This is a genomic window from Micromonospora zingiberis (assembly GCF_004331455.1).
Taxonomy (GTDB): Bacteria; Actinomycetota; Actinomycetes; order Mycobacteriales; family Micromonosporaceae; genus Micromonospora; species Micromonospora zingiberis.
In genome coordinates, this window is sequence record NZ_SJJR01000005.1 from 288,358 (window position 1) to 346,028 (window position 57,671).

45 protein-coding genes (2 of these 45 only partly in view) are annotated in these 57,671 nt (G+C 70.6%); 30 read left to right on the forward strand and 15 right to left on the reverse strand.

Annotated features, from left to right (window positions below; translation table 11 throughout):
• A protein-coding gene (uvrC, locus tag E0H26_RS10710) for an excinuclease ABC subunit UvrC (RefSeq protein ID WP_131303423.1) crosses the window boundary here: on the forward strand, window positions 1-1,317 show its 3' portion. It extends 786 nt beyond the left edge of the window; 1,317 of the gene's 2,103 nt are visible here — the last part of the coding sequence; its start codon lies off the left edge, out of view; its stop codon occupies window positions 1,315-1,317.
• Window positions 1,318-2,088: 771 nt separating this feature from the next.
• On the opposite strand, the gene recQ is transcribed toward uvrC, so the two are convergent.
• Together recQ and E0H26_RS10720 are read right to left on the reverse strand one after the other, a co-directional pair.
• Window positions 2,089-3,978: a DNA helicase RecQ gene (gene recQ / locus E0H26_RS10715; protein ID WP_240742101.1), complete on the reverse strand. Its 1,890-nt coding sequence runs from the start codon at window positions 3,976-3,978 to the stop codon at window positions 2,089-2,091.
• 155 nt (window positions 3,979-4,133) lie between these two features.
• Complete coding sequence (locus E0H26_RS10720) at window positions 4,134-4,784, reverse strand: hypothetical protein (protein WP_131303424.1); 651 nt, start codon at window positions 4,782-4,784, stop codon at window positions 4,134-4,136.
• Window positions 4,785-4,994: 210 nt separating this feature from the next.
• Here E0H26_RS10720 and rapZ point away from each other — a divergent pair, with 210 nt between their 5' ends.
• The 8 genes from rapZ to E0H26_RS10760 all read left to right on the forward strand — a co-directional run bounded on the left by rapZ (window position 4,995) and on the right by E0H26_RS10760 (window position 12,106).
• Complete coding sequence (gene rapZ, locus E0H26_RS10725) at window positions 4,995-5,870, forward strand: RNase adapter RapZ (RefSeq protein ID WP_131303425.1); 876 nt, start codon at window positions 4,995-4,997, stop codon at window positions 5,868-5,870.
• Window positions 5,867-6,838, forward strand: coding sequence for a gluconeogenesis factor YvcK family protein (locus tag E0H26_RS10730; protein WP_131303426.1), 972 nt, complete (start codon window positions 5,867-5,869; stop codon window positions 6,836-6,838). The genes rapZ and E0H26_RS10730 overlap by 4 nt, the downstream gene beginning before the upstream one ends.
• A gap of 54 nt (window positions 6,839-6,892) precedes the next feature.
• The gene (whiA, locus tag E0H26_RS10735; RefSeq protein WP_131303427.1) at window positions 6,893-7,873 is read left to right on the forward strand and encodes a DNA-binding protein WhiA; all 981 of its coding nucleotides are present in this window, start codon (window positions 6,893-6,895) and stop codon (window positions 7,871-7,873) included.
• Window positions 7,874-8,202: 329 nt separating this feature from the next.
• Complete coding sequence (gene gap, locus E0H26_RS10740; RefSeq protein ID WP_131303428.1) at window positions 8,203-9,207, forward strand: type I glyceraldehyde-3-phosphate dehydrogenase; 1,005 nt, start codon at window positions 8,203-8,205, stop codon at window positions 9,205-9,207.
• 52 nt (window positions 9,208-9,259) lie between these two features.
• Window positions 9,260-10,483 carry a phosphoglycerate kinase gene (locus tag E0H26_RS10745; RefSeq protein ID WP_131303429.1) on the forward strand — a complete coding sequence of 408 codons (1,224 nt, stop codon included), beginning with the start codon at window positions 9,260-9,262 and terminating at the stop codon, window positions 10,481-10,483.
• The gene (gene tpiA, locus E0H26_RS10750; protein WP_131303430.1) at window positions 10,483-11,274 is read left to right on the forward strand and encodes a triose-phosphate isomerase; all 792 of its coding nucleotides are present in this window, start codon (window positions 10,483-10,485) and stop codon (window positions 11,272-11,274) included. Before E0H26_RS10745 ends, tpiA begins: the two co-directional genes overlap by 1 nt.
• Window positions 11,275-11,369: 95 nt before the next feature.
• Entirely contained in the window at window positions 11,370-11,624 is a 255-nt protein-coding gene (gene secG / locus E0H26_RS10755) for a preprotein translocase subunit SecG (RefSeq protein WP_013734950.1), read from the forward strand.
• Between the two features lie 137 nt (window positions 11,625-11,761).
• Window positions 11,762-12,106, forward strand: coding sequence for an RNA polymerase-binding protein RbpA (locus E0H26_RS10760; protein ID WP_131303431.1), 345 nt, complete (start codon window positions 11,762-11,764; stop codon window positions 12,104-12,106).
• A 117-nt stretch (window positions 12,107-12,223) separates the two neighbouring features.
• On the opposite strand, the gene pgl is transcribed toward E0H26_RS10760, so the two are convergent.
• The 6 genes from pgl to tkt are packed head-to-tail and all read right to left on the reverse strand — an operon-like array spanning window position 12,224 to window position 20,632.
• Window positions 12,224-12,988, reverse strand: coding sequence for a 6-phosphogluconolactonase (gene pgl / locus E0H26_RS10765; RefSeq protein WP_131303432.1), 765 nt, complete (start codon window positions 12,986-12,988; stop codon window positions 12,224-12,226).
• A 53-nt stretch (window positions 12,989-13,041) separates the two neighbouring features.
• Window positions 13,042-14,058, reverse strand: a complete 1,017-nt coding sequence (locus E0H26_RS10770; RefSeq protein ID WP_131303433.1) for a glucose-6-phosphate dehydrogenase assembly protein OpcA — start codon at window positions 14,056-14,058, stop codon at window positions 13,042-13,044.
• 31 nt (window positions 14,059-14,089) lie between these two features.
• Window positions 14,090-15,604, reverse strand: a complete 1,515-nt coding sequence (gene zwf, locus E0H26_RS10775; protein ID WP_131303434.1) for a glucose-6-phosphate dehydrogenase — start codon at window positions 15,602-15,604, stop codon at window positions 14,090-14,092.
• 37 nt (window positions 15,605-15,641) lie between these two features.
• Window positions 15,642-17,267: a glucose-6-phosphate isomerase gene (locus E0H26_RS10780; protein ID WP_131303435.1), complete on the reverse strand. Its 1,626-nt coding sequence runs from the start codon at window positions 17,265-17,267 to the stop codon at window positions 15,642-15,644.
• A 48-nt stretch (window positions 17,268-17,315) separates the two neighbouring features.
• A complete protein-coding gene (tal, locus tag E0H26_RS10785; RefSeq protein ID WP_131303436.1) occupies window positions 17,316-18,476 on the reverse strand; it encodes a transaldolase in 1,161 nt (386 codons plus the stop codon).
• A gap of 17 nt (window positions 18,477-18,493) precedes the next feature.
• On the reverse strand, window positions 18,494-20,632 hold the full coding sequence (gene tkt / locus E0H26_RS10790) for a transketolase (RefSeq protein WP_131303437.1): 2,139 nt from the start codon (window positions 20,630-20,632) through the stop codon (window positions 18,494-18,496).
• A 282-nt stretch (window positions 20,633-20,914) separates the two neighbouring features.
• Between tkt and E0H26_RS10795 the strand changes: the two genes are divergently transcribed.
• The 3 genes from E0H26_RS10795 to E0H26_RS10805 all read left to right on the forward strand — a co-directional run bounded on the left by E0H26_RS10795 (window position 20,915) and on the right by E0H26_RS10805 (window position 23,424).
• The gene (locus tag E0H26_RS10795; RefSeq protein WP_131303438.1) at window positions 20,915-21,871 is read left to right on the forward strand and encodes a heme o synthase; all 957 of its coding nucleotides are present in this window, start codon (window positions 20,915-20,917) and stop codon (window positions 21,869-21,871) included.
• Window positions 21,872-22,164: 293 nt separating this feature from the next.
• Complete coding sequence (locus tag E0H26_RS10800) at window positions 22,165-22,500, forward strand: hypothetical protein (protein ID WP_131303439.1); 336 nt, start codon at window positions 22,165-22,167, stop codon at window positions 22,498-22,500.
• A gap of 6 nt (window positions 22,501-22,506) precedes the next feature.
• Window positions 22,507-23,424, forward strand: coding sequence for an ATP-grasp domain-containing protein (locus E0H26_RS10805; protein WP_131303440.1), 918 nt, complete (start codon window positions 22,507-22,509; stop codon window positions 23,422-23,424).
• A gap of 50 nt (window positions 23,425-23,474) precedes the next feature.
• Here the strand turns inward: E0H26_RS10805 and E0H26_RS10810 are convergent, their stop codons facing one another.
• On the reverse strand, window positions 23,475-24,446 hold the full coding sequence (locus E0H26_RS10810; RefSeq protein ID WP_206025006.1) for a COX15/CtaA family protein: 972 nt from the start codon (window positions 24,444-24,446) through the stop codon (window positions 23,475-23,477).
• Between the two features lie 98 nt (window positions 24,447-24,544).
• Between E0H26_RS10810 and E0H26_RS10815 the strand changes: the two genes are divergently transcribed.
• From E0H26_RS10815 to E0H26_RS10850, 8 genes are all read left to right on the forward strand, one after another.
• Entirely contained in the window at window positions 24,545-25,330 is a 786-nt protein-coding gene (locus tag E0H26_RS10815) for a helix-turn-helix transcriptional regulator (protein WP_420812817.1), read from the forward strand.
• A complete protein-coding gene (sufB, locus tag E0H26_RS10820) occupies window positions 25,327-26,757 on the forward strand; it encodes a Fe-S cluster assembly protein SufB (protein WP_131303442.1) in 1,431 nt (476 codons plus the stop codon). The genes E0H26_RS10815 and sufB overlap by 4 nt, the downstream gene beginning before the upstream one ends.
• 82 nt (window positions 26,758-26,839) lie before the next feature.
• Window positions 26,840-27,982 carry a Fe-S cluster assembly protein SufD gene (gene sufD, locus E0H26_RS10825; RefSeq protein ID WP_131303443.1) on the forward strand — a complete coding sequence of 381 codons (1,143 nt, stop codon included), beginning with the start codon at window positions 26,840-26,842 and terminating at the stop codon, window positions 27,980-27,982.
• Window positions 27,982-28,326: a non-heme iron oxygenase ferredoxin subunit gene (locus tag E0H26_RS10830; RefSeq protein ID WP_131303444.1), complete on the forward strand. Its 345-nt coding sequence runs from the start codon at window positions 27,982-27,984 to the stop codon at window positions 28,324-28,326. The genes sufD and E0H26_RS10830 overlap by 1 nt, the downstream gene beginning before the upstream one ends.
• Window positions 28,326-29,099, forward strand: coding sequence for a Fe-S cluster assembly ATPase SufC (sufC, locus tag E0H26_RS10835; RefSeq protein WP_131303445.1), 774 nt, complete (start codon window positions 28,326-28,328; stop codon window positions 29,097-29,099). Before E0H26_RS10830 ends, sufC begins: the two co-directional genes overlap by 1 nt.
• A gap of 26 nt (window positions 29,100-29,125) precedes the next feature.
• Window positions 29,126-30,430, forward strand: coding sequence for a cysteine desulfurase (locus E0H26_RS10840; RefSeq protein ID WP_131303446.1), 1,305 nt, complete (start codon window positions 29,126-29,128; stop codon window positions 30,428-30,430).
• Between the two features lie 40 nt (window positions 30,431-30,470).
• Entirely contained in the window at window positions 30,471-30,947 is a 477-nt protein-coding gene (gene sufU, locus E0H26_RS10845) for a Fe-S cluster assembly sulfur transfer protein SufU (RefSeq protein ID WP_131303447.1), read from the forward strand.
• Window positions 30,944-31,345 (forward strand): metal-sulfur cluster assembly factor, encoded by a 402-nt coding sequence (locus E0H26_RS10850; RefSeq protein WP_131303448.1) that lies wholly within the window; start codon window positions 30,944-30,946, stop codon window positions 31,343-31,345. The genes sufU and E0H26_RS10850 overlap by 4 nt, the downstream gene beginning before the upstream one ends.
• Before the next feature lie 74 nt (window positions 31,346-31,419).
• On the opposite strand, the gene E0H26_RS10855 is transcribed toward E0H26_RS10850, so the two are convergent.
• A complete protein-coding gene (locus E0H26_RS10855) occupies window positions 31,420-33,288 on the reverse strand; it encodes a S8 family peptidase (RefSeq protein WP_240742102.1) in 1,869 nt (622 codons plus the stop codon).
• Between the two features lie 474 nt (window positions 33,289-33,762).
• On the opposite strand from E0H26_RS10855, the gene E0H26_RS10860 reads away from it, so the two are divergent.
• The 6 genes from E0H26_RS10860 (at window position 33,763) to E0H26_RS10885 (ending at window position 48,982) form a co-directional block, all read left to right on the forward strand.
• Window positions 33,763-34,419 carry a LysE family transporter gene (locus E0H26_RS10860; RefSeq protein ID WP_131303449.1) on the forward strand — a complete coding sequence of 219 codons (657 nt, stop codon included), beginning with the start codon at window positions 33,763-33,765 and terminating at the stop codon, window positions 34,417-34,419.
• A 316-nt stretch (window positions 34,420-34,735) separates the two neighbouring features.
• Window positions 34,736-38,362: a reprolysin-like metallopeptidase gene (locus E0H26_RS10865; RefSeq protein ID WP_240742103.1), complete on the forward strand. Its 3,627-nt coding sequence runs from the start codon at window positions 34,736-34,738 to the stop codon at window positions 38,360-38,362.
• 118 nt (window positions 38,363-38,480) lie between these two features.
• Complete coding sequence (locus E0H26_RS10870; RefSeq protein ID WP_131303450.1) at window positions 38,481-39,143, forward strand: acVLRF1 family peptidyl-tRNA hydrolase; 663 nt, start codon at window positions 38,481-38,483, stop codon at window positions 39,141-39,143.
• A gap of 398 nt (window positions 39,144-39,541) precedes the next feature.
• On the forward strand, window positions 39,542-42,178 hold the full coding sequence (locus E0H26_RS10875) for a LamG domain-containing protein (RefSeq protein ID WP_276320384.1): 2,637 nt from the start codon (window positions 39,542-39,544) through the stop codon (window positions 42,176-42,178).
• A gap of 148 nt (window positions 42,179-42,326) precedes the next feature.
• Window positions 42,327-48,644, forward strand: coding sequence for an RHS repeat domain-containing protein (locus E0H26_RS10880; RefSeq protein ID WP_131303452.1), 6,318 nt, complete (start codon window positions 42,327-42,329; stop codon window positions 48,642-48,644).
• 35 nt (window positions 48,645-48,679) lie between these two features.
• Window positions 48,680-48,982 carry a hypothetical protein gene (locus E0H26_RS10885; RefSeq protein WP_131303453.1) on the forward strand — a complete coding sequence of 101 codons (303 nt, stop codon included), beginning with the start codon at window positions 48,680-48,682 and terminating at the stop codon, window positions 48,980-48,982.
• Between the two features lie 159 nt (window positions 48,983-49,141).
• On the opposite strand, the gene ypfJ is transcribed toward E0H26_RS10885, so the two are convergent.
• Window positions 49,142-50,050, reverse strand: coding sequence for a KPN_02809 family neutral zinc metallopeptidase (gene ypfJ, locus E0H26_RS10890; protein WP_131303454.1), 909 nt, complete (start codon window positions 50,048-50,050; stop codon window positions 49,142-49,144).
• A gap of 245 nt (window positions 50,051-50,295) precedes the next feature.
• On the opposite strand from ypfJ, the gene E0H26_RS10895 reads away from it, so the two are divergent.
• On the forward strand, window positions 50,296-51,900 hold the full coding sequence (locus E0H26_RS10895) for an ABC-F family ATP-binding cassette domain-containing protein (RefSeq protein ID WP_131303455.1): 1,605 nt from the start codon (window positions 50,296-50,298) through the stop codon (window positions 51,898-51,900).
• 97 nt (window positions 51,901-51,997) lie between these two features.
• Here the strand turns inward: E0H26_RS10895 and E0H26_RS10900 are convergent, their stop codons facing one another.
• The gene (locus tag E0H26_RS10900; RefSeq protein WP_206025008.1) at window positions 51,998-52,597 is read right to left on the reverse strand and encodes a cadmium resistance transporter; all 600 of its coding nucleotides are present in this window, start codon (window positions 52,595-52,597) and stop codon (window positions 51,998-52,000) included.
• Between the two features lie 240 nt (window positions 52,598-52,837).
• Between E0H26_RS10900 and E0H26_RS10905 the strand changes: the two genes are divergently transcribed.
• The 3 genes from E0H26_RS10905 to E0H26_RS10915 all read left to right on the forward strand — a co-directional run bounded on the left by E0H26_RS10905 (window position 52,838) and on the right by E0H26_RS10915 (window position 55,968).
• On the forward strand, window positions 52,838-53,065 hold the full coding sequence (locus E0H26_RS10905) for a helix-turn-helix domain-containing protein (RefSeq protein WP_007072022.1): 228 nt from the start codon (window positions 52,838-52,840) through the stop codon (window positions 53,063-53,065).
• 46 nt (window positions 53,066-53,111) lie between these two features.
• On the forward strand, window positions 53,112-53,879 hold the full coding sequence (locus E0H26_RS10910; protein WP_131303457.1) for an enoyl-CoA hydratase/isomerase family protein: 768 nt from the start codon (window positions 53,112-53,114) through the stop codon (window positions 53,877-53,879).
• 112 nt (window positions 53,880-53,991) lie between these two features.
• Window positions 53,992-55,968 (forward strand): ABC transporter ATP-binding protein, encoded by a 1,977-nt coding sequence (locus tag E0H26_RS10915; protein ID WP_131303495.1) that lies wholly within the window; start codon window positions 53,992-53,994, stop codon window positions 55,966-55,968.
• Between the two features lie 12 nt (window positions 55,969-55,980).
• Here the strand turns inward: E0H26_RS10915 and mug are convergent, their stop codons facing one another.
• From mug to E0H26_RS10930, 3 genes are all read right to left on the reverse strand, one after another.
• On the reverse strand, window positions 55,981-56,535 hold the full coding sequence (mug, locus tag E0H26_RS10920; RefSeq protein WP_131303496.1) for a G/U mismatch-specific DNA glycosylase: 555 nt from the start codon (window positions 56,533-56,535) through the stop codon (window positions 55,981-55,983).
• A 113-nt stretch (window positions 56,536-56,648) separates the two neighbouring features.
• A complete protein-coding gene (locus tag E0H26_RS10925; RefSeq protein WP_131303458.1) occupies window positions 56,649-57,410 on the reverse strand; it encodes an SDR family oxidoreductase in 762 nt (253 codons plus the stop codon).
• Between the two features lie 89 nt (window positions 57,411-57,499).
• Window positions 57,500-57,671: the end of an SCO6045 C-terminal-like domain-containing protein gene (locus E0H26_RS10930; RefSeq protein WP_131303459.1), read on the reverse strand. 302 nt of this gene lie beyond the right edge of the window; only the last 172 of its 474 coding nucleotides appear in the window; its start codon lies beyond the right edge, outside the window; the stop codon is at window positions 57,500-57,502.

Genomic DNA, 57,671 nt, shown 5'->3' on the forward strand with positions numbered 1-57,671 from the left:
GCCGACGATCCGCTGGAAGCCGCAGTGCAGGTCTTCCACGTCCGGGGCGGCCGGATCCGTGGCCAGCGCGGCTGGGTGGTGGAGAAGACCGAGGACCTCACCACCGGCGACCTGGTGCACCACTTCTGCACCCAGGTCTACGGCGGCGAGCACGGCGAGGCCGACGTGCCGCGTGAGCTGCTGGTGCCCGAGTTGCCCACGGACGCCGACGCGCTGGCCGACTGGTTGGCCACCCACCGGGGCAGCCGGGTCAGCCTGCGGGTGCCGCAGCGCGGCGACAAGCGGACCCTGCTGGAGACGGTCGAACGCAACGCCAAGGACGCCCTCGCCCGGCACAAACTCAAGCGAGCCGGTGACCTGACCACCCGGAGCAAGGCCCTCGACGAGATCAGCGAGGCGCTCGGCATGCGCACCGCGCCGCTGCGCATCGAGTGCTTCGACATCTCCCAGATCCAGGGCACCGACGTGGTGGCCAGCATGGTCGTCTTCGAGGACGGGCTGCCCCGCAAGAGCGAATACCGCCGGTTCATCATCCGGGGCGCCACCGACGACCTCTCGGCGATGTCCGAGGTGCTGCGCCGCCGCTTCGCCCGCTACCTCGACTCCCGCGCCGAGACCGGAGAGGCCGGCGTCGAGTCGGCAGTCGACCTGGCCGCCCCGGTCGACCCCGCCACGCCGGCCGCCGAGCCCGCCGCAACCGGCGACCACCAGTCGGGCGGAAACGCCGGGCACGGCCTGGCGGGCGGGGACGGCCTGGCGGGCGGGGACGGCCTGGCGGGCGGGGACGGCCTGGCGGGCGGGGACGAGCCGAGGGTGGGTGCGCTGGTCGACCCGACCACCGGGCGCCCCCGTAAGTTCGCGTACCCCCCACAGCTGGTGGTGGTCGACGGCGGGGCGCCGCAGGTGGCCGCCGCCGCGCAGGCCCTCGCCGAGTTGGGCATCGACGACGTGGCGCTGTGCGGCCTGGCCAAGCGGCTGGAGGAGGTGTGGCTGCCCGACGACGACTTCCCGATCATCCTGCCCCGCGCCTCGGAAGGGCTCTACCTGCTGCAACGGGTACGCGACGAGGCGCACCGCTTCGCCATCACCTTCCACCGGCAGCGCCGTTCGAAGCGGATGACCACCTCCGCACTGGACAGCGTCCCCGGCCTCGGCGAGGTACGCCGCAAGGCCCTGCTACGCCACTTCGGCTCGCTCAAGCGCCTCTCGGCCGCCACCGTCGACGAGATCACCGAGGTTCCCGGCGTCGGCCGCCGTACCGCCGAGGCGATCCTGACCGCGCTCGGTGCCCCCGTCGACCAGGCATCCACCGACTGACCGCCACTCGTTCGCCTCTGGCCAGCCCACAGGCCGTTCGACCGGCTGCGGCTCGCCGGCCATCGGTCGTGGCTGCCTGACCGTCCGGCTCCGGTGTGCGCCGCCGGTCGTCCCGACGCAGATCCGGCCGCCGCTGCCGCTGTTAGTTGCGGGCCGTATCGTCGCGCGGGTCGCGGTTCGTAGGTCGCGGTTCGCGGGTCGCGGTTCGCGGTTCGCGGTTCGCGGGTCGCGGTTCGCGGTTCGCGGTTCGCGGGTCGCGGTTCGCGGTTCGCGGTTCGGGGTTCGTAGGTCGTAGGCCGCGAGCCCTGTCGCTGGCTGCGCGTGGACCCGCAACCGTGGCAGCGGCGGCGAAGGCGACGCATCTGGTGTGGCACACAGGGTGGCTGCACCGGGTGGCGCACCGGGCGGCGGTGTCGGTCGCCGTGGGCGTTGTTGCCGGCCGTGTCGTTGTCAGTTGCCACCCCTGTCGAGCTGATAGCGGCTACGAATCAGCCGGGTTGGTGTCGCTCGCCATCCCTGTCGAGCTGACAGCAGCAACGAACCACCCGTTTCCGATAGCGCAGGCGGCTCAGCTCGACAGACAGGGCCTCGCCTGCAACCTGGGAGGGCAGCCGCATCTTTGACAGCGTGGGCGGTTCAGCTCGACAGGGCTCTCATGTGTAACCCGGGAGGGCGGGCGGCATCTTTGACAGCGTGGGCGGTTCAGCTCGACAGGGCCTCACCTGTAACCCCGGAGGTAGGGCCGCGTCTTTGACGAGGATGCCTCTGTTCTCAGTCCGAGGTGGTGAGCACGGCGAGGATCTGTTCGCCGTACTTCGCCAGCTTGTTCTCGCCGACGCCGCTGATGTTCGACAGCTCGGCCAGTGAGGACGGGGTGTCCGCCGCGATCTGCCGCAGCGTGGCGTCGTGGAAGATGACGTAGGCGGGGACGCCCTGCTCCTTCGCGGTCGCCGCCCGCCAGGTGCGCAGCCGCTCGAACGTGCCGACCGCCTCGGCCGGCAGTTCCGCGACCACGGTGGCCGCGCCCCGGGGCTTGGCGGAGCGCGCCGCACGGGCCGGGCGGGGTGCCTCGCGGCGCAGCATCACGGTACGCCGCCGGCCGAGCACCTCGGCGCTGGCGTCGGTCAGCGCCAGGGTGCCGTAGTCGCCCTCGACGGCCAGCAACCCTTCGGCGAGCAGTTGCCGCACCACGCCCCGCCACTCCGCCTCGCCGAGTTCGCCGCCGATCCCGAACACGGTGAGCGAGTCGTGCCGGTGCTGGGTGATCTTGTCGGTGCTGCGGCCCAGCAGGATGTCGATGCAGTGCCCGGCGCCGAACCGCTGGTTGCGTTCCCGATCGAGCCGGTAGACGGTGGAGAGCAGCTTCTGCGCGGCCACGGTGCCGTCCCACGACTCGGGCGGCTCCAGGCAGGTGTCACAGTTGCCGCAGGTGCCGTCGAGGCGCTGCCCGAAGTAGTCGAGCAGTTGCACCCGGCGGCAGCGGACCGTCTCGCACAGCGCCAGCATCGCGTCGAGGTGGGCGGCGAGGTTACGTCGGTGCGCCAGGTCACCCTCGGACGTGTCGATCATCCGGCGCTGCTGGACGACGTCCTGAAGCCCGTACGCCAGCCAGGCCGTGGAGGGCAGTCCGTCCCGGCCCGCGCGGCCGGTCTCCTGGTAGTAGCCCTCCACCGACTTGGGCAGGTCGAGGTGGGCGACGAAGCGTACGTCGGGCTTGTCGATGCCCATCCCGAACGCGATGGTCGCCACCATCACCACCCCGTCGGCGCGCAGGAACCGCTGCTGGTTGGCCGCGCGGGTCGCCGCGTCCAGGCCGGCGTGGTAGGGCAGCGCGTCGATGCCGTTGGCGACCAGGAACTCGGCGGTCTTCTCCACCGAGGCGCGGGACAGGCAGTAGACGATGCCCGCCTCGCCCGGGTGCTCGTCGCGCAGCAGGGCGAGCAGTTGCTTGCGCGCCTCCCGCTTGGGCACGATCCGGTACTGGATGTTGGGCCGGTCGAAGCTGGCCACGAAGTGCCGCGCCCCGGTCAGGTTGAGTCGGGTGGCGATCTCCGTGCGGGTGGCGCTGGTCGCGGTGGCGGTCAGCGCGATCCGGGGTACGCCCGGCCAGCGCTCGTGCAGCATGGACAGGTTCAGGTAGTCCGGCCGGAAGTCGTGGCCCCACTGCGACACGCAGTGTGCCTCGTCGATGGCGAACAGGCTGATCCGTCCCCGGTCGAGCAGGCTCAGCGTGGCCCGGCTGGCCAGCGCCTCCGGCGCGAGGTAGAGCAGGTCGATCTCGCCGGCCACGAACTCCGCCTCGACCAGGCGACGGGTGTCCAGATCGAGGGTGGAGTTGAGGAAGCCGGCCCGTACGCCGACGGCGGTCAGCGCGTCCACCTGGTCCTGCATCAACGCGATCAGCGGCGAGATCACCACGGCGACGCCGTCGCGGACCAGCGCCGGGATCTGGTAACACAGCGACTTGCCGCCGCCGGTCGGCATCAGCACCAGCGCGTCGCCGCCGGCCACCACCTGATCGATGACCTCCTGCTGGAATCCACGGAAGGAGTCGTACCCGAAGACCTTCCGCAGCACGTCGAGCGCCGCTGTCGCGTTCTCCCCGGCAGACACGTCGGAGGTGGCCAGGTCGGTGACGCTCACATCGGCGGGGGAGACCATCCGAGGATTCTACGAGCCACACCACTCGCCGCACGGGCCGCCATTCCCTGCCGCCCGTCCCCGATCGACGCGGGACAGGACGGTGGATCTTGGTACGGATGTGTCTCTCACGGGGCACATCCGTACCAAGAACTGCGTTCAGGGGAGGGCGAGGGTCAGGCGCCGGGGGTGACCGGTACTCGTTTGGCCCAGCGGACCTTGCCGTCGGCGTCGACGTGGCAGAACGCCACCACCAGGTGCGCCGGGTCGGTCAGCGGCTCGGCGCCGAGGCCCATCCGGAACAGGGCGACCAGGCTGCCCGCGGTGGTCGCGCGGGTGCCGATGGCGCCGAGGTTGTCGGGGGTGGTGAGTGAGTCGCTCGACCAGGGGCGGGCGGCGGTGCCGGCGAGCCAGTCGTACCGCTGGGCCAGCGTCTCGTACTCGTCGGCCCAGTTGAATCCGGTGCTGCCGGCGGCGTCCCAGCCGCTGTGCGGGCGGATCACCCGCGCCGGGGTGGTCCGGGTGTCCAGCAGGATCAGCTGGTACGTGCCCTCCTGGCGCGGACCGGACCAGCTCAGCCGCAGCAGCACCGACTGGTTCTGTGGGTCGCCGGTGATGTTCGCACCTTCGCGCCAGCCGTGCGCGGCGGTCAGGTCGGCCACCTCGCTCGCTGCCGGCAGGAGGGCCTCGGCGGTCACCTGGACGGTCCCGCCACCCTGCTCCCGCTCGCGTTCCTGGTCGCGGAGCCGGTCCACCGTGGCCAGTACGGCGACCGTGGCCGCCACGAGCGCCACCACCCAGCGCAGCCGTGCAGCGTGCCTGCCCATGGCCGGAGGATAGCCGTGCCGGCCGCCGGCCGCGGTCAGTCAGCCGACAGGCGAGGGGCGGATCCCGCCCGGGTGCGGTACGGCGAGCTAGAGTCGCTGTCTGACCATGCCGGGTCGACATCGACCACGGCGCCATGGCTTGGGGGTTTACCGGTGGGCGAGGCGCACACGACGGGCCACCGCGCGGGCGTTTCCGGGGACGGGCCGCAGATGGTGGCCGGAGAGACCGACACCACGCTGGTCGTGGTCACCGGCCTTTCCGGCGGCGGGCGCAGCACCGTGGCCCGGGCCCTGGAGAACGTCGGCTTCTACGTCGTGGACAACCTGCCGCAGGCGCTGCTGCTGGAGATGGCCGAGCTGGCGGTGAAGGCCGGTGGGGCGGCCCGGCGTACCGCGATGGTGCTGGACGTACGCTCCCGGGCCTTCTCCACCGACCTGGCCGAGGCGATCCGGGAGCTGAAGGAGCGCGGCTACGCGCCACGGGTGGTCTTCGTCGACGCCGATGACGAGGTGTTGATCCGCCGGTTCGAGAGCGTGCGGCGCTCGCACCCGTTGCAGGGTGAGGGACGGCTCGCCGACGGTATCGCCGTGGAGCGGGGCCTGCTGGAGGAGGCCCGCGAGCAGGCCGACGTGATCATCGACACCAGCCACCTGAACGTGAACCAGCTGCGCCGACGCATCGAGGAGCTGTTCGGCGGGGAGGACGCCCGCAAGCTGCGGGTGACCGTGATCTCCTTCGGGTTCAAGTACGGCCTGCCGCCGGACGCCGACTTCGTGCTCGACGCCCGGTTCCTGCCCAATCCGTACTGGGTGCCGGAGCTGCGCGAGCACACCGGCCGGGAGGAGGCGGTCAGCGCGTACGTGCTGGGGCAGGAGGGGGCGGACGCCTTCGTCTCGTCGTACGCCGACCTCGTGGGCGCCACCACCGCCGGTTTCGAGCGGGAGGGCAAGCGGTACCTGACCGTGGCGGTGGGCTGCACCGGCGGTAAGCACCGCAGTGTGGCCATCGCCGAGGAGTTGGCCGCCCGGCTGCGTCGTGCCGGCCTGGCGGCCAACGCCCAGCACCGGGACCTGGGGCGGGAATGACGATCCGGGTGGTGACCTTCGGGGGTGGGCACGGCCTGTCCGCCTCGCTGCGGGCGCTGCGCCGCTGTGCACCCGAGCTGGACCTGGACATCACCGCGGTGGTGACGGTCGGTGACGACGGCGGCTCCAGTGGGCGGCTGCGTGCCGAGCGGGGTGGTCTGCCCCCCGGCGACCTGCGGCAGGCACTGGTCGCGCTGGCCGGTGACCATCCGGCCACCCGGCGCAGCGCGGGACTCTTCCAGCACCGCTTCGCCGCGGTGGCCGACGGCGGGCGACGCGACGCGCTGGCCGGTCACGCGGTCGGCAACCTGGTGCTCTGCGGGCTGATGGAGTTGCTCGGCGACCCGGTGGCCGCGTTGGAACACGCCGGGGCGATGCTCGGCTCGATCGGCCGGGTACTGCCGATGTCCTGCCAGCCGGTCGACATCGAGGCACAGGTACGCGGGGCGGATCCGAACCGGCCCGACGAGGTGTGCACCGTACGCGGCCAACACCAGGTCGCGGTCAGTACGGGCCGGGTGGAGTCGCTGCGCCTCACCCCGCAGGCGCCGGCGGCCTGCCCGGAAGCGGTCGCGGCGATCGGCGCGGCCGACTGGTTGATCTTTGGGCCGGGTAGCTGGTACACCAGCGTCCTACCGCACCTGCTGGTACCGCAGCTGGCCGCGGCGATCCTGGCCAGTTCCGCCCGGCGGCTGGTCACCCTCAACCTGGCCGCCGAGAAGGAAACCCTTGGTCTGTCCGTCGCCGACCATCTGGCGGCGCTGCGCTGGTACCTGCCGGAGTTGACGGTCGACTACGTGCTCGCCGATTCCAAGGCGGTCGGTGATCCCGCCCCCGTGGACCGTGCGGCAGAATCCCTGGGAGCACGGCTGGTCCTCGCCCCCGTCGCGGTCGACGAGGGCACTCCCCGTCATGATCCGGCAGCCCTGGCCGCCGCCCTGGTGCCTGTCCTGGGCGCCGATCGTTAGACACGTACGTAATCTCCGGCGACACGCCGGAACCGGTCCGTGAGGGGACGCACAATGGCGATGACGGCTGCGGTCAAGGACGAGCTGAGTCGGGTCGACGTGCCCAAGCCCTGCTGCCGGCGAGCGGAGATGGCCGCGCTGCTGCGGTTCGCCGGTGGGCTGCACATCGTCTCCGGGCGGGTGGTGGTGGAGGCGGAACTGGACACCGGCGCGGTGGCCCGTCGGCTGCGCCGGGAGATCGCCGAGGTCTACGGCTACCCGAGTGAGATCCACGTACTGGCCTCCGGCGGGCTGCGCAAGGGCAGCCACTTCATCGTCCGGGTGGTCAAGGACGGCGAGGCCCTGGCCCGGCAGACCGGCCTGCTGGACGTGCGGGGCCGGCCGGTGCGGGGCCTGCCGCCGCACGTGGTCGCCGCCAACGTCTGCTGCGCGGTCTCCGCCTGGCGGGGCGCGTTCATGGCCCACGGCTCGCTGACCGAGCCGGGACGCTCCAGCGCCCTGGAGATCACCTGTCCGGGGCCGGAATCCGCCCTGGCCCTGGTCGGCGCGGCCCGCCGGATCGGCATCACCGCGAAGAACCGCGAGGTGCGCGGCGTGGACCGGGTGGTGGTCAAGGACGGTGACGCGATCGCCGCGCTGCTCACCCGCATCGGCGCCCACGCCAGCGTGCTGGCCTGGGAGGAGCGTCGGGTCCGCCGGGAGGTACGCGCCACGGCCAACCGGTTGGCCAACTTCGACGACGCGAACCTGCGCCGCTCGGCGCGGGCGGCGGTGGCCGCGGCGGCCCGGGTCACCCGGGCGCTGGAGATCCTCGCCGACGACGCGCCGTCGCATCTGACCTCCGCGGGTCGGCTGCGGTTGGAGCACCGGCAGGCGTCCTTGGAGGAGTTGGGCGCGCTGGCCGACCCGCCGCTGACCAAGGACGCCATCGCCGGTCGGATCCGCCGGTTGCTGGCGCTGGCCGACAAGCGGGCGCGGGACCTCGGCATCCCGGATACCGAAGCGGCCGTCACGCCCGACATGCTCGTGGTCTGATAGGACGGTGGGTCGTCGGCGACGCGGGCGGGCCGGTGGGCGCTACCCGTCGGCACGCGTGGTCGGCATGGTGCGGGATCCGTGTGGCATGGGAGGGCAACCACCCGACGCAGCACGGGTCGGCGCGCTCGGATATGGTCGCTGCGTACGGCAAGGGGGCCGGAACCGGCGCACCCGCCGTACCCACCGCCTCGGGCGGTCAGGTCCCTCGGACCGCGGCGGGGTGGCCGAGATGAATCGTCAACGGCCGGCTCCAACGGTCGGCGCACACCGCTTCGCCGGCCGAGGGTCTCCACGCCGGCGGACCAAAACGCGAGGAGATGGGACCTGTGACCATCCGGGTTGGCATCAACGGCTTCGGCCGGATCGGCCGTAACTTCTTCCGGGCAGTGCTGGCGTCCGGCGCTGACGTCGAGGTCGTTGCGGTCAACGACCTCACCGACAACGCCACGCTCGCCCACCTTGTCAAGTACGACAGCATCCTGGGCCGCCTGCCGCACGAGGTGAAGGCGACCGCCGACGAGATCACCGTCGGTGGCAAGACCATCAAGGCGTACGCCGAGCGGGACCCGGCGGCGCTGCCGTGGGGCGACCTGAACGTCGACGTGGTCATCGAGTCCACCGGCTTCTTCACCGACGCCACCAAGGCGAAGGCGCACCTCGACGGCGGGGCCAAGAAGGTCATCATCTCGGCGCCGGCCAAGAACGAGGACGTCACCGTCGTGATGGGCGTCAACGAGGGCTCGTACGACCCGGCCAAGCACAACATCATCTCGAACGCCTCCTGCACCACCAACTGCCTGGCCCCGATGGCGAAGGTGCTGCAGGACACGTTCGGCATCGAGCGTGGTCTGATGACCACGATCCACGCGTACACCCAGGACCAGAACCTGCAGGACGCGCCGCACTCCGACCTGCGTCGGGCCCGGGCCGCCGCGCTGAACATCGTGCCGACCTCGACCGGTGCGGCGAAGGCCATCGGCCTGGTGCTGCCGGAGCTCAAGGGCAAGCTCGACGGGTACGCGCTGCGGGTGCCGATCCCCACCGGCTCCGCCACCGACCTCACCGTCACCGTCGGTCGGGAGACCACGGTGGACGAGGTCAACGCCGCGCTCAAGGCCGCTGCCGAGGGCCCGCTGCGGGGCATCCTCACCTACAACGAGGACCCGATCGTCTCCGCCGACATCGTCACCGACCCGGCGTCGTGCATCTTCGACGCGCCGCTGACCAAGGTCATCGGCAACCAGGTCAAGGTGGTCGGCTGGTACGACAACGAGTGGGGCTACTCCAACCGCCTCGTCGACCTGGTCAAGCTGGTTGGTCAGTCGCTGTGAGTGCGAGCAGTGAGCTTGCGAGCCCCGCAGTCACGAACGGGAGGCTAGCTCCGTGAGCATCCGTACCCTCGACGACCTGCTCGCCGAGGGGGTGTCGGGTCGGCGCGTGCTGGTGCGCGCCGACCTGAACGTCCCGCTCGACAAGCAGACCGGTGCGATCACGGACGACGGTCGGATCCGCGCGGTCCTACCGACCCTGGGCGCGCTGACCGAGGCCGGCGCCAAGGTGGTCGTCTGCTCGCACCTGGGCCGGCCCAAGGGCACGCCGGATCCGCAGTTCAGCCTCAGCCCGGTGGCCGGGCGGCTCGGCGAGCTGCTCGGCGCCCCGGTGCACTTCGCCACCGACACGGTCGGCGAGTCGGCCGAGTCCACTGTCGCGGCGCTCGCCGACGGCGAGGTCGCGTTGCTGGAGAACCTCCGCTTCAACAAGGGAGAGACCAGCAAGGACGACGCCGAGCGGGGGGCCTTCGCCGACCAGCTCGCCGCGTTCGGTGACGCGTACGTCGACGACGCCTTCGGCGCCGTGCACCGCAAGCACGCCAGCGTCTACGACGTACCGGCGCGGCTGCCGCACGTCGCCGGTCGCCTGGTGCTGCGCGAGGTGGAGGTGCTCTCCACCCTCACCGGTGACCCCGAGCGGCCGTACGTGGTGGTGCTCGGTGGGTCCAAGGTCTCCGACAAGCTCGCGGTGATCGAGGCGCTGCTGCCCACCGTCGACCGGCTGCTCATCGGCGGCGGCATGTGTTTCACCTTCCTCAAGGCGCAGGGCCACGAGATCGGCACCTCGCTGCTTGAGGAGGAGATGATCGAGACCTGCCGCAACCTGCTGGAGCGGTCCGAGGGCAAGATCCTGCTCCCGGTCGACGTGGTGGCCGCGGACGCCTTCGCCCCGGACGCCGCGCACGACGTGGTCCCGGCGAACGGCATCCCCAGCCACCGGGTCGGCCTGGACATCGGGCCGGAGACGGTGGCCGGGTTCGCCGCCGCGCTGCGCGGTTCGGTGGCCGACGGTACGGCCAACGCGCGGACGATCTTCTGGAACGGCCCGATGGGCGTGTTCGAGATGCCGGCGTTCGCCAACGGCACCCGGGGCGTCGCCGAGGCGATCGCCGAGTCCGACGCGTTCAGTGTCGTCGGCGGCGGTGACTCGGCCGCGGCGGTGCGGGCCCTGGGCCTGGACGAGAAGTCCTTCGGACATATCTCCACCGGCGGCGGCGCCTCCCTGGAGTACCTGGAGGGCAAGACCCTCCCCGGCATCGCGGCTCTGGAGAACTGATGGCGAGCGCTCCCCGCCGGCCCCTGATGGCCGGCAACTGGAAGATGAACCTCAACCACCTCGAGGCCAACCTGCTGGTGCAGAAGCTGGCGGCCAGCCTCACCGAGAAGCAGCTCACCGAGGTGGAGACGGTGGTCCTGCCGCCGTTCACCGACCTGCGTACGGTGCAGACCGTCGTGGAGGGCGACAAGCTGCTGATCGGCTACGGGGCCCAGGACCTCTCACCGCACGCGTCCGGCGCGTACACCGGTGAGATCTCCGGGGCGATGCTGGCCAAGCTGGGCTGCACGTACGTGGTGGTCGGGCACTCCGAGCGGCGGGCCTACCACCACGAGGACGACGCCCAGGTGCGGGCCAAGGTGCAGGCCGCGCTGGCCAACGGGCTCACCCCGATCCTCTGCGTCGGTGAGGGGCTGGACGTGCGGGAGCAGGGCGGGCACGTGGCGCACTGCTCCGACCAGCTCGACGCGGCGCTCAAGGGGCTGCCCGCCGAGCAGGTGACCAAGGTCGTGGTGGCCTACGAGCCGGTCTGGGCGATCGGCACCGGCAAGACGGCCACGCCGGAGGACGCCCAGGAGGTGTGCGGCGCGGTGCGGTCCCGGCTCGCCGAGACCTTCGACCAGGCCACCGCCGACCAGGTGCGGGTCCTCTACGGCGGCTCGGTGAAGTCGTCGAACATCGCGGCGATCATGGCCCAGCCGGACGTGGACGGGGCCCTGATCGGCGGCGCCAGCCTGGACGCCGAGGAGTTCGCGAAGATCTGCCGGTTCCCGGAGCACATCACCGGCTGATCGCTCGCTATCCTTGACTCCGCCCGTCCGCCGGTCGGTGCCGCCGTGCCCGAACTGCCCGGGCGAGGATCGTAACGAGAGGACTGACCCCCGCCATGCCGATCTGGTTCGCCTACACGTTGATCGTGTTGCTGGTCATCACGAGCTTCATGCTCGTCCTGCTGATTCTGCTGCACCGGGGCAAGGGTGGTGGGTTGTCCAGCATGTTCGGCGGTGGCGTCAGCTCCAGCCTGGCCGGTTCGTCAGTGGCTGAGAAGAACCTCGACCGTTACACCGTCCTGGTGGGCATCGTCTGGTTCGCCTGCATCGTCGGGCTCGGTCTCTGGCTTCGGTTGCAGGTGGGCGTCTGAACAGGCGTCGCTAGTCGTACAATCTGCGCGCGGTCCGTCACTCGACGGGCCGCGCGCAGTCCGTTTCACCCGCTGCACCGCGTCGCCCGCCGTCCACCTCCCGACGGCGGTCCCCTCCGACGACAGGAGCTAGCGCCGTGCCGAACGGCCACGTCATCCGGGGCGCCCGAGTCGGGTCCGCGCCGCCACGCCACCCCGAACGTCACCGGCCGGTTCCGTGCCGGTCGGTCAGCTACTGGTGCCGCAACGGGCACCGTACCGACATCCGCATCGCCGCCGAGGCGACGGACCCGACCGTGTGGGACTGCACCCGTTGTGGCCTGCCGGCCGGTCCGGACGCGCAGGACCCGCCGGGCCGGGCCCGCGCCGAGCCGTACAAGACCCACTTGGCGTACGTGAAGGAGCGGCGTACCGAGGCCGAGGGGGAGGCGATCCTGGCCGAGGCCCTCGCCTCGCTGCGTAGCCGTCGCGGCGACCGCTGAGTCCGGCTGCGCCCCGCCAGGTCGCTCGTTAACCCGCCAGGCCGCTGTTAACCCGCCAGGTCGCTGTTAAAAGGGGGCCCCTTTACTACGCGAGGCGTTAATAAGGGGCCCTTCCTTTCACCGGAGGCTGCGGAAGCGGGCGGGGACGGAGGCTGCGGCGGCGCGGTCGAGCAGCCAGAGGGTACGGCCGGTGCCCTGCACGCCGGCCGCCGGGATCTGCACCGGGCCGGCGCCGGCCAGCGCCATGCCGACCGCGTTGGCCTTGTCGGCGCCGCCGGCCACCAGCCACACCTCCTCGGCGGTGTTGATCGTCGGCAGGGTGAGGGTGATCCGCACCGGCGGCGGTTTCGGGCTGCCCCGTACCGCGCTGACCGGCCGGCTCTCGTAGTGCACCGGATGTTCGGGGAAGACCGAGGCGACGTGCCCGTCCTCGCCGACGCCGAGCATCAGCACGTCGAAGTGGGGGAGTGCGGCGGTGCCGGGGCGGGCGGCGCGGGCCAGTTCGGCCGCGTACCGGGCGGCGGCCTCCTCCGGGTCGGCACCGGCGTCGGAGGCCGGCATCGGGTGGATCCGGGCCGGGTCCACCGGCAACGCGTCGAGCAACGCCGCCCGCGCCTGGGTCTCGTTGCGCTCCGGGTCACCGGCGGGCAGGAACCGTTCGTCGCCCCACCAGAAATCCACCCGCGACCAGTCCACCGCGTCCTTGGCGGGTAGGGCGGCGACGGCCCGGTACACGGCGGCGGCGATCCGGCCACCGGTGAGCACCACGCTCGCCTGACCGCGCTCGGCCTGCGCGTCGAGCAGCTTCACCACCAACCGCGCCGCGACCGACTGCGCCAGTAGATCGGCATCGGCGTGTACGGCGACACTCGCCTCACTCATGGTGTCCTTCCGCGACCGCCCGGGCGGTCGGTGTCGTGCCAGCTTGGCGAGGGTCAGGATCCGGTGTTGGTGGTGGCGTGGGCGGTGACCCCGGCCTCGGCCCGCTCGGCGGTGGCCGGGTCCTTCCAGACGTGCACCCGCTGCCCGGGGCGGCGATCCAGGTTGGTCAGGCCGGCGAAGGCACCCAGTGCCTCCGCGTACACCTGGTCGGGGCCGAGCCGGCGCAACTCCTCGGCCAACTCGTCACCGAGTGGCCGGCGCACCAGCGGCAGCATTCGGTCCTCCTGGCCGGTGCGCCGGAAGACCGCCATGCTGTCGTCCCTGGTCAGCGTCAGCTCGTCGCCGTTGGCGCAGCCCAGCTGCACCTCCCGCATGCGCGGGAACTCCTTGGTCCGCTCCCAGCGCGGCTTGATGCCCAACCGGCTGCGCAGCCAACCGCGCATCAACGCGGCGGTCGGGTCGGTCGGCGGCGCGACCACCGCCGCCTCGGTGAGCTGCGCGTCGGTGGTGTCGAACGCGCCGGCCACCAGGGTCCGCCACGGGGTGATCCGGGTCCAGGCGAGGTCGGTGTCGCCCGGCGCGTAGTCCCGGGCGCGTTGCCGGAGCGCGTCGATCGGGTCGGCGGCCTGGGCCGCGTCGGTGATCCGCCGGTCGGCGACCACCCCGAGGAAGTCGGTGGCGATCTCCGTCGGTGGCTCGCCGTGCCACCAGGTCACCACCGGTACGTCCGGCACCAGCAGCGGCATGACCACCGACTCGGCGTGCAGCGCGAGCCGGCCGTACATCCGCATGACCACCGCCTCGCAGGGGCCCAGCCGCCCGCCGACGACGATCTCCGCGTCGAGCCGGCTGCGGTCGCGCTCGACGTCGGAGCGGACGACCACCAGCAGCCGGCACGGGTGCGCGGCGGCGGCGATGGTGGCCGCCGCCTCCGCCTCGCGTACCCGCTTCTCGTCGACCACCACGATCAGGGTCAGGGCCATGCCGCTGGCCACCCCGCCGGCACTGCGCCGCTCGGCGGCGAGCGCCTTGACCACCTCGTTGCCGGTGGTGTCCCACAGTCCGATCAACGGAGCCTCCTGGTTTGCTCGTGGTGCCCGGTCACGCCCGCCGCCACGCCCGGCCTTCGCGGGCCAGCATCTCGTCGGCGGCGCGGGGACCCCACTCGCCGGCCCGGTAGGGCTCGGGCTTCGTGCCCTCCCAGGCGTGTTCCAGCGGGTCCACCACGGCCCAGCTCTGTTCGACCTCGGCGGCGTCCGGGAAGAGCGTCCGGTCGCCGATCAGCACGTCCAGCACCAACCGCTCGTACGCCTCGGGGCTGGATTCGGTGAACGCCTCGCCGTACTGGAAGTCCATCGCGATGTCGCGGACCTCCATCGTGGTGCCCGGCACCTTGGAGCCGAACTTGAGCACCACACCCTCGTCCGGCTGGACCCGGATGACGAGCTGGTTGTTGCCGAGCATCTCCATGTCCGCCGGGTTGAACGGCAGGTGCGGGGCCTGCTTGAACATCACCGCGACCTCGGTCACCCGGCGGGGCAGGCGCTTGCCGGCCCGGATGTAGAACGGCACCTCGGCCCACCGGCGGTTCTGGATGCCGAGCCGGACCGCCACGTACGTCTCGGTGGTCGACGTCGGCGGTACGCCGTCCTCCTCCAGGTAACCCTTGGCCCGCTGCCCACCGACCCAGCCGGGCAGGTACTGCCCGCGTACGGTGCCCTCGGCGACGTCCCGGGGCAGGGTGATGGCCTTGAGTACCTTCAGCTTCTCGGCCCGGATCTCGTCGGCGTCGAAGCTGGTCGGCTCCTCCATGGCGACCAGGGCGAGCAGTTGCAGCAGGTGGTTCTGCAACACGTCGCGGGCGGTGCCGACGGAGTCGTAGAAGCCGGCCCGGGAGCCGATCCCGACGTCCTCGGCCATGGTGATCTGCACCGAGTCGACGTACTGCGAGTTCCACAATGGTTCGAAGAGGCTGTTGGCGAAGCGCAGGGCGAGGATGTTCTGCACCGTCTCCTTGCCCAGGTAGTGGTCGATGCGGAACACGTCCCGCCGGGTGAACACGTCGTCCACCAGGTCGTTGAGTGCCTTGGCCGAGGGCAGGTCGTGCCCGAACGGCTTCTCCACCACCACCCGGCGCCAGCCGCCGCACTTCCCGTTGTCGGCCATCCCGGTGCGGGCCAACTGCTTGAGCACCACCGGAAACGCCGCCGGTGGGATGGAGAAGTAGAACGCCGCGTTGCCGTGGATGCCGTGGCTGTCGCGCAGGCCCTCCAGGCAGTTGGCCAGGTTGTCGAAGGCGGTGTCGTCGTCGAACGAACCGCCGACGAACTTGATGTTGTGCTCCAGCCGCGACCAGACCTCCTCGCGCCACGGTGTGCGCGAGTGGGCCTTGGCCGCCTCCCGGGCCAGCGACGCGAAGTCGCCGTCGCCCCAGTCCCGCCGGGCGAACCCGACGACCACGAAACCGGGCGGCAGCAGCCCCCGGTTGGCCAGGTCGTACACCGCCGGCAGCAGCTTCTTCTGGGCCAGGTCACCGGTCACTCCGAAGATCACCAGAGCACATGGCTCCGGGATCCGCGGTAGCCGCCGGTCCTGCGGGTCGCGCAGCGGGTTCACGCCGCCTCCTCGCTCCGCTCGTCCACGTCGTCCATCGTCATGCCCGCAGCGACCCGACCGCGTCGAGCAGCTGGGCCAGGCCCGCCGACCGCTCGGTCAGGTGCAGTCGCAGTAGTGGGCGTTCGCGACCGGCCAGGGCCCGCCGGTCGCCGGCGGCCTGCGCCGCCTGTAGCTCCCCGAAGGAGTACGGCTTTCCGGGCACCGGCAGATCAACATCGACCGTACCGGTTACCTGAAGAAAACTACCCACCCGTGGGCCACCTCTGTGGTACTGGCCCGTGGCGTACCGGTGGCGCGGCCCCCAACCGAAGGTGACCGGGCGCCGGGTGACCTGCGCCAGCAGTGGACGCAGCCGGTCGGCCTCGGCCTCGGCGTGCCGATCCAGGTACGCCGTCACCGCCAGGTAGCCGTCCTCGCCCAGCCCGGCCAGCAGGTGCCGCAGCGCGCCGAACAGGTCGGCCGGGGCGCCCGGTGGGGCGTACACCTCGATCGCGCCCTCGGTCGACGACGGCGGCGCCGTCGGCGGACCCTCGGCCAGGATCGCTTCGACGTGCTCCTCGACCTCGGTCAGGTGCGGCTGGTCGAACGGGTCGACTCCCAGCACACCGGCGGCGAGCACGGTGGCGTACTCCCAGGCCAGGAACTGGGCGCCGAGCGGGCCGTTGACCGCGAGGTCGGGGGCGACGCCGGGCGCGGGCAGGTCACCCGCGGCGAGCGCGCCCCCGTAGCTGACGGTGAGCAGGTCGGGGCCGGTCAGGCCAGGGCTGTCCGGTGACTCGACCACCACCGGCAGCAGACCGAGCCCGTCCTTGCCGGTGGACTCGGCGAGCAACTGCTCCACCCAGTCGCCCAGCCCTTCGACGCCGGTGCCGTCGCCGACCAGGGCGACCTTGTCCCGTCCCGTCGTCGCGGCGGCGGCCAACGCCGCGCCGAGCGCCAGGCCGGGGTTGGCGTCGGTGCTCTCCAGCGAGGCCGCGAACTCCTCGGCCTGGTCGAGCAGGTCGACCACCGCGACCCCGGCCAGCGCGCAGGGGACCAGACCGTACGCGGTCAGCGCCGGGTACCGGCCGGCCACCTCGGGATCACCGGGCACCACGATGGCACCCAGCTCGGTGGCGACCGCCTCCAGCGGCGAGCCCGGGTCGGTGACCACGACGAAGTGCCGCCCCGCCTCGGCTTCGGTCATGCCCGAGTCCAGGAACGCCTGCCAGTAGGCACGCCGGTGGCAGTCGGTCTCCACCGTCGTACCGGACTTGCCGGCCAGTACGACGACGGTGCGGTCCAGCCGGTCGGCCAGCGTGGCGCGTACCTGACCGGGATCGGTGGTGTCGAGCACGGTCAGCGGCCGGCCGGTGGTCCGGGCGATGGCCTGCGGCGCGAGCGACGAGCCGCCCATGCCGGCGAGCACCACGTGATCCAGGTCGGCCAGCTCCGCGGTCAGCTCGGCGAGCTGGGGGAGCAGCTCGCGGCTGCGCCGGTGGGCGTCCCGCCAACCGAGCCCGGCGCCGCCACGGGTGCGATCCCGGGCGACCAGCCGACCCGGCACGCCGGCCTCGACCAGCGCCTGCCGGGTGGAGGCCGGCGCGCTGGCGTCCACGGCCTGCGCGCCGTACACCGCGAGACCACCAGCGGCCTCGGCCGGTGCGGCCAGCAGATCACCCACGCCGCCACCCGGTGCGGGCGGCGGCGTGGGAGACGCCGGAGCGCAGTGTCACGCAGCTCCTCCGGCCTGCGCGGCGGCGCCGCCCGGATGACCGGTGCCCTGGGCGGCGGCGGCCAGCGACTTGCGTACGCCGTCGAGCAGTTCGTGCCAGCTGGCCTCGAACTTCTCCACGCCCTCCCGTTCCAGCGTGTCGATCACGTCGGCCATGTCGACGCCCGCCGAGGCGAGGTGCTCGAAGACCTGCCGGGCGTCGTCGTACGCGTCGGTGACGGTGTCCGGGCGGGTCTCGCCGTGCTCGGCGTAGGCGTGGATGACCGCCTCCGGCATGGTGTTGACCGTGCCCGGTGCGATCAGCTCCTCGACGTAGATCACGTCCCGGTAGTCCGGGTTCTTCGTCGAGGTGGACGCCCAGAGCGGGCGCTGCGGGTGCGCACCGGCGTCGGCCAGGGCCCGCCAGCGGTCGCTGGCGAAGACCTCGCTGTAGCGCTCGTACGCCAACCGGGCGTTGGCCACGGCCGCCTTGCCGCGCAACGCCTTGGCCTGATCCGAGCCGATCTTCTCCAGCCGCTTGTCGACCTCGGTGTCGACCCGGGAGACGAAGAACGAGGCCACCGAGCCGATCTTCGACAGGTCGTGGCCGTTGGCCTTGGCCTGCTCCAGGCCGGCGAGGAACGCCTCCATCACCTGGGAGTAGCGGTCCAGCCCGAAGATCAGCGTGACGTTCACGCTGATCCCCTCGGCCAGCGTGGCGGTGATCGCCGGCAGGCCGGCCTCGGTCGCCGGGATCTTGATGAACAGGTTCGGCCGGTCGACCAGCCACCACAGCGCCTTGGCCTCGGCCACGGTGCGCTGCGACTCGTGGGCCAGCCGCGGGTCCACCTCGATCGAGACCCGGCCGTCGACGCCACCACTGGCGTCGTACCCCGGGCGCATCACGTCGCAGGCCCACCGCACGTCGTACGTGGTGAGCATGCGGACCGCCTCCTCCACGTCGACGCCCCGCACGGCCAGGTCCCGCAGCTGCCAGTCGTAGGTGTCGGCGTCGCTCAGCGCCTTGGCGAAGATCGTCGGGTTGGTGGTCACCCCGACCACGTGCTTCTCCCGGCGCAGCTGGTCCAGCCCACCGGAGGACAGCCGTACCCGAGAAAGGTCGTCGAGCCAGATCGCCACCTTCGCGGCGGAAAGCTCACCCAGCCTGTCGGTCGTCATGTGCGTCAACGCTCCCCTCAGTTGCCGGTTGTGAAACCGGTGATGTCACCGACCCGGGTCAGCGCCGCGTGCGCGGCGGCGACGATCCGGTCGGGGGTGAAGCCGAACTGCTCGAACAGCACCGAGTGCGGGGCGCTCGCGCCGTAGTGCTCCAGGCTGACGCTCTCGCCGCAGTCGCCGACGATCCCGCGCCAGGACATCGCGATGCCCGCCTCCACGCTCACCCGGGCCTTTACCCCGCGTGGCAGCACCGACTCCCGGTACGCCTCGTCCTGCGCGAAGAACCACTCCTGGCAGGGCATGGACACCACCCGGGTGGGGGTGCCGTCGGCCTCCAGCCGCTCCCGGGCGGTCAGGCAGAGCTGCACCTCGGACCCGGTGCCGATGATGATCACCTGCGGCTTGCCGTTGGACGCCTCGGCCAGCACGTAGCCACCCTTGGCGACCCCGTCCGCGCCGGCCAGCTGCGAGCGGTCCAGGGTCGGCAGCGGCTGGCGGCTCAACGCCAGTGCGGTCGGCCGGTCGGTGTGCTCCAGGGCCTGCCGCCACGCCCACGCCGTCTCGTTGGCGTCGGCCGGGCGGACCACGTCCAGGCCGGGGATGGCGCGCAGCGCGCTCAGGTGCTCCACCGGCTGGTGGGTGGGGCCGTCCTCGCCGAGGCCGATCGAGTCGTGCGTCCAGACGTAGACCACCGGCAGCTTCATCAGCGCGGCCAGCCGCACCGAGGGACGCATGTAGTCGCTGAACACCAGGAAGGTGCCGCCGTACGGGCGGGTGCCGCCGTGCAGCGCGATGCCGTTGAGGATCGCGCCCATGGCGTGCTCACGGATGCCGAAGTGCAGCGTGCGGCCGTACTCGTGGCCGGGGAACTCCTTGGTGGCGTACTGGCTGGGCACGAAGGAGGGCTCGCCCTTCATCGTGGTGTTGTTGCTCTCGGCCAGGTCGGCCGAGCCGCCCCACAGCTCGGGCAGCACCGGGGCGAGCGCGGCCAGCACCTTGCCGGAGGCGGCCCGGGTGGCCACGCCCTTGGCGTCGGCCGGGAACTCCGGCAGCGCGTCGGTCCAGCCGTCGGGCAGCACCCGCCCGGCCAGCCGGTCGTACAGGGCGCGGCGCTGCGGGTTGGCCTCGGCCCAGCCGTCGAAGGCGGCCGTCCACTCCTCCTGCTCGGCGGCGCCCCGGGTCAGCGCCGCCCGGGTGTGGGCGAGCACCTCCTCGGTGACCTGGAAGGACTCGGCCGAGTCGAAACCGAGGATCTGCTTGGTGGCGGCCACCTCGTCGGCACCCAGCGCCGAGCCGTGGATCTTGCCGGTGTTCTGCTTGTTCGGTGCCGGCCAGCCGATGATGGTGCGCAGCGCGATGAACGACGGGCGGCCGGTCTCCGCCTTCGCGGCCAGCAGCGCCTCGTGGAGCGCCTGCACGTCCTCGTGGTAGTCGCCCTGGTCGGCGTCGCCGCGTCGCCAGTCGACCGTCTGCACGTGCCAGCCGTACGCCGCGTAGCGGGCCGCCACGTCCTCGCTCAGCGCGATCCGGGTGTCGTCCTCGATCGAGATCTCGTTGTCGTCGTAGATCACGCAGAGGTTGCCCAGCTGCTGGTGCCCGGCCAGGGCGCTGGCCTCGTGACTGATGCCCTCCTCGATGTCGCCGTCCGAGGCGATGCACCAGATGTGGTGGTCGAAGACCGACTCACCGGGCTCGGTCTCGGGGTCGAACAGACCACGCTCACGGCGGGCCGCCATGGCCATCCCGACGGCGTTGCCCAGGCCCTGCCCGAGCGGACCGGTGGTGGTCTCCACACCCGGGGTGTGCCCGTGCTCCGGGTGGCCCGGGGTCAGCGAACCCCACTGCCGCAGCGACTTGAGGTCGCTGAGGCTCAGCGGGTAGCCGGAGAGGAAGAGCTGGATGTAGAGCGTCAGGCTGGAGTGACCGGCGGACAGCACGAAGCGGTCGCGGCCGGGCCAGTTCGGGTCGGCCGGGTTGTGCCGCATGACCCGGTTGAACAACAGGTACGCCGCGGGGGCGAGGCTCATCGCGGTGCCCGGGTGGCCATTGCCGGATTTCTCCACGGCGTCCATGGCCAGCACGCGAACGGTGTCCACGGCACGGCGATCGAGGTCGGACCAGTCAAGTGCGGGGTGCGCGGGTCGGTTGGCAGCCACGGTGGTTTGTGCTCCTCGGCGAGATGGGCGGAACCCTCACTGGTGACCCTATCGAGCGTCCCTAAACATGCGCCCGAGGATCTCAGCATGCTGGTCTGTACGGTTCGGGTCGGCTCCCCGGTTCAGCGGTGCCGATCAGCCTCCGGTGTGACGGCCCGCACCGTTGCCGGGTCGCCCGGGCAGCCAAAACGACAGCGCGTAGTGTGTGGGGCGGTTGTGTGTGGATCCGCGCCGGATCCGACCGCCCTGACCTCCCCTGCCGACGCCGGAAGGTGGCAATCCGTGAGCATGATCACCGAGCGGCCCGTCAGTAACCCTGCCGGGCAGCCGCCGGTGCGCTCGGCGGAGGAGTCGCCGGCCCGCTCCCGGGACGTGCGGGCGGTGGTGGCCGCGTACGTGACCCTGACCAAGCCGCGCATCGTCGAGCTGCTGCTGGTCACCACGGTGCCGGCGATGATGCTCGCGCACGGCGGGCTGCCGTCGCTGTGGCTGGTCGCGGTGGTGCTCGTCGGCGGCTCGCTCGCCGCCGGTGCGGCCAGCGTGCTCAACTGCTACATCGACCGCGACATCGACCAGCTGATGCGGCGGACGAAGCGGCGCCCCCTGCCGGCGCACACCGTGACGCCGCGTAACGCCCTGATCTTCGGTCTGGTGCTGGCGGCGGTCTCGATCGCGCTGATGGCCGCGTTCACCAACCTGCTCGCCGCCGGGCTCACGCTGGCCGCGATCGTCTACTACGACGTGGTCTACACGCTGTGGCTCAAGCGCACCACGACGGCGAACACCTTCTGGGGCGGGGCGTGCGGCGCCGCGCCGGTGCTGATCGGCTGGGCGGCGGTGACCGGCACGCTGTCGCCGGTGGCCTGGGGGCTGTTCGCGGTGGTCTTCTTCTGGCAGATGCCGCACTTCTACCCCCTGGCGATGAAGTACAAGGACGACTACGCCCGCGCCGGCATCCCGATGCTGCCGGTGGTGGCCACGGTCCGGCGGGTCAACTTCGAGATCGTCTTCTTCGCCTGGTTGACGGTGCTGGCCTCGCTGGCCGTCTGGGCGCTCGGCCTGAGCCCGGTGTACGGCGTACCGGCGCTGGTGGTGGGTGCGATCTTCCTGGTCGAGGCGCACAAGCTCGCCGGCCGGGCCAGCCGGGGCGAGCCGGTCAAGCCGATGCGGCTGTTCCACTGGTCCACGACGTACCTGACCGTCGTCTTCGCCGCCGCCGCCCTCGACGCTTTGCTGTAAGGAAGGGCACCTTCTTAACGCCTGCGGTATAGGAAGGGCACCTTCTTAACGGAGCGGTGAGTACCGATGGGTGATTGTCTGAATTATCACCACATCGGGCTTCACCGGGGGATGAGCCGCTTCTGCTCAACCCTGAGGGCTTGGTGGGGTTATGGCCGGTCGTTCTGACCATTTTTGCCCGGGTAAATGCGGACGAAATGTCTTACGGCTTCCTTAAACCTTGACGTTATCGGTATCACAAAAGGCTCCCGGTTCTCCTCCGCACCAGCGCATGTTTGCTTAGGCTTCGCGTTATGGCAGATGGTTCCGATACGACGCTGACGGCTGATCAGACCGCCTCCGGGCCGGCCCCCAGCGGGCTGGTCGCGGGTATCAAGTCGTTCGCCGCCGGACACGGCGGGGCGAAGGCGGTCATCGAGTACGTCGGCAAGCGCGGCGCCCGGATCGTCCTGGTGGGTTCGGACGGTGCGTGGGGCGACCAGTTCGCGGAGGACACGGTCGTCGCCCGGGAGGCCTGCGCGAAGGCAGGAGTCGCCGTGGAGAACGAGTGGGAGCGGGAACTGATGGACCAGATGCGCCCGAGCAACGACCTCTGGCGTTCGATGGCCCGTCGCACGATGGCCCGTTGAGATAAATTGACCGACCACCACCAGCCGGCCCGGGGGAAACCCCGGGTCGCTCTCGTCACCTGCACCGAACTGCTCGACCTCGAAGCGGACGACCGTCTCGTGATCGACCCGCTCGCCGCCCACGGGGTCGCCGCCGAGCCAGCCGTCTGGGACGACCCGGCCGTCGACTGGGCCCGGTACGACCTGGTCGTGCTCCGCTCGCCCTGGGACTACATGTCCCGTCGGGACGAGTTCGTCGCCTGGGCCGCCCGGGTGCCCCGACTGGTCAACCCGGCCGACGTGGTGCGCTGGAACACCGACAAGCGCTACCTGGACGAACTCTCCGCCGCCGGGGTGCCGACCGTACCCACCGGTTGGGTGCTGCCCGGACAGCCGTGGCAGCCGCCCGCCGACCACGGCGAGTACGTGATCAAGCCGTCGATCAGCGCCGGTAGCCAGGACACCGGCCGCTACGACCTGGCCGATTCGGAGCACCGGGAACTCGCCGTGGCCCACGTACGCCGGCTCGGTGCCGCCGGTCGGGTCACCATGATCCAGCCGTACCTGACGGCGGTGGACACCGATGGCGAAACCGCGCTGCTCTACCTCGCCGGCCCGCAGGGGCTCGCCTTCAGCCACGCCATCCGTAAGGGGCCGATGCTCGCCGGTCCTGACCTCGGGACCGACGGCCTGTACAAGGTCGAGGAGATCAGCCCGCGTACCGCCGCCGCCGACCAGCTCGCGGTGGCGGAACGAACCCTGGCCACGGTGCCCGGCGGGCCACAGCGGCTGCTCTACGCCCGGGTGGACCTGATTCCCGGCCCGGACGGTACGCCCGTGCTGGTGGAACTGGAGCTGACCGAGCCCTCCCTGTTCCTCGGCTACGCGCACGGGGCTCCGGAGCGGCTTGCCGAGGCCATCCGCACCCACCTTCGGCGGCCCTGAAGCGCGGGCAAGAGCCAGGCCCGAGGGCTGCCGCAGGGCGGAGGGGTGGGTCAGACGTGGGCCGGTTCGGCCTCCTCGGCCGGCGTGACGGGCCGGGCGGCCGGGGGGTCGACCGGGCGGCGTTCACGGATCGACCAGAGCACCGACAGGGTGGCCAGCCAGACCAGGCAGGAACCGAGCATGTGCGCCCCCACCAGCAGCACCGGCAGGTTCGTGAAGTACTGCACGAAGCCGATCACGCCCTGGGCCAGCTCGACCAGCAGCAGGGTGCGGGCGGCCCGTACGGCGGCGGCCGGTGCGCCGAGGGCGCGCAGCGCCAGCCACAGGCCCACGGTCAGGCCGACCAGCAGGAAGACCAGGTCGGCGTGCACCTGGGAGATCGTCTGCGGGTCGAGGCCGTTGCGGATCGCGTCGGCGTCGCCGGCGTGCGGACCGCTGCCGGTCACCGCGACCCCGACGACGATCACCGCCGCACTGGCCACCACCGTGGTCCAGGTCAGGGCGCGCAGCGCCGGGGGCACCAGCGTGACCTTCGGCCCGGCGGGCTCGCGCACCCGGCGCCACAGGGCGTACGCGACGAGCAGCAGCAGCATCGAGACCACGAAGTGGATGCCCACGATCGAGGGGTGCAGTTGGGTGCGTACCGTGATCCCGCCGATCACGGCCTGCGCCACGATGCCCAGGACGACGGCGAGCGCGAGCCCGACGGCCCCCGGCCGGCGGCGGCGGTGGGCCAGCGCGGCCAGCAGGGTGGCGCCCGCGATCAGCACCAGCACGAAGGTGAGCAGCCGGTTACCGAACTCGATCACCCCGTGGATGCCCATCTCGGCGGTGGTGGTGTACGACTCGTCGGTGCACCTGGGCCAGGTGGGGCAGCCGAGGCCGGAGGCGGTCAGCCGGACCGCCCCGCCGGTGACGACGATCGCGGCGTTCGCCACGATGTTGGCGAGCGCGAGGCGGCGGAGCAGCGTGGTGGAGACCGGGAACCGGGCGGGTCGCTTCACGAAGCGAATCCTACGCATCGTAGTTGTCACCGATCGGGTGACTCCGCCCCGCTGGTGGTTCGGATCACCGGACCCCACGTTTGCAGGGCCTGAGCGAATTACGTAACGTGGGCGTTGTGAAAAAGGCGGCGGGGTTCTCCGGGCATCCGCCGACGGCCGCCCTGGCTGTCGGCCGGTCGGTGCCGCCTGCCCCCGCGACAGCGGACGGCGCACCCGCCGCCGACCTGTCGACCCGGGACCGGGTCACCCAGCTGCTGCTGGAGCGCCGGGCCGCCACCGCCGCCCAGCTGGGCGACGCGCTGGGGCTCAGCCCGGCGGCGATCCGCCGGCACCTCGACGCGATGCTCGCCGACGGCGACGTGGTCGCCCGCGAGCAGACGGTACGCGGTCACCGGGGCCGGGGCCGTCCGGCCAAGGTGTTCCTGCTGACCGACGCCGCCCGCAGCCGGTGTGGCACTCACCACTACGACAACATGGCCACCGCCGCGCTGCGCTGGATCGCCCGCACCGGTGGCTCGCAGGCGGTGGAGAAGTTCGCCGCCGAGCAGGTGGCCGCCCTGGAGGCGCGCTGCCAGGCGGCCCTGGCCGACGCCGGGGACGATCCGATGGCGCGGGCGGAGGCACTCGCCGCCGCGCTGACCGCCGAGGGCTACGCTGCCAGTGCGTCCACGATCGCTTCCGGCGGCCAGCTCTGTCAGCACCACTGCCCGGTGGCGCACGTGGCCGCCGAGTTCCCCCAGCTGTGCGAGGCCGAGACCACGGTGATTTCCCGCCTGGTCGGCACGCACGTACAGCGCCTGGCCACCATCGCGCACGGCGACGGGGTGTGCACCACGCACATTCCCGGTCCGCCGCCTGCCCAGTCCGGTACGACCGTCACCACTGTGAGGACAGATAGATGACCGAGCAGATCGTCCAGCCCCTGACCCAGGAGGAGCAGCTCGCCGCCCTGGGCAACTACGAGTACGGCTGGGCCGACCCGGACGTCGCCGGGGCGATCGCCCAGCGCGGCCTCAACGAGGCGGTGGTGCGGGACATCTCGGCCAAGAAGAACGAGCCGGCCTGGATGCTCGACCTGCGCCTGAAGGGCCTGCGGCTGTTCGAGCGCAAGCCGATGCCGGCCTGGGGCGCCGACCTCACCGGGATCGACTTCGACAACATCAAGTACTTCGTGCGCTCCACCGAGAAGCAGGCCACCAGCTGGGAGGACCTGCCCGAGGACATCAAGAACACCTACGACAAGCTGGGCATCCCGGAGGCGGAGAAGCAGCGGCTGGTCGCCGGTGTCGCGGCGCAGTACGAGTCCGAGGTGGTCTACCACAAGATCCGTGAGGACCTGGAGGAGCAGGGTGTTCTCTTCCTGGACACCGACACCGCCCTCAAGGAGCACGAGGACGTCTTCAAGGAGTACTTCGGCACGGTGATCCCGGTCGGCGACAACAAGTTCGCCGCCCTGAACACCTCCGTGTGGTCCGGTGGGTCGTTCATCTACGTGCCGAAGGGTGTGCACGTGGAGATCCCGCTGCAGGCGTACTTCCGGATCAACACCGAGAACATGGGCCAGTTCGAGCGGACGCTGATCATCGTCGACGAGGGCGCGTACGTGCACTACGTCGAGGGCTGCACCGCGCCCATCTACTCCTCGGACTCGCTGCACAGCGCCGTGGTGGAGATCATCGTCAAGAAGAACGCCCGGTGCCGCTACACGACCATCCAGAACTGGTCGAACAACGTCTACAACCTGGTCACCAAGCGGGCCGTCTGCCACGAGGGCGCGACCATGGAGTGGATCGACGGCAACATCGGCTCCAAGGTGACCATGAAGTACCCGGCGGTCTACATGACCGGTGAGCACGCCAAGGGCGAGGTGCTCTCGGTGGCCATGGCCGGCGAGGGTCAGCACCAGGACGCCGGCGCCAAGATGGTGCACGCGGCGCCGCACACCAGCAGCACCATCGTGTCGAAGTCGATCGCCCGGGGCGGCGGCCGGACCTCGTACCGGGGCCTGGTGCAGGTGCTGGAGGGTTCGCACAGCAGCGCCAGCACGGTCAAGTGCGACGCCCTGCTGGTCGACACCATCTCCCGCTCGGACACCTACCCGTACGTCGACATCCGCGAGGACGACGTGTCGATGGGGCACGAGGCGACCGTCTCCAAGGTCAGCGAGGACCAGCTCTTCTACCTGATGAGCCGGGGCCTGAGCGAGGACGAGGCGATGGCGATGATCGTGCGTGGCTTCATCGAGCCGATCGCCAAGGAACTGCCGATGGAGTACGCCCTGGAGCTCAACCGCCTGATCGAGCTGCAGATGGAGGGCGCGGTCGGCTGACCCGCCCCGCCCGGCGGGTCGGCCCGCGCCGACCCGCCAACCCAGCACCAGACCGTCGTCGCAAGAACAGACCAAGGACGAGATGACTACCCAGGCTTCCGCGCCGCCGAGCACCAAGTCGCAGGCGCTGCGCTCGTACGACGTCGCCGACTTCCCGGCCCTCACCGGCCTGGAGGAGGAGTGGCGCTTCACCCCGCTCAAGCGGCTGCGCGGGCTGGTCGGCGACGACCGGACCGCCACCGGCACGGTTCGGCACGAGTACGACGAACTGCCCGAGGGCGTGACCGTCGAGCGGATCGGCCGCGACGACCAGCGGGTCGGCAGCGTGCTCACCCCGGTCGACCGGGTCAGCGCGCTGGCCTACGGTGGCGTCGAGCAGGCGCTGCTGGTGCGGGTGGCCCAGGACGCCGTGGTGAGTGGCCCGACCATCCTGCGGGCCGTCGGCGAGGGCAGCGAGGGCCTGGCCTTCGGGCACACCGTCGTCCAGGTCGGCCGGTTCGCCGAGGCGATCCTGGTGCTGGAGCAGGTCGGTTCGGCGACCCTCGCCGACAACGTCGAGGTGACGGTGGGCGACGGGGCGAAGCTGACCCTGGTCACCGTCGCCGACTGGGCCGACGACGCGGTGCAGGCGCAGCACCTGAAGGTGCGGCTGGGCCGGGACGCCCGGGTGCTGCACGTCCAGGTCACCCTCGGCGGCGACCTGGTCCGCCAGTACACCACCGTCGAGTACACCGAGCGGGGTGGCGAGGCCGAGCTGTACGGCGTCTACTTCGCCGACTCCGGCCAGCACCTGGAGCACCGGCAACTGGTCGACCACACCGTGCCGGACTGCCGCAGCTACGTCGGCTACCGGGGCGCGTTGCAGGGCGAGAGCGCCCACACGGTCTGGGTGGGTGACGTGCTGATCCGCGCCGAGGCGACCGGCACCGACACGTACGAGATCAACCGGAACCTGCTGCTGAGCGACGGCGCGCGGGCGGACTCCGTACCGAACCTGGAGATCGAGACCGGCGAGATCGCCGGTGCCGGCCACGCCAGCGCGACCGGTCGCTTCGACGACGAGCAGCTGTTCTACCTGATGGCCCGGGGTATTCCGGAGGCCGAGGCGCGCCGGTTGGTGGTGCGCGGCTTCTTCGCCGAGCTGCTGAACAAGATCCCGGTCGAGGACCTGCGCGAGCGGCTCGGCGAGGCGATCGAGGCGCGGCTCACCAAGGCCGGCGCCTGATGATCCGCATCTGCGCCGTCGAGGACGTGCCGAAGGGCAGCGCGATCAGCGCCGACGTCGGGGGCACCCAGGTCGCCCTGGTGCACGGGGAGGACGGCCAGTTCTACGCCGTGTACGACGAGTGCTCGCACGCCGCCGTGGCGCTCTCCGAGGGCGAGGTCGAGGGCTGCACGCTGGAGTGCTGGCTGCACGGCTCCCGCTTCGACCTGCGTACCGGTGCGCCGACCGGGCTGCCCGCCACCGAACCCGTACCCGTCTATCCCGTCGAAGTCCGCGACGGCGACATCTACCTTTCCGTGGACGGCGACGGCCGCCCGCTGCCGAGTAATGGAGTGACCCGATAATGAGCACCCTGGAGATCCGTGACCTGCAGGTGTCGGTCAAGCTGCCCGAGGGTGAGCTCAAGCCGATCCTGGCCGGTGTCGACCTGACCGTGCGCTCCGGTGAGACGCACGCGATCATGGGCCCGAACGGCTCCGGCAAGTCGACCCTGGCGTACTCGATCGCCGGGCACCCGAAGTACGAGATCACCGGTGGCTCGGTGACCCTCGACGGCGTCGACGTGCTGGAGATGTCCGTCGACGAGCGGGCCCGCGCCGGTCTCTTCCTGGCCATGCAGTACCCGGTCGAGGTCCCCGGCGTGTCGGTGGCGAACTTCCTGCGTACCGCCAAGACCGCGATCGACGGTGAGGCGCCGAAGCTGCGCACCTGGGGTGGCGAGCTGCGGGGCGCGATGGAGCGCCTGCACATGGACCCGGCGTTCGCCCAGCGCAACGTCAACGAGGGCTTCTCCGGCGGCGAGAAGAAGCGGCACGAGATCGTGCAGCTGGAGCTGCTCAAGCCGAAGGTGGCCATCCTCGACGAGACCGACTCCGGTCTGGACGTCGACGCGCTGCGCGTGGTCAGCGAGGGGGTCAACCGGGTGCGCGACACCGGCGACACCGGCCTGCTGCTGATCACCCACTACACCCGGATCCTGCGCTACATCAAGCCGGACTTCGTGCACGTCTTCGTGGCTGGCCGGATCGTCGAGCAGGGCGGCCCGGAGCTGGCCGACAAGCTCGAAGAAGAGGGCTACGAGCGGTACGTGGCCGGCGCCGGTTCGGCGCGGGCCTGACGTCCAAGAAAGGGCTGGTCACCACGATGACCACCATCGCGATCCCGCCGGGGATGCCGCAGTACGACGACGTGCCGCGCTACGACGTGGCGGCGGTGCGTGCCGACTTCCCGATCCTCGGTCGGGAGGTCAACGGGCATCCGCTGGTCTACCTCGACAGCGCCAACACCTCGCACAAGCCGCGCCAGGTGCTCGACGTGCTGCGCGAGCACTACGAGCGGCACAACGCCAACGTGTCCCGGTCGGTGCACACGCTGGGCACCGAGGCCACCGAGGCGTACGAGGCGGCCCGGGCGAAGGTCGCCGCGTTCGTCAACGCGCCGAGCGTGGACGAGGTGGTGTTCACCAAGAACTCCACCGAGGCGATCAACATCGTGGCGTACGCCTTCTCGAACGCCTCGCTGCGCCCGGACGCCGACCCTCGGTTCCGGCTCGGCCCGGGTGACGAGATCGTGATCTCCGAGATGGAGCACCACTCGAACATCGTGCCGTGGCAGTTGCTGGCCGAGCGGACCGGCGCGACGCTGCGCTGGTTCCCGGTCACCGACAACGGCCGGCTGGACGAGTCCGGGCTGACCGACCTGGTCAACGAGCGGACGAAGATCGTCTCGCTGGTGCACATGTCCAACATCCTGGGCACCGTCAACGCCACCGCGCGGATCACCGCGCGGGTGCGTGAGGTGGGCGCGTTGCTGCTGCTGGACTGCTCGCAGTCGGTGCCGCACATGCCGATCGACGTGGTCGACCTGGACGCGGACTTCATCGTCTTCACCGGGCACAAGATGTGCGGTCCGACCGGCATCGGCGTGCTGTGGGGGCGGGCGGAACTGCTCGCCGCCATGCCGCCGGTGCTCGGTGGTGGCTCGATGATCGAGACGGTGACGATGGGCGGCTCCACGTTCGCCGCGCCGCCGGCCCGGTTCGAGGCGGGCACCCCGCCGATCGCCGAGGCCGTGGCCCTCGGCGCCGCCGTGGACTACCTCACCGGCCTCGGCATGCCGGCGATCCAGTGGCACGAGAAGCAGCTGACCGCGTACGCCCTGGACGCCCTGGGTAGCGTGCCCGACCTGCGGATCTTCGGCCCGGAGGTGCCGGTCGGCCGGGGTGGCACGATCTCCTTCGCTCTCGGCGACGTGCACCCGCACGACGTCGGGCAGGTGCTCGACTCCCTCGGTGTGCAGGTGCGGGTGGGTCACCACTGTGCCCGGCCGGTCTGCACCCGGTTCGGGGTGCCGGCGATGACCCGGGCCTCGTTCTACCTCTACACCACCACCGAGGAGATCGACGCCCTGGTGGCGGGCCTGGAACAGGTGCGGAAGGTGTTCGGTTGAGTCTGGCGATGCAGCGGCGAATCGACGGGAGGCCAGTCTGATGCAGCTGGAGTCTCTCTACCAGGAGATCATCCTGGACCACTACAAGCATCCGCACGGGCGTGGTCTGCGCGACGCCGCCGACCCGGCCGACCGGGTGGCCGAGGCGCACCACGTCAACCCGACCTGCGGTGACGAGGTGACCGTCCGGGTGGCCACCGACGGCGAGGTGCTGCACGACGTGTCGTACGAGGGGATGGGCTGCTCGATCAGCCAGGCGTCCGCCAGCGTGCTGCACGAGCTGTTGACCGGCCGGGGTACGGCCGACGCGTACCGGGTGCACGAGGCGTTCGTGGCACTGATGTCCGGCCGTGGCCAGGTCACGCCGGACGAAGAGGTGCTCGGTGACGGGGTGGCGTTCGAGGGCGTCGCCCGCTATCCCGCCCGGGTCAAGTGCGCGCTGTTGCCGTGGATGGCGTTCAAGGACGCCGCGGCACGCGCCGGGGTGGGCGAGAGCCCGACGGAGGTGAAGGCATGACCGAGGATTCTGTTCCCGCGCCGGAGACGGGCGCGGTGGCGACCGACGGTGCGGCGACGCCGGCGGCCGGCGGCAAGGCGGCCGTGGCCGACGTCGAGGAGGCGATGAAGGACGTCGTCGACCCGGAGCTGGGCATCAACGTGGTCGACCTGGGTCTGGTGTACGGGGTGCACGTCGACGACGAGAACGTTGCCACCCTGGACATGACGCTGACGTCGGCGGCCTGCCCGCTGACCGACGTGATCGAGGATCAGGCCCGCCAGGCGCTGACCACCGGCCCGGGTGGCGGTCTGGTCAACGACATCCGGATCAACTGGGTCTGGCTGCCGCCGTGGGGACCGGACAAGATCACCGACGAGGGTCGGGACCAGCTCCGCTCCCTCGGCTTCAACGTCTGAGGCGTACGAACAGCGCCCGGAGCCCGGCCTTGGCCGGATGCTCCGGGCGCTGTCGCGTGGGTAGGTGCGTCAGGTCAGAGGGTCAGGGTCCAGCTGTCCAGGTAGCCGGTGTCGGCGCTGGCGGAGTCCTGGACGCGCAGCTTCCAGGCACCGTTGGCGGCCTTGCCGGACAGGTCCCGGGTGTAGGTCTGGAAGATGTTGTCGGCGCTGCCGCCGGTGCGGTTGTGCAGCACGTAGGCGGTGCCGTCCGGGGCGATCAGCGAGACGGTCAGGTCACCGATCCAGGTGTGGTAGATGCGGACCGCGACGGTGCTGGTGGCACTGGCGTTGCGTCCGCAGCCGTGGATCACGATCGTGCTCTCGATCGTGCTGTTGTCGTTGATCGCGTAGTCGGTGGCGTTGGTCTGGGCGCATCCCGGCGGACCGTTGACGGTGAGCGCGAAGGTGGTGGCCTGGGAGGTCTCCGGTCCGGTGCCGATCACGCTCAGCGAGTAGAGGCCCGGAACGGTGGTGGCGGCGGTGCTCAGGGTCAGCGTGGCGGTGCCGCCGGAGGTGACCGTGGCCGGGCTGAAGCTGGCGGTGACGCCGGCCGGTAGGCCGGAGACGCTCAGCGCCACGCTGTGCGGCGTGCCGACCGTGGTGGTGGTGCTGACCGTGGCGGTGGTCGAGCTGCCCGGGGTGACGGCGCCGGTGCCCGGGGTGACACCGATGCTGAAGTCCTGGGTGGGCGGCACGATGTTGCCGGTGTAGAGCAGCTTGTTCGGCGAGCCGGTGCCCGGGCTGGTCACCACGTTGTTGGTGGCGTCGTTGACCAGCAGGTCGCGGATCTGCTGCGGGGTGTAGCCGGGGTTGGCGGCCACCGCCAGGGCAGCCGCGCCGGCGACGTGCGGGGCCGCCATCGAGGTGCCGCTGATGGTGTTGGTGGCCGTGTCGCTGCCGATCCAGGCCGAGGTGATGCTGCTGCCCGGGGCGAAGATGTCCAGGCAGGTGCCGAAGTTGGAGTAGCTGGCCCGGGCGTCGGTGCTGGTGGTCGCGCCGACGGTGATCGCCTCCGGGGTGGCGGCGGGGGAGAAGCTGCACGCGTTGGCGTTGCTGTTACCGGCGGCGAGGGAGTACACCACGCCGTCGGCGATGGAACGGCTGACCGCGTCGTTGGTGGCCTGGTCGTAGCCGCCACCGAGGCTCATGTTGGCCACCGCCGGCTCACCCGGCTGGTGGTCCGCGGTGACCCAGTCGATGCCCGCGATGACCTGCGCGTAGGTGCCGCCGCCGCTGTTGTCCAGCACGCGGACGCCGACCAGGGTGACCCCCTTGGCCACCCCGTACGCGGTGCCGCCGACGGTGCCGGCGACGTGGGTGCCGTGGCCGTTGCCGTCGTCGGCGCTGCCGCCGTCGATGGCGTCGAAGCCGGTGACGGCCCGCCCGCCGAAGTCGGAGTGGGAGAACCGGATGCCGGTGTCGATGATGTACGCGGTGACCCCGGTGCCGTCGTTGGGGTAGCTGAAGCTGTTGTTCAGCGGCAGGGACCGCTGGTCGATGCGGTCCAGGCCCCAGGAGGGGGTGGGCGCCTGGGTGCCGGCGATCGAGACGGTCCGGTTCTGCTGGATGTACTCGACGGCGGGGTTGGCAGCCAGCCGCTTGGCGGCCCGCTCGGTCAGGCGTACCTCGAAGCCGCGCAGCGCGTCGCGGTAGGTGCGGGCCACGCTGCCGCCGTGCTTGCCAGCGAGGGACTTGGCGGTGGCTGCGACCTGTGCCCGGCTCACCGCGCTGTCCTTCAGTACGACGATGTACGAGTCGGCGACGGCGCTCTGGTCACCGGCGTGCAGGATCTGGCCCTGCGCCGGTTCGGCGTTTGCTGGTGCGGCGAACGCCAGCGTGGTGAGAGCGGCGGTGGCGGTGAGTCCGAGGCGCATACTGCGCCGTGGTGGCCGGGAGAAGATCATCTCCCGCCTCCTTTCCGATGCGCGGCCGGCCTGTTTGTGACAGGTCTGCCGATTGCCGTGGAGCTGACTGACACAGATGCTAGGGCCAAAGCATATAGATGTTTAGATATTTGATTACCGCTTCGGGTCCCGTACTCTGGTGCGGTTGCCATCCAGCTCGATCGATCGGTATTCGTTAACGAGGCGGAAACATGGCCCGTAATTTCGCGCCCCGTTCACCGCCGATCGCCGCAGTTGTTGCGGTCGGGTGAAAAGTTTCCACGGGGCAATATTCCGGAATTGCCAACTGATTCCCGATGGGCCGGCGCCCGAGGCTGGTCCCGCGTTAATGCGCTGGCGCGGGCCGGGACGCGCGGTCCAGGATGTGCACGTGAACGAGGCGTACCCGATCCCACCGTCCGCTGTCACCGCGACCATCGTCGTCGGTCGACAGCAGGTGGCATCGGGCCGCGTCTCGATCCGCTTTCGACCGTCGTGACCGGCGCGTTCCTGGCCGGCGTCGTCGCCGGCTACGGTGTCGCCATTCCGGTCGGCGCCATCGCCGTACTCATTCTCGGACTGGCCGCGCGAACCTCGTTCCGGGTCGGCGCGTCCGCCGCGCTCGGGGTGGCCACCGCCGACGGGGTCTACGCCGGGGTCGCGGCCTTCGGTGGTGCCATCGTCGCCGGCTGGCTGGCGCCGTTCGCCACGCCGCTACGGCTGGTCGCGGCGGCGGTGCTGCTGGCCCTGGCCGGGCACGGGACGTGGCGGGCCCTGCGGCCCCGCGGCCCGGTCCGCCCGGACCCGGACACCGGAGGCGGGGCAAGCCCACGAACAGCACGACGCGGACTGGAGACCCCGGCCCGGGCGTTCGCCGGGATCCTCGCGCTGACCCTGCTCAACCCCGCCACCGTCGTCTACTTCACGGCGCTGGTGCTCGGCCGGCCGGACCTGGGTGGATCCGGCGTCGCCCTCGCGGCGCTGTTCACCCTCGGGGTGTTCCTCGCCTCGGCCAGCTGGCAGCTGCTGATCGCCGCCGGCGGCACGATGGTCGGTCGGCTGCTCACCAGCGACCGTGGCCGCCTGGTCACCGCGCTGCTGTCGAGCGCCATCATCGCGGCGCTCGCCGTCGCCATGCTCGTCAACCGATGATCGGCGCAAACCCTCCACTTCGGGCAGTCGAATGTGACGATCGCGGTACGAACGCGTTGCGGATCGCGTGCCCTGGCCCCGGGCCAGAGCTTCTTCCCCTTTTCAGTGGATGTCCGGCATCCGCCATCCGCCTAGGGTGCTGTCAGATCCGTAGATCATCCGCGGCTGTCCCGTCGACCCGGGCGGGCGTGGTTCGGTCTCACCCCTCCACCAACAGGGAGCTGACTTGAGGACCCCCCTCACCCACCAATCGGGTGGCCGGTCGAGAGACGGCCGGTCACGTCGTGGTCGACTGGCCGCAATCCTGGTAGCCGCGATGACCGCGGCGATGCTGCCGGTCCTGGCGGCACCGACGGCGGCCGGTGCCGCCCCCGCCACGCCGTCGGCCGACGGGCCGTGGCGGAAGGTGGACGGCAAGCCCGCCGCCACCAGATCGGGCCGACCCGCCGCGATCAAGGCGAAGCGGCTGAGCGCCTACACGCTGGACCGTGCCGGCATCAAGGGTGTGCTGGACAAGGCGCCGACCGAGAACCGTCGGGCGTTGCGCCAGCAGAAGCAGGTGGTGTCGCTGCCCGCGCCGGACGGCAGCTTCCAGCGCTTCGAGCTGGTGAAGTCGCCGGTGATGGAACCGGGCCTCGCCGCCAAGCACCCGGAGATCAGCACGTACGCGGGCACGGGTCTGGACGACCCGACCGCGACGATCCGGGCGGACCTGACCCCCCTGGGCTTCCACGCGTCGATCCGCTCCGCTGAGGGCGCCTGGTACATCGACCCCTACTACCACCGTGACCAGAGCCTGTACGCGAGCTACTTCGCGCGCGACCTGGAGGACCGGCACGGCGACTTCGTCGAGCGGGAGGACGTCGAGTCGGCGGCCCACGCCCTGCACGACGAGGTCACCTCGGCCCTCGACGAGCCGGTGGCCGGTCCGCTGGTGACGCTGCGCACCTACCGCCTCGCGTTCGTCACCGACCCGACGTACGCGAACTACTTCGGGGCGGAGAACGTGACCGCGGCGAAGGTGACGCTGATCAACCGGGTGAACCAGATCTACGAGGACGAGACGGCGATCCGGCTCGTCCTGATCAACGACACCGACAAGACCAACCTGAACACCCCGAGCCTGGCCACCGAGCCGAACGGCCCGTGCGGTGGGGCGGCCTGCTACACCCCGGCGCAGGTCGCCGGGTGCAGCAGCGGCCTGCTGAACCGCAACCGGATCGTGCTCGGCCAGATCGTCGGCGCCAGCAACTACGACGTCGGCCACATCGGTCTCGGCCTCAGCGGCGGTGGCATCGCCGGCCTCGGCGTGGTGGGCGGCGACGGCAAGGCCCGCGGCTGCACCGGCCTGCCGAACCCGGTCGGTGACTACTTCGCGGTCGACTACGTGGCCCACGAGATCGGTCACCAGTTCGCCGGGAACCACACCTTCAACGGCAACCAGTGGAACTGCTCCGGCGGCAACCGCAGCGCGGCCAACTCGTACGAGCCGGGCAGCGGTTCGTCGATCATGGCGTACGCCGGCATCTGCCAGCAGGACAACCTCCAGCCGCACACCGACCCGTACTGGTCGCACCGGACCTACACCGAGATCACGAACTTCGTGACCTCGAACCGGCCGGCGATCAACGAGGTGCAGACGATCTCGCTCGTCGACTTCGACACCAACGGCGACTCGTTCACCGTGAACTACGGCGGCGTCGACTCGGCACCGATCGTGCGCGGCGTCAACTACACCACCGCCGGGATCAAGGCGGCGATCGAGTCGATCGCCGGTTGGCCGGCGGGCGCCATCGCCACGGTGGCCGCCTTCGGTGCCAGCGGCGCGCTCAACGACACCGGCTTCCAGGTCACCTTCGGTGGCACCCTGGCCGCCACCAACGTCGCCCCGCTCGCCCTGACCAACCTCACCGGTGCCACCGGTTTCGTCGGCGAGACCGCCAAGGGTGGTGCCATCGACAACGGTGGCCACCTGGTCGAGCAGACCACCAACCACGCGCCGGTGGTCACCGTGCCGGACAACGTCACCATCCCGGTGCGTACCCCGTTCGCGCTCACCGGCAGCGCCACCGACGTGGACGGCGACACGATCACCTACCTGTGGGAGCAGAACGACCGGGGCGGCAGCGCCGGTACCGCGTTGATGAACAACACCAAGACCAACGGGCCGCTGTTCCGGGTCTTCGGCGAGCCGGCGTGGGTGTCGCCGGAGGACGCCCTGAAGTACCACTCGCCGGGCCAGAACGCGGTCACCACCAACTCGACCCGGGTCTTCCCGGACCTGAAGCAGATCCTGGCCGGCAACACCAACGCCAAGACGGGGGCCTGCCCGGCCGCCCCGGCGCCACCGGCCAGCGGTAGCGCCTCGAACGTTCCGCCGGAGATCCTGGACTGCTACTCGGAGTTCCTGCCCACCCGCGACTGGGTCGGCTTCAACAACGACCGGACGCTGAACTTCAAGCTCACCGCCCGGGACGGACGGCTGGGCGGCGGCGGCATCGGCAGCGCCAACGTGGCGTTGAGGCTGGCCCCGGACGCCGGGCCGTTCCTGGTGACCTCGCAGGCCGGCGCCACCACCCTCGACGGTGGCTCGGCGCAGACCGTGACCTGGGACGTGGCCGGCACCGACGCGGCGCCGGTCAACGCCAGCAACGTGAAGATCACGCTTTCCGTCAACGGTGGCGAGACCTTCCCGTACGTGCTGGCCGAGAGCACCCCGAACACCGGCACCGCGACGGTGAACCTGCCGAACCTGGCGACCGGGCAGGCCCGGATCAAGATCGAGGCGGTCGGCAACGTCTTCTTCGCCGTCAACGACGCCGAGTTCACCATCCGGTCCGCGCCCGAGGTGTCCAACGACGCCCCGGCCGGCGGGGCCAGCGTCCAGTACAGCGACGCGCTCTCGCCGACGGTGACGATCACGGCGACCGACGCCGACACCGCCGGGACCGCGCTGGCCGCGTCCGCCACCGGTCTGCCGGCCGGCCTGGTCCTGGCCGTGGGCGACACCTCCGGCACGGACACCCGACCCGGCACCCGGAACTGGACGGTCACCGGCACCACCGCGGCGGCCCCGGGCGACTACCCCGTCACCGTCACGGTGACCGACGGCTCCGGCCTGGCCGGCAGCACCTCGTTCACCATCAGCGTCACCCCGGAGAACGCGGCGGCGACCTGGGCCGGTGACACGCTGGTGAGCACCGCGACCAGCGGTGCCGCCGGCAGCGCCCTGCTGCGGGCCGTCCTGCGGGACAGCTCGGTGCTTCCGTCGGCGACCGACACCACCGCCGGCGACCTGCGCAACGCCACGGTGACCTTCACGGCGGGCAGGGCGACGCTCTGCACCGGCGAGGTGGAACTGGTCGCCGCGCCGACCACCACCGGCTCGGCGGCCTGCACGGCGACCCTGCCGGCGGGTACGCACACCATCACCGCGACGGTTGGTGGGTACTACACCGGCAGCACCACGGCCACCGTGACGGTCGGACGGTCCGACGGCGGGTTCCTCACCGGTGACGGCGAGATCACCGTCACCCGGTCGGCCGGGGCCTACCCGGCGGACCGGTCGTCGAAGGTGTCGGTGGACCTGAACGCCAAGCCGGCCACCACCAAGAAGGCGGCGTCGGGCCACGCGGAGATCACGTTCAAGTCCGGTGGCGCCACCTACAAGGTCAAGACCACTGCGGTCGACGGCCTCGGCATCACCTCGGCGGGCAAGCTGGCCGAGGTGCGCTACCGGGCCAGCCTGTACGACAGCAAGGGCAAGCTGGTGGCCAGTGGCCTGACGCTGGCGGTGGCGGTGACCGACCGGGGTGCTCCGGGCCGCAACGACACCGTCGGGATCACCCTGTGGCAGGGCGGTGTCCTGCTGTTCTCGTCCGACTGGACGGGGGCGGGTACCGGCGAGGTGAAGTTGACCGGCGGCAACCTCACGGTGCACTGACCGACGGACAGCTGACGCGGGAGGACACCGAGCCGGTGTCCTCCCGCGTACCGTTTCCGCGCTGCCCTGCTGCCGTCCCACGTACCGCTGCCTCTCGCCCGTGCCGTACGGTCGGGGGATGAGCAGCCGACCCGCGGCCGGGGGTGGCCGGTGGGTCGAGGTCGACCCGGCCCGCCTCGCACGCTGGGTGGCCGGCTTCGCCGAGCGGCACGGCCCGCCCGTCAGCACCACCCACGAGTACGGCCTGCTGCTGTCGGCGCCCGACGGCGCCACCGCCGAACTGCACACCCCGCCGGGCGCACCCGCAGCGCCGGACCTCGAAACCTTCGTCGTGCAGGCCATCGTGCCGCGCCGGATCGGGCTGCTGCTGGCCCGTAAGGGCGCGGTGGCGGTCGGCGTCGCCGAGGGGGACCAACTGCCGGTACACAAGGTGGACACCCGGTACGTGCAGGGGCGCACCGCCGCAGGTGGCTGGTCGCAGCAGCGCTTCGCCCGACGCCGGGACAACCAGGCGAAGGCGGCGCTGGCCGACGCCGTCGACCTCGCGGCCCGGCTGCTGTTGCCGCAGGCCGACCGGCTGGACGCGGTGGTCGCCGGTGGGGACCGGCGGGCCGTGGACAGCGCGCTGGCCGACCGCCGGCTCGCCCCGCTGGCCGCGCTGCGTGCCGACCGCCTGCTCGACGTACCCGAGCCGCGGTACGCGGTGCTGGTCGCCGCGGTCGCCGCCGCTCGGGCGGTGCACGTGCTGGTACGCGATCCGCATCGCGACCCGACCAGCTGACCTCGCAGACCCCAGTTCCTCCGGTGCGGACACCGGTCGAGCCACGCCGCGCGTGCCGACCCCCGTCGTGACAGGCGATCTTTCTGGCAGTGCTTATCAAAAGCCGCAGATCGTCAAACGGCGGCGTTGACAGATCGACATGCCTAAGTAATGGTGTGATCACTTCACGGGGGAGGTTCGTTTTGTCGTACCATTTTTCTGTCTTAGTTGATCACTCACGGTTACGTTGGCGGTCCTGGTCGAGGGCTGCGCTGGCGGTGGTGCTGGTCGGTGCGGGCCTTTCGGCGGTGGCCGGTGACCCGGCGCAGGCGTCGCCTGCCGCGGAAGCCGACTGTTCGGTGCGGGTGGCTGCTGATGAGGTGGCTGCTGCTGCGTTGGCCGTTGATTGTGGCGTCTCGGTGGAGGCGTTGAGTGAGCGGACCGAGTTTGCGCAGGTGGTGGTGGATCCGTCTGGTACGCAGACGGTGACGGTGGCGGCGGTGCCGCAGCGGGTGCGGCGGGCTGACGGTTCGTGGGCCGCGGTGGATCCGAGGTTGTCGGTGGTGGACGGTGCGGTGGTGCCGGCGGCGACGTTGGCGGACGTGCGGTTCTCGGCGGGTGGTTCGGGGCCGTTGGCGGTGTGGCAGTTTGGTGACGCGTCGTTCACGTTGTCGTGGCCGTTGGGTGTGTTGCCGGTGCCTCGTCTGCTGGATGCGACGGCGGTTTATGACGACGTGTTGCCGGGAGTGAATCTGCATGTGACCGCCTTGCGAGAGGGCTTTACCCACGCGGTGGAGATTGTGTCTCCGGCCGCGGCGGCGGATCCTCGGGTGCGCAGTTTGCGGTATGTGCTGGGTGGGAACGTGCGGGTCGAGGCCGAGTCGGGTGGTGGGTTGCGGCTGGTCGGTCCGACTGGGCAGACGGTGGCGACCACGCATGCCGCGTCGATGTGGGACTCGTCCTTGGACCCTGCCCTCGGTGGTGAGGTCTTGCCGTCGCGTGGCGGTGACCGGGAGGCGGCCGAGCCGGCGACGGGCGCGGAACCGGCGGTCACGTCGCGCCGGGCGAGCGTTGCGGTGCAGGTCGATGGCAACGATCTGACCGTCGTGGCGGACGGGTCGATGCTGGATGACCCGGACGTGACCTGGCCGGTGTTCGTGGACCCGCCGTTCAACGGGTTGCGCTCGAAGTGGGCGTACGCGAACGACGCCAACAAGGACTGGGACGTGGGCAACCGCGCCTGGGTCGGCCGCAACACGTACGACGGTGTGTTGTATCGGTCGTTCTTCGACTTCAACGTCGCGGCGTTACAGGGCACCACGATCCTGTCGGCCAAGGTGACCATGGAGTTGGACCACTCGCACTCGTGCGATCCGACGGCGGTGCACCTGTACCGCACCAACACCGACGGGATCACGGTGGCCAGTGCCGGTCGGATGGCCTGGTCGACGCGGCCGTTGCCGTCGTCGTACTGGCTGGACTCCTGGTCGGGCAACGCCAACGAGGCCGGCGGTTGTGGCACCATCCAGCCGGATGCCACGGCCGTGTTCGAGGGCACCACCCTGACGGCGGATGTGCAGGCGCGGGCGACCGCGAACGCGTCGACGTACACGGTGGGTCTGTGTGCGTGTAACAGCAGTGGGCAGTACGAGTCGACGCAGGAGCGGTGGAAGAAGTTCTACACCAACCAGACGTACCTGATCGCCACGTACGACAAGAAGCCGAACGCGCCGGTCGCGCAGGCGTTCACCACGACGGCCGACTGCTACAAGGCGTGCACTTCACCAGCGGTGGTGCGCACCACGACGCCGACCCTGCGGGCGAGCGTGTCGGACCCGTACAACGGAAACCTGCGGACCACCTTCGAGGTGCGTACGGCGGCCTCGGCCACGGCGACGTTGGTGGCGGGCAATTCATCCACGCCGACATCGACGGCGGCGCCGGGTACTGCCGAATGGCGGGTGCCGTCGGGGTTGGCCCACGGGTCGACGTACTACTGGCGGGCGCAGTCCAAGGACGAGAACGACCTGACGGGTGACTGGTCGGCGTGGCAGACGGTGAGTGTGGACACGTCCGCGCCGGTGGTGCCGTCGGTGTCGTCGGCGCAGTACCCGTTGCGGGAGTGGGGCGCGGTCTTTGGTACGGCGGGAACGTTCGCGCTGACCGGCGGATCGGACGTCGTGGACTTCACCTGGTCGGTGGAGGGCGGCTCGGCGACGACCGTCGTGGCGTCCGGTACCAGTCCGAAGACGGCGTCGGTGGCGTACAGCCCGGCCAGGGACATGGTGCAGACGTTGAGTGTGGTGGCCAAGGATGTTGCGGGTAACGCCAGCCAGGCCCAGCTGCATCAGTTCTGGGTGTCGCCGGTGCCGAACAAGTACGCCCGGTGGAAGTTCGATGAGGCCGCCGGGGTGACGGCGGCGGATTCCGGCTCGGGTGGTAGCGGTCTGTCGCCCGGAACGATGTCGGGTGCGGTGTCGTTCGGGCCGGGCTACCTGGGTAACGCGGCGTCGTTCACCGGGACCGGTGGTGAGGTCACCACGAGTGGGCCGGTGGTGGACACCACCAGGAGTTTCACGGTGATGGCCTGGGCTCGCGCCTCGAACCTGGCGGCCCATGACTATCAGGTGCTGGTGAGCCAGGACGGCACGCAGGCCAGCCGCTTCCAGCTGATGTACAACAAGGACGCCAACGCCGGTGCGGGTGGCTGGTGCTTCGCCATGCGGGCCACGGACGGCGGCAACTCGACGACGGCCTGTGCGGACGGTTCCTCGTGGGGGCTGCCGGCCGACGGCTCCTGGGTGCACGTCGCCGGGGTGTACGACGCGGTCGCCGGCAAGATCCGCGTCTTCGTGATGGGTGATCCACTCAGCTGCGGCGGCGAAACCGCCGAAACCACCTTCACCGGCCGATGGTCGGCGACCGGATCCTTCGCGATCGGTCGCGGCCAGTCGTCGGGCGCGGCGACAAATCGCTGGCGCGGCGACATCGACGACGTCTACGCGTTCCAACGAACCCTGTCCGCCTGGGAGATCTGCCAGCAGGCCGTCCAGTAACCCCATCCGATCGGGAATCCGGGCAGCCGGGCCGCGTCAGTCGGTCCCGCTGGGCTGCCAGGCACGCCGTGCTGCCCGGAAACCCCCGTCGGCTCGTCACGTTCCAAATCCGGTTCGTTTCCAGAGGCATGCATAGGGGAGCAGCGCTATGAGGGTGCAAGTCGATGGTCCGTTACGGCGGACGACAGTAAGGCCGAAGGAACGGCGTTGGCAGCGGTGGTTGGCCGTGCCGTTGACGTTGGTGTTGGCGGTGACGTTGTTCGAGCAGCCGGCGGCTGCTCAGGCGGCGCCGAAGTGGGATCCGCCGAAGCCGAAGGATGTGGCGGGGCTTCGGGTGACGGATGCGAGGCCGGGTGCCGCGCGGGCGGCGTCTTTCCCGGAGTCGCGGGCGGTGCGGACGCCGGCTGCGGTGGTCTGGCCGGTGGGTGTGGCGACGGCCCGTCCGACCGTGGCCGGTGGACATCGGGCCGGTGGGTTGCCGGTGTCGGTGTCGGCGGTGGAGCCGGTGGGTTTTGGTGCGCGGGGTGTGGCGGGGCCGGAGTCGGTGTCGGTGCGGGTGTTCGACCGGGCGGCGACGGCGCGGGCTGGTGTGCGGGGTGTGCTGCTGAGCCTGGACCGTGCCGACGGTCGAACCGCTGCCGGTCGGGTGTCGGTGGGCGTGGACTATTCGGGGTTCGCGCACGCGTTCGGTGGTGACTGGGCGTCGCGGTTGCGGTTGGTGCGGCGCCCGGCGTGCGCGGCGACCACGCCGGAGTTGGCGGAGTGTCAGTCGTCCACGCCGGTGCCGACGGTGAACCATCTCCAGACATCGACGTTGTCGGCGGAGGTGGACCTGACCGGTGGCTCGATGACGTTGTTGGCGGTGCAGGCGGACTCGGGTGGTGACAACGGTGACTACAAGGCCACCGATCTGTCGCCGGCCGGGACGTGGGAGGTGTCGACGCAGACCGGTGACTTCTCCTGGTCGTATGACATGCGGGTGCCGCCGGGGTTGGGTGGTCCGGAGCCGACGCTGAGTTTGGCGTACTCGTCGGGCAGTGTCGACGGGCTCACCTCGATGTCGAACAACCAGGGTGGTTGGGTCGGTGACGGCTGGGCGTCCTGGCCCGGTTTCATCGAGCGCCGCTACGCCTCCTGCGCGGACGACAACCCGAGCCGTAAGGCTGGTGACCTGTGCTGGTTCAGTGACAACGCGACGCTGTCGTTGAATGGTCGGGCGGGTGAGTTGATCCGTGATGGTGCGGTGTGGCGGTTGAAGAACGACGACGGCACCAAGATCGAGCGGCTGACCGATTCGGGTCGGGGCAATGGTGACGACGACAACGAGTACTGGAAGCTGACCACCACGGACGGGGTGGAGTACTACTTCGGTTATCACAGGTTGCCGGGCTGGTCGTCGGGTAACCCGGTGACGAACTCGACGTGGACGGCTCCGGTGTACGGCAACAACTCGGGTGAGCCGTGTTACCACTCGACGTTCGCCAACGCCCGCTGTGATCAGGCGTGGCGGTGGAACCTGGACTATGTGGTCGATCCGAACGACAACTCGATGGCGTACTTCTACCAGAAGGAGACCGGCGCGTACGGGCGGAATCTGACGCCGTCGCAGCGGACCACGTATGACCGGGGTGGTTACCTGGAGCGCGTCGAGTACGGCATGCGCGAGGGTTCGGAGTACAGTGCGGCGGCGCCGTTGCGGGTGGTGTTCGAGACCAAGGAACGCTGCCTGTCGGACTGCTGGACCGGCACGGCGTGGACGTCGGACCCGAAACCCAACTCGTGGCCCGACACCCCGTGGGACCAGTACTGCAAGGCGTCGCCGTGCACCGAGTTGGTGTCGCCGACGTTCTGGTCGGCCCGGCGGCTGACCAAGGTCACCGCTCAGCTGCGCAACGGCACGTCGACCTACCGGGATGTGGAGTCGTGGGCGTTGCGACACGACTTCATCAACGCGGGCACCGGTGAGAGCACCCCGATGTGGTTGCGAGGTGTCACCCGGACGGGACATGTCACCACCGCCGGTGGGGTCGCGGTGTCGGATCCGGAGATCACCTTCAATCCGGGGGCCGAGCCGTTGGCGAACCGGGTCGACGGGCCGTCGGATCAGCGCACCGAGCTGAACCGGTGGCGGATCAAGCAGATCCGCACCGAGAGCGGCGGCGACATCCTGATCACCTACTCGGGGCACGACTGCACCCGCAGCAGCCTGCCGACGCCACACTCGAACACCAAACGGTGCATGCCGGCGTACTTCTCCTGGCCCGGCAGTGGTGAACCCACCCTCGACTGGTTCCACAAGTACGTCGTCACCCGGATCGACGAGGACGACCTGGTCACCGACCAGCCGACCGAGACCACCTTCTACGACTACCTGGACGAGCCCGCCTGGGCGTACACCAGCAACGAGCTGCTCCCAGACAAGCATCGGACCTGGAGCGACTGGCGCGGCTACGGCCAGGTACGGCTACGCCACGGCAACCCGACCAACGGGGCGCAGACCGCGGTCGAATACCGGTACCTGCGCGGCATGCACGGCGACAAACAGCCCAGCGGCACCCGTAACGTGCAGGTCGCCGGCACCTGGGGCGGATCGATCACCGACCACGAGGCCCTCCAGGGCTTCCTCCGCCAGGAGATCACCTACAACGGCGTCGGCGGCGCGGAGATCAGCTCCACGGTGCACGAGCCAGTACGGGTAGGACCCACCGCCACCCGGGCGCGGAACGAGGTGACGACCAACGCATGGTGGGTCGACACCGCGTCGACCCGCTCCCGTACCGCGCTCGCGGCCGGCGGTTTCCTCTACCACAAGACCGCGACTGCCTACAATCCGGACGGTTTTCCGGTAAGGATCGACGACTTCGGCGACGAGAACGCCACCGGAGACGAGACCTGCACCCGGACCAGCTATGCCCGCAACGAGAGCACCTGGATGCTGGACCGGGTGAGCCAGAACGAGGTGCTCTCCGGCACCTGCGCCGCCGCGGCTACTCCCGCGACTCCGGCTACTGTACTCAAGCGTGACCGGCTCTTCTACGACAGTTACACCGATGACTCGTCGTTCGGCGCCGCGCCGACCCGAGGCAACGTGGTCCGCACCGAGGAACTCGACCGGTTCAACGGCTCGACCCCGGTATACGTCCGCACCGAGACGAAGGGCTACGACGCCAACGGTCGGGTCACCTCGACGACGGACGCCCGGGGCTACACCACCACGACCGGCTTCACCACGAGCAATGGCGGACTGGTCACTCAGTCGGTGGTGACCAATCCACTCAACCACAAGACGACCAGCACCCTGGAGCCGGCCTGGGCCCTGCCGACCAGGGTCAGCGACGCCAACGAGGTGGTCACCGACCAGACGTACGACGGCTTGGGCCGCCTCACCAACGTGTGGCTGCCGGGACGTAACAAGGCCACTCAAACGCCGAGCATGAAGTTCAGCTACCTGCTGCGCAGCAGTGGCGGACCGGCCGCGGTCACCACCGAGTCGTTGCTGGTCACGGGCAGCGCCTACCGCAAGTCCGTCGACTTGTTCGACGGGTTCCTGCGGGCCAGGCAGACCCAGACCCAGGCCACCGGCGGTGGGCGGCTGCTGACCGACACCTTCCACAACGCCCGGGGCGAGGTGGAGTGGACGTCCGCCCCGTACTACGACACCACCAACGCGGCGCCGTCGACCACCCTCGGCACGCCACAGGGACAGATCCCGTCGATCACGCAGAACGAGTACGACGGTGCGGGCCGGCAGACCGCGGAGGTCTTCAAGGCGCTTGGCGCGGAGAAGTGGCGTACCACGACCCGGTACGGCGGCGACCGGATCCACAACACCCCGCCTCTCGGTGGCATCGCCACCACGACGATCATGGACGGCAAGGGGCAGACCACCAGGCTGTTGCAGTACAAGAACCGAGCCGACGTGGGCTCGACCGACCCGGCCAAGTACGACGAGACGAGGTACACCTACACCCTGCAGGGGCAGCAGGAAACCGTTAGGGACCCGGCGGGCAACACCTGGTCGTACGGCTACGACCTGAGGGGCCGGGCGACCCGGTCGGTCCACCCGGACAAGGGGACTTCGACCTCCACGTACGACGCGGCGGGCAACATGCTCACGACGACGGTGCCGTTGGGTACGGGCACCGTTACCGTTGCGCACACCTACGACGAGTTGGGTCGCAAGACGAGCGTTCGGGACGGCAGCGCGACCGGTGCCAAGCGGTCTGAGTGGGTGTACGACAGCCTGCCCAACGGCAAGGGGCAGCTCACCTCGGTGACGCGCTACTCAGGCGGGCAGGCGTGGGTGAACCGGACGGACGCGTTCGACGCGTTCGGTCGTCCCACCTCCACATCGGTGGTGGTGCCGTCGTCGGAGTCGCAGCTGTGCGCGGCGGCGGCGCCGGATCCGTGTGTCTACACGACGACCATGAGCTACCGGGTCAACGGCAAAGTCCACCAGGTCGGTATGCCTGCGGCGGCGGACCTGCCGGCGGAACGGCTGACCTATGGCTACAACGACGTGGACGACGACGCATCCCTGCTCTCCGCGGCGCAGATCTACGTCGGTGCGGCAACCCGCAATAAGTTGGGTCAGTTGGTCGGGCGGGAGTTCGGTGCTTTTGGGTCGCGGGTGGCGGTGACGTCGGAGTTTGATGAGCCGACGGGGCGGTTGAAGGGCACGAATGTGGTGCCGGAGTTGAAGCCGGAGGCGGCGAGGTGGTCGTACGACTACGACCATGTGGGGAACGTGAACTGGATCAAGGAGGCGCCGCAGGGCCAGGCGGCGGACACCCAGTGCTACAGCTACGACTACCTGCAGCGGATGACGCGGGCGTGGACGCCGAGTTCGGGTGACTGTGTGGCGGGTCCGACGGTGGCGGGGTTGGGTGGTCCGGCGCCGTACTGGCACTCGTGGGCGTTCGACGTGACGGGTAACCGGACGTCGGAGACCCGGCATGCGGCGACGAACACGGTGTTCACCTACACGCATCCGCCGGCGGGGTCGGCCCGGCCGCACAGCGTCACCAACGTGACCGCCACCGGTGGTGCCTCCTGGAGCCGCAGCTACGGCTACGACAACGCCGGGAACACCATCACCCGGCCGAGTGCCGCCGGGGCCACCCAGTCGTTGGTGTGGAACCCGGAGGGACGGGTGGACAGCCTCACCGAGGGCGGCAGCACTACCAGTTTCCGCTACGACGCGGACGGCAACCGGTTGACCCGTACCGACGCCACCGGCAAAACCCTGTACCTGCCCGGTGGTCTGGAGGTCCGCTACACCAACTCCAGCACTACCAAGACCGCGACCCGCTACTACAGTCACGCCGGTACCACCGTCGCGGTGCGGACCGGCAGCAGCCTGCACTGGATCGTCGGCGACCACCACGGCACGGCGGAGGTGAGCATCAACGCCACCACCCTCGCCGTGAGCAAGCGACGCTCGTTGCCCTACGGCGACACCCGAGGCACCGGCACCGGCACCTGGCCCACCGCCATGGACAAGGGCTTCGTCGGCGGCACCAAGGACCCCACCGGCCTGACCCACATCGGCGCCCGAGAATACGACCCGTTCACCGGCCGGTTCATCAGTCCCGACCCTGTGGTCGACCTGAGCAACCCGCAGCAGATGCACGGCTACGCGTACGCCAACAACTCACCGGCCACCTTCAGCGACCCCACCGGCCTCTACTTCGAGGAGGGCAGCCACGGCAACGGGCAGCGCGGCTACGTCACCAAGACGCCCTCGGGCAAGAACAAGGTGAAGGTCACCGGCAAGCCGGTCGCCAAGGGGGCCAAGAGTTCGACGCCCACGTTGTACCAGCGGGCCAAGAACCGCTACTTCAACCCGGGCAGCAAGCCCACCGGAAGCATGCGAATCTCGCTGGGTGGATACGGGCTCGCGGACCGGCTGTACCCCGGGCACGGCCTCATCCTGCTGCGGCTCTTCATTCCCGAAGCCGATGCGGGTTTCGGCTTCCGTGGTGACGGGCGGACCTGGTCCCAGGACCCGGATGCCGGTTTCCGGGTGGCGATCGCGTGGGACACGGACTCGGGCCAACTGGTCTACGAGTCCACCAAGAGCTGCTATCTCAGCGGTGAATGCGCGGCGCAGAAATACAGCGATGCCTCCGTCAAGTTCAGCGCCAACGGCTCCGAGTTCACCCTGAAATATGGTGGGCGCGATGCGCTCGCCCCGTGGGCCCCGGCGGTCAACGGTACGGTCAAGATTAACTTCAAGGATGAGGGGGTGCATGTGAAGCTGAACCGCGACTACTATCCGAAACTTGAGATCATCCAGTATCGCGCCTCCGGCGACGCTCGTTTCCTGGCGACGGACGACACCAATGGTCCGTGGGTCATGGCTGCCGCGTTCCCCAATGGGCGAGGTGAATGGATGAACGGGCAGCGGGTGCAGACGATCATGGGGAATCCGATCGAGACCGGAATTCCGATCCCACGCCGATGACCAGGTGGTGGGCCAGGAACCTGGCAGTCTACGCGGTGCTGCTCGGTATCGGATTCGCGGCATACTGGTTCTGGTACGAAGACGCCGAGATCACCCGTTCGGTCGTGCAAAGCGTCGCCGCTTGGATCGTCGTGCCGACAGTGCTCGCTTGCGGCCTGCTGTTCCTCGTTGGTCGTGGGATGTCCACTGTGCTGTACAGGTTCGCGGCTCTGGTGGCGATTCTGCTGGCCGGTTGCGCGACTGTGATGGGAGATCACCGAGTGCTGATCGTGCAGACATCAGTGCAGGTGGCCTTCGCCTTGCTGATATCGAAACCGCCGGAGTCAGCTGCCTCCTGAGGCCACCGGGCCGTTCGGCCCGGGGCCTCGGTGGACCGGGTGCCTGAAGTTCCTGGCCGGACCGATGCGTCAGTGCGCGACCCGCAGCGGGTCGCGCACTGGCGTGTCTCATTACCGAAAATGGGGAAGGCGGCAGAATCGCACGATTCGCTGGCCCTCTCAGACCGCACCGCTGAAGGTGTCGCAGGAGGCCGGGTCTCCGGTGGAGTAGCCCTGGTTGAACCAGCGCTTGCGGTCGGCCGACGATCCGTGGGTGAACTCGTCCGGGTTCACCGGTCGGTTCGCCCGCTGGGAGATGGCGTCGTCGCCGATCGCCTCGGCGGTGTCGATGGCTTCGGAGATGTCCCGGTCGGTGATGCTGGTGAAGATCCGCTGGCCCCGGTCGTCGGCGGTGCCGGTGGCGTTGCGCGCCCAGGCGCCCGCGAAGCAGTCGGCCTGCAACTCCAGGCGGACCGAGAGGGCGTTGGCGTTGCCCGGGTCGCGTTGCTGGGCGCGGCGGACCTGCTCGTTGGTGCCGAGCAGGTTCTGCACGTGGTGGCCGTACTCGTGGGCCAGCACGTACGGCTGGGCGAACTCGCCGGCGGCGCCGAGTTGCTGGGACAGCACCCGATAGAACGACAGGTCGATGTAGACCAGCGAGTCGGCCGGGCAGTAGAACGGGCCGACGCCGGAGTCGGCGCCGCCGCAGGCGGTGTTGACGGCCTGGCTGAAGAAGACGGTACGGGTGGGTCGGTACTGCTCGCCGAACGCCTGCGGCAGGGCGGTGCGCCAGTACGCCTGGATCGAGTTGACGTACAGGGTGTTGCGACAGTCCAGCTGTTCGAGCGCGTCCGGCGCGTCGCAGCGCTGCTCCAGCGCGGTGTTGTCGCCCGCCTCGTCACCGCCGGTCATCACGTTCAGGCCGAGGCCGCCGCCGACCAGGGCCACCAGCACGGCGATGACGATCCCGACGATGCCGCCGCGCCCGCCGCCGATCGGGATGGGAATGCCCAGCCCGCCGCCTCCGCCACTGCCTCGCCGGTCGTCCACCTGGCTGGTGTCGATGCGGGCGTTCTCGTTCAGCTCCATGGTGACCCCGATCAGTCGATGATCAGTTGAGGGTGGTCGCGGTACCGGAACGGGATCCGGTGGGCGATTCGGTACCCGACGATCTTGATTGGTAATCCCCGGTGCGGGCCGAGCGGGGCCCGGTACACTTGGCGCCGTGCTGCTCTGCGAAGGCTGAACGCCCCGCGCCGACGGGTCAAGAGATCCGCCGGCGCTTTCGTGTGCCCTGAGTCAGCCCTCCGGATCCCGAGAGCGAGTACCCCGACATGATCACTGCCAGCGGCCTGGAACTGCGCGCCGGCGCCCGGATCCTGCTGTCCGACACGACGCTGCGGGTGCAGCCCGGCGACCGGATCGGCCTGGTCGGCCGCAACGGCGCCGGCAAGACCACCACGCTGAAGGTGCTGGCCGGTGAGGGCCAGCCGTACGCCGGGCAGGTCGACCGGCGCAGCCCCGTCGGCTACCTTCCGCAGGATCCGCGTACCGGCGACCTGGAGGTAACCGGCCGCGACCGGGTGCTCTCCGCCCGCGGCCTGGACACCCTGATGGCCGGCATGAAGGAGTTGGAGGACAAGCTCGCCGACGGCGGCGACGAGAAGCTGGTCCGCCGCTACGGGGCGCTGGAGGACCAGTTCGCCGCGCTCGGCGGGTACGCCGCCGAGGCCGAGGCGGCCCGGATCTGCGCCAACCTCGGGCTGCCCGACCGGGCCCTGGCGCAGACCATCGGCACCCTCTCCGGCGGCCAGCGCCGCCGCATCGAGTTGGCCCGGATCCTGTTCCGGGACGCGGGCGACAACGGCGGCGGCATCCTGCTGCTCGACGAGCCCACCAACCACCTCGACGCCGACTCGATCACCTGGCTGCGCGGCTTCCTCGCCAACCACAAGGGCGGGCTGGTGGTCATCTCCCACGACGGTGACCTGCTGGAGTCGGTGGTCAACAAGGTCTGGTTCCTCGACGCCACCCGGTCGGTGGTCGACGTCTACAACCTGGGATGGAAGGCGTACCTGGAGGCGCGGGAGACCGACGAACGGCGCCGCCGCCGGGAACGTGCCAACGCCGAGAAGAAGGCCGGCGCGCTGATGGCCCAGGCGGACAAGATGCGCGCCAAGGCCACCAAGACGGTCGCCGCGCAGAACATGGCCCGCCGGGCAGAGCGGCTGATGTCCGGCCTGGAGGAGGTACGCGTCGCCGACAAGGTGGCCAAGGTCCGCTTCCCCGCGCCGGCCCCGTGCGGCAAGACCCCGCTGACCGCGACCGGCCTGTCCAAGTCGTACGGCTCGCTGGAGATTTTCACCGACGTCAACGTGGCGGTGGACCGGGGCTCCCGGGTGGCCATCCTCGGGCTCAACGGTGCCGGCAAGACGACGCTTTTGCGGATGCTTGGCGGCCTGCTGGAATCGGACACCGGCGAGGTGCACTCCGGGCACGGGCTGCGGCTGGGCTACTACGCCCAGGAGCACGAGACGCTGGACGTGCAGCGCACCGTGTTGGAGAACATGCGGGCCGCGTCGATCGAGCAGACCGACACCGAGCTACGCAAGATCCTCGGCGCGTTCCTGTTCTCCGGGGAGGACGTCGACAAGCCCGCCGGGGTGCTCTCCGGCGGGGAGAAGACCCGGCTGGCCCTGGCCACCCTGGTCTGCTCCGGCGCCAACGTGCTGCTGCTCGACGAGCCGACCAACAACCTGGATCCGGTCAGCCGCGAGCAGGTGCTCGACGCCATCGCCCGGTACCCGGGCGCGATCGTCCTGGTCACCCACGACCCGGGCGCGGTGCTCGCGCTCAAGCCCGACCGGGCCATCCTGCTGCCCGACGGCGACGAGGACGCCTGGAGCGACGACCTCCTCGAACTCGTCGAACTGGCGTGAAAGGAAGGGCACCCTTTTAACGTCTGCGGTAGAGCAGGGGGCCCTTCTTAACAACCGGTCGCCCCGCGTCGGTGGACCGGTCAGCGGGCCAGGTCGATCAGGTGGCCAGGTCGATCAGGTGGCCGACGACGCCGGAGGTGGCCACGATGACCACGCCGATGGCGATGAACACCACCGGCACCAGCCACTGGCCGGCGCGCTCGACCAGCCGGGTCACCCGCGGATGGCTGCCCAGCCAGGCACCGGCCGCGCACCAGGCGGCGATCAGCACCACGAAGACCAGCACGAACACGGCCGTGTCGGCGGGGCCGAGGGTGCGGAACACCGGCACGTAGACCGCCACGTTGTCGGCACCGTTGGCGATCGTCACGCCGGCCACCCCGAGTGTGCCGGCGACCACCGGCGCGGCCTGCTCCTCGTCCCGGCCGAGCAGTGCGCGTACGCCCAACGCGATCGGCAGCAGCCCGAGCAGACCGGTCCACTCCTCGGGCAGTACCAGCAGCCCGGCCGCGACCACGGCGCTGGCCAGCACCAGAGCGCCGATGCCGAGGTACTGGCCGGCGACGATCTGCCAGGTGCGGGGTCGGCCGGTGGTGCGGGCGGCGATGAAGAACAGCGTCAGGATGACGATGTCGTCGATGTCGGTGGCGGCGAACACGACGGCGGCACCGGCCACCGTACCGAGCAGATCGAGCATGCCTGGCAAGATACGGCCAACGCGAAGGGTGAGCCGATCGATGCGGCACGTGGTCGCCGGGGCGCCGGGTCGGCGATCAGCGTGAGCTGGGCTGGACCCGGATAACGTCACCTATCGGGAAGCTGACATTGCATAGCGTGTCGGTTGGCGAATAGTTGATATCTGGCGCATGATCGTTCGAGGCGGTCTAATAGGTGGGACCGTATCCGAACCGCACAGTCTGGGACGTGAGGACACAGCATGGCAGCCACGGGCACAGCCACCAGCACTGAGAAGGGTCGCCGGATCGTCGGAGCCGAGCGTCAGACGCTCGCCAAGGACCTGGTCAAGCGGTACACCGGGGGAGAGAGCATTCGTGCCCTCGCGGCCTCTACCGGCCGTTCCTACGGGTTCATCCACCGGGTGCTCACCGAGTCCGGGGTACAGCTGCGGCAGCGCGGCGGCGCTCGGCGTCGTAAGAAGGCGTGACGCGCCGGTCGACGGCGACCTCAACCGCCGTGACCCGGGCCGCCCGGTGACCGCCGAGGCGACCGGGGTCCGGCTGGAATGCGACGGGCCGATTGCCGCAGTCACCCTGTGTCGGCCCGACGTGCTCAACGCGCAGACCCCGGCGATGTGGCGCGCGATGAGTGAATTCTCCCGGGACCTGCCCGGCGACGTACGCGTCGTGATCGTCCGGGGCGAGGGTCGGGCGTTCTCCGCGGGCCTGGACCTGTCGGTCGTGGGCGCCACGGGCCCGGATTCCCTCGCCGGCCTGGCCGCCCTGCCCGAGGCGGAGTGCGCCGATCGGATCGCCGGGCTCCAAGGCGCCTTCACCTGGCTGCACCGGCCCGACATCATCTCGATCGCCGCCGTGCAGGGGCATGCGATCGGTGCCGGCTTCCAGCTCGCGCTCGCCTGCGACCTGCGGGTACTGGCTGCCGACGCCAAGTTGTCCATGGCCGAGGTGACCATGGGCCTGGTACCGGACCTGGCCGGCACGAAGCGTCTGGTCGAGTTGGTCGGCTACGCCCGGGCGTTGGAACTGTGCGCCACCGGCCGGCGGATGGACGCCGCCGAGGCGGATCGCCTCGGCTTGGCCACCCTCGTGGTGCCCGACGCCGAGCTGCACGACGCGGTACGCGACCTCGCTGCGGGCCTGCTGGCCAACAACCGGGACGCGGTGGTGGAGATCAAGGCCCTGCTCGCGGGCGCGGCCGGGCGGAGCCACGCCGAGCAGCAGCGGGCGGAGCGGGAGGCGCAGACCCGGCGGCTGCGGGATCTCACCGGACGCGGAGAATAGTAAGGACCGATCGGGAAGACCCGGGTTACTCGCGAGGTTGTCGTAGTCATCGGGAGAATTGACCCCGACGGTAGATCGACGTGACGACCCGGAGGTGGCGGTGTCCAACCACATGGCCGCTGGCGGCATGGGCGGTTGGGGAATGCTCCGGTCGATGCGCAGCCGCGACGAGATCTCCGACCACCGGCTGAAACACGGCGTGGCCCGGCGGATCGTGGCGTTCGCCCAGCCCTACCGGCGCGACATCGTCGTCTTCCTGCTGACCGTGATCGTCGCGGCGGTGATCGGCGTGGCCACCCCGCTGCTCGCCGGTGACGTGATCGACGCCATCACCCGGGGCGGCCCCGAGGGTGGGGCCACGGTGATCCGGCTGGCGCTGTTCATCGCCGGGCTGGCCGTCGCCGACGCGCTGCTCTCGCTGGCCCAGCGGTGGTATTCGGCGCGCATCGGCGAGGGCATCATCCTCGACCTGCGGACCCGGGTCTACGACCACGTGCAGCGCATGCCGTTGCAGTTCTTCACCCGTACCCAGACCGGGGCGCTGGTCAGCCGGCTCAACAACGACGTGCTGGGGGCCCAGCGGGCGTTCACCTCGACGCTGTCCGGCGTGGTCAGCAACGTCATCCAGTTGGTGCTCACCGCCGCGGTGATGCTCACCCTGTCCTGGGAGATCACCGCGCTGTCGCTGGTGCTGCTGCCGGTGTTCATCATTCCCGCCCGTCGGGTCGGGCGGCGGCTGGCCGAGATCACCCGCGAGTCGTACAACCTCGACGCCAAGATGAACGCGACCATGACCGAGCGGTTCGGCGTGGCCGGCGCGCTGCTGGTCAAGCTCTTCGGCCGGCCGGACGCGGAGGCCGACCGGTTCGCCGGCCGCGCCGAGCGGGTACGCGACATCGGCATCCAGTCCGCGATGTATTCGCGGACCTTCTTCGTGGCGATGCTGCTGGTGGCCTCGCTGGCCCAGGCGCTCACCTACGGCCTCGGTGGCTGGCTGGCGGTCTCCGGTGAGGTCAGCGCCGGCACCGTGGTCACCCTCGCGCTGCTGCTCACCCGGCTCTACGGTCCGCTCACCGCGCTGAGCAACGTGCGCGTCGACGTGATGAGCGCGCTGGTCTCCTTCGACCGGGTCTTCGAGGTGCTCGACCTGAAGCCGGCGATCACCGAGCGGCCCGACGCGGCGTCGGTGCCCGAGGGCGCGGGCACGGTGGAGTTCCGCGACGTGCGGTTCCGCTACCCGAGTGCGGCGGAGGTCTCGCTGGCCAGCCTGGAGGAGGTCGCCACGCTGGACCGTACGATCAACGAGCCGGTGCTCAGGGGTGTGTCGTTCAAGGTCGAGCCAGGTCAGATGGTGGCGCTGGTCGGCCCGTCCGGTGCCGGCAAGTCGACCCTGTCCATGCTGATCTCTCGCATCTACGACGTCACCGACGGTCAGGTGCTGGTCGGTGGGGTGGACGTGCGGGACGCCACGCTCGGATCGCTGCGTGACGAGATCGGCGTGGTGACCCAGGATTCCCACCTGTTCCACGAGACCATCGCGGAGAACCTGCGTTACGCCAAGCCCGACGCCACCGACGACGAACTCTGGGCGGCGCTGGCCGGTGCGCAGGTCGCCGACCTGGTCCGGTCGTTGCCCGATGGGCTGGACACCACCGTCGGTGAGCGCGGCTACCGCTTCTCGGGCGGGGAGAAACAGCGCATCGCCATCGCCCGGCTGCTGCTCAAGGCGCCGTCGATCGTCATCCTCGACGAGGCCACCGCCCACCTGGACTCGGAGAGCGAGGCGGCGGTGCAACGGGCGCTGTCGGTGGCGCTGACCGGGCGTACCGCGCTGGTGATCGCACACCGACTCTCCACCGTCCGGGACGCGGATCAGATCCTCGTGCTCGACGGGGGCCGGATCGTCGAGCGGGGCCGTCACGAGGAACTGGTCGCCGTCGGCGGCCTCTACGCCGAGCTGTACCGCACCCAGTTCGCGGTGGCCGACTCGCCCAGCCCGTACGCCGACGCCGCCCACCCCGAACCGGTCGTCATCCCCACCCGCGAATACCTGGCCGACGAGGCGCTGCCACCCGCCGCCGCCAACTGACGACATCCAGGTTCACGCGGTGGCCTCGCGTAGCACGGCGAAGGCGGCGGCGAGGGCCGGCGGCGTGTAGTGGGCGTTGAGTCCGCTGGGGTTGGGCAGCACCCAGAGGTGCGCGTCGGCCAGCTGCTCGGGCTGCCGGCCGAAGGTCGCCTTCGGCCGGGCGAACCCCACCCGGTACGCGGTCACCCCCACCATCGCCACCCAGCGGGGCCGGTACCGGGCGACCTTCTCGACCAACTCCTGCGCGCCGGCCACCAGTTCCGCGGCGGTCAGCTCGTCGGCACGGGCAGTTGCGCGGGCGACGAGGTTGGTGATGCCCAGGCCGAGCGCCGGCAGGGTGTCCTGCTCGCTGGGGTGCAGCAGCCGTGGGGTGAACCCGCTGCGGTGCAACGCCGGCCAGAATCGGTTGCCCGGGCGGGCGAAGTGCCAGCCGGTGGCGGCCGACCACAGCCCCGGATTGATGCCGACGAAGAGGACGTCCAGCCCGGGGGCGATGACGTCCGGCAGCGTCTTGTCGACCGCCGCCGCCAGCTCCTGCCTTGTCGGGCGCGGGCTCTGGTTGGCCATGAACTTCCTTCGGGTGGGGCGGGGCGCCGACTGCTCGCGTTGCCGGGGGTCCGCTCGGGCCGCCCGGGTGGTGGCCTCGGCCCGGCGGCGCTGGTGGCCCGGCGGTTCGGTGGTCACAGGCCACGCAGCGCGCCACCGTCGACCGGGATGGTGATCCCGGTGAGGTAGCTCGCGGCCGGCGAGAGCACGAAGGCGGCCACCCGCCCGAACTCGGCCGGGTCGCCGATGCGGCGCAGCGGGATGCTCGCCTCCGCCTCGGCGCGGGCCCGCTCGGGGTCGCCGGTGGCGGCGAAGAGTTCCCGGTTCCGGTCGGTCAGGATGCGTCCGGGCAGCAGTCCGAGCACCCGTACCCCGCGTGGGCCGTACTCGTCGGCGACATCCTTGGCCACGCCGGCCAAGCCGGGCCGCAGACCGTTGGAGATGCCCAGTCCGGGTATCGGCCCCCGGGCCGAGGTGGAGAGCACCAACGCGATCGCGCCGCCGTCGGGCAGCGCGGCGGCCACCGTCCGCAGGGTGCGTACGCTGCCCAGGAATACCGTCTCGAAGGCGTGCCGCCACTGCTCGTCGTCGACCGAGGCGGCGCTGCCCGGTGTCGGTCCACCCACCGAGATCAGCGCCCCGTCGAGTCGGCCGAAGTGGCGCTGCGCAGCCTCGACCAGCCGGCCGGGGGTGGCCGGGTCGGCGAGGTCGGCGGTGACACCGACGGCCCGGTCAGCCCCGCCGAGGGCGGCCGTGGCGGCGGCCACCTCGTCGTCGCGCCGGGCCGAGAGCACCACCCGCGCACCGTCGGCCACCAGGCACTGCGCGGTGGCAAAGCCGAGCCCACGGGAGGCGCCGGTGAGCACGTACACCCGATCGGTCAGTCCCAGATCCATGGCGCCGATCCTGCCGCAGGCCGCTCGGCCCGGCCCGCCCGACCCGGCCCGCTCGGCCCCGCCCGGCGTCGGTGCGGCTCGGTGCCAGCTCACCGGGCCGGGCGGAGCAGGCGCACCCGGCCGGCGAGTTGCAGGGCGACGGCGGTGCCGGCCCGGCCGACGGCGGGCAAGCGGCGGCGACGCGGCGGCTGGTGCCCGTCGTAGCGGAAGGCGGCCTCCCGTACGGCCAGTTCGTCGGCGCCGAGCGCCGGTAGCGCGTGG

Excerpts from the sequence above, each read along its gene's own strand:
- tal (WP_131303436.1), bottom strand. The coding sequence starts at position 18,476 with ATGACGACCGACAGGCTGGGTGAGCTTTCCGCCGCGAAGGTGGCGATC.
- secG (WP_013734950.1), top strand. The coding sequence starts at position 11,370 with ATGCCGATCTGGTTCGCCTACACGTTGATCGTGTTGCTGGTCATCACG.
- E0H26_RS10900 (WP_206025008.1), bottom strand. The coding sequence starts at position 52,597 with ATGCTCGATCTGCTCGGTACGGTGGCCGGTGCCGCCGTCGTGTTCGCC.
- recQ (WP_240742101.1), bottom strand. The coding sequence starts at position 3,978 with ATGGTCTCCCCCGCCGATGTGAGCGTCACCGACCTGGCCACCTCCGAC.
- sufD (WP_131303443.1), top strand. The coding sequence starts at position 26,840 with ATGACTACCCAGGCTTCCGCGCCGCCGAGCACCAAGTCGCAGGCGCTG.
- ypfJ (WP_131303454.1), bottom strand. The coding sequence starts at position 50,050 with ATGGAGCTGAACGAGAACGCCCGCATCGACACCAGCCAGGTGGACGAC.
- E0H26_RS10850 (WP_131303448.1), top strand. The coding sequence starts at position 30,944 with ATGACCGAGGATTCTGTTCCCGCGCCGGAGACGGGCGCGGTGGCGACC.
- E0H26_RS10730 (WP_131303426.1), top strand. The coding sequence starts at position 5,867 with ATGACGATCCGGGTGGTGACCTTCGGGGGTGGGCACGGCCTGTCCGCC.
- tpiA (WP_131303430.1), top strand. The coding sequence starts at position 10,483 with ATGGCGAGCGCTCCCCGCCGGCCCCTGATGGCCGGCAACTGGAAGATG.
- E0H26_RS10810 (WP_206025006.1), bottom strand. The coding sequence starts at position 24,446 with ATGCGTAGGATTCGCTTCGTGAAGCGACCCGCCCGGTTCCCGGTCTCC.
- E0H26_RS10905 (WP_007072022.1), top strand. The coding sequence starts at position 52,838 with ATGGCAGCCACGGGCACAGCCACCAGCACTGAGAAGGGTCGCCGGATC.
- E0H26_RS10880 (WP_131303452.1), top strand. The coding sequence starts at position 42,327 with ATGAGGGTGCAAGTCGATGGTCCGTTACGGCGGACGACAGTAAGGCCG.
- E0H26_RS10800 (WP_131303439.1), top strand. The coding sequence starts at position 22,165 with ATGGCAGATGGTTCCGATACGACGCTGACGGCTGATCAGACCGCCTCC.
- E0H26_RS10870 (WP_131303450.1), top strand. The coding sequence starts at position 38,481 with ATGAGCAGCCGACCCGCGGCCGGGGGTGGCCGGTGGGTCGAGGTCGAC.
- mug (WP_131303496.1), bottom strand. The coding sequence starts at position 56,535 with ATGGCCAACCAGAGCCCGCGCCCGACAAGGCAGGAGCTGGCGGCGGCG.
- sufB (WP_131303442.1), top strand. The coding sequence starts at position 25,327 with ATGACCGAGCAGATCGTCCAGCCCCTGACCCAGGAGGAGCAGCTCGCC.
- sufU (WP_131303447.1), top strand. The coding sequence starts at position 30,471 with ATGCAGCTGGAGTCTCTCTACCAGGAGATCATCCTGGACCACTACAAG.
- sufC (WP_131303445.1), top strand. The coding sequence starts at position 28,326 with ATGAGCACCCTGGAGATCCGTGACCTGCAGGTGTCGGTCAAGCTGCCC.
- rapZ (WP_131303425.1), top strand. The coding sequence starts at position 4,995 with ATGGTGGCCGGAGAGACCGACACCACGCTGGTCGTGGTCACCGGCCTT.
- E0H26_RS10830 (WP_131303444.1), top strand. The coding sequence starts at position 27,982 with ATGATCCGCATCTGCGCCGTCGAGGACGTGCCGAAGGGCAGCGCGATC.
- E0H26_RS10720 (WP_131303424.1), bottom strand. The coding sequence starts at position 4,784 with ATGGGCAGGCACGCTGCACGGCTGCGCTGGGTGGTGGCGCTCGTGGCG.
- E0H26_RS10865 (WP_240742103.1), top strand. The coding sequence starts at position 34,736 with ATGACCGCGGCGATGCTGCCGGTCCTGGCGGCACCGACGGCGGCCGGT.
- E0H26_RS10895 (WP_131303455.1), top strand. The coding sequence starts at position 50,296 with ATGATCACTGCCAGCGGCCTGGAACTGCGCGCCGGCGCCCGGATCCTG.
- E0H26_RS10925 (WP_131303458.1), bottom strand. The coding sequence starts at position 57,410 with ATGGATCTGGGACTGACCGATCGGGTGTACGTGCTCACCGGCGCCTCC.
- E0H26_RS10915 (WP_131303495.1), top strand. The coding sequence starts at position 53,992 with ATGGCCGCTGGCGGCATGGGCGGTTGGGGAATGCTCCGGTCGATGCGC.
- E0H26_RS10855 (WP_240742102.1), bottom strand. The coding sequence starts at position 33,288 with ATGATCTTCTCCCGGCCACCACGGCGCAGTATGCGCCTCGGACTCACC.
- whiA (WP_131303427.1), top strand. The coding sequence starts at position 6,893 with ATGGCGATGACGGCTGCGGTCAAGGACGAGCTGAGTCGGGTCGACGTG.
- pgl (WP_131303432.1), bottom strand. The coding sequence starts at position 12,988 with ATGAGTGAGGCGAGTGTCGCCGTACACGCCGATGCCGATCTACTGGCG.
- E0H26_RS10840 (WP_131303446.1), top strand. The coding sequence starts at position 29,126 with ATGACCACCATCGCGATCCCGCCGGGGATGCCGCAGTACGACGACGTG.